Annotated in this window: 58 protein-coding genes (1 of these 58 running past the window's edge); 17 read left to right on the top strand and 41 right to left on the bottom strand. The window is 47.7% G+C overall.

Features of this window, described 5'->3' with window-relative positions; translation table 11 throughout:
* The 26 genes from FCL48_RS19185 to FCL48_RS19060 form a co-directional block, all read right to left on the bottom strand.
* Positions 1-117: the 5' end (the start) of an HD-GYP domain-containing protein gene (locus FCL48_RS19185; protein ID WP_136874645.1), read on the bottom strand. 1593 nt of this gene lie to the left of the window's left edge; 117 of the gene's 1710 nt are visible here — the first part of the coding sequence; the start codon lies at positions 115-117; its stop codon lies off the left edge, out of view.
* Positions 114-1619, bottom strand: a complete 1506-nt coding sequence (locus FCL48_RS19180; RefSeq protein WP_169309286.1) for a cyclic nucleotide-binding domain-containing protein — start codon at positions 1617-1619, stop codon at positions 114-116. The genes FCL48_RS19185 and FCL48_RS19180 overlap by 4 nt, the downstream gene beginning before the upstream one ends.
* Before the next feature lie 159 nt (positions 1620-1778).
* A complete protein-coding gene (locus FCL48_RS19175; RefSeq protein WP_136874641.1) occupies positions 1779-3056 on the bottom strand; it encodes an OmpP1/FadL family transporter in 1278 nt (425 codons plus the stop codon).
* Positions 3057-3479: 423 nt separating this feature from the next.
* Positions 3480-3818, bottom strand: coding sequence for a cupin domain-containing protein (locus tag FCL48_RS19170; RefSeq protein ID WP_136874639.1), 339 nt, complete (start codon positions 3816-3818; stop codon positions 3480-3482).
* Positions 3819-3906: 88 nt separating this feature from the next.
* Positions 3907-5124 (bottom strand): MFS transporter, encoded by a 1218-nt coding sequence (locus tag FCL48_RS19165; protein ID WP_136874637.1) that lies wholly within the window; start codon positions 5122-5124, stop codon positions 3907-3909.
* A 6-nt stretch (positions 5125-5130) separates the two neighbouring features.
* A complete protein-coding gene (locus FCL48_RS19160; RefSeq protein ID WP_136874635.1) occupies positions 5131-6030 on the bottom strand; it encodes an NAD(P)-dependent oxidoreductase in 900 nt (299 codons plus the stop codon).
* Positions 6031-6093: 63 nt separating this feature from the next.
* On the bottom strand, positions 6094-7158 hold the full coding sequence (locus FCL48_RS19155) for a Gfo/Idh/MocA family protein (RefSeq protein ID WP_240744892.1): 1065 nt from the start codon (positions 7156-7158) through the stop codon (positions 6094-6096).
* Positions 7158-8432, bottom strand: a complete 1275-nt coding sequence (locus FCL48_RS19150; RefSeq protein WP_136874631.1) for a tagaturonate epimerase family protein — start codon at positions 8430-8432, stop codon at positions 7158-7160. Before FCL48_RS19150 ends, FCL48_RS19155 begins: the two co-directional genes overlap by 1 nt.
* Positions 8433-8629: 197 nt before the next feature.
* Entirely contained in the window at positions 8630-10084 is a 1455-nt protein-coding gene (gene gnd, locus FCL48_RS19145; protein WP_136874629.1) for a decarboxylating NADP(+)-dependent phosphogluconate dehydrogenase, read from the bottom strand.
* Between the two features lie 16 nt (positions 10085-10100).
* Positions 10101-10586 (bottom strand): gluconokinase, encoded by a 486-nt coding sequence (locus FCL48_RS19140; RefSeq protein ID WP_205747771.1) that lies wholly within the window; start codon positions 10584-10586, stop codon positions 10101-10103.
* 5 nt (positions 10587-10591) lie between these two features.
* The gene (gene uxaC / locus FCL48_RS19135) at positions 10592-12013 is read right to left on the bottom strand and encodes a glucuronate isomerase (protein WP_136874627.1); all 1422 of its coding nucleotides are present in this window, start codon (positions 12011-12013) and stop codon (positions 10592-10594) included.
* A gap of 4 nt (positions 12014-12017) precedes the next feature.
* Positions 12018-13286 carry a lactate racemase domain-containing protein gene (locus FCL48_RS19130; protein WP_136874625.1) on the bottom strand — a complete coding sequence of 423 codons (1269 nt, stop codon included), beginning with the start codon at positions 13284-13286 and terminating at the stop codon, positions 12018-12020.
* Positions 13287-13320: 34 nt separating this feature from the next.
* Positions 13321-14601, bottom strand: coding sequence for a TRAP transporter large permease (locus FCL48_RS19125; RefSeq protein ID WP_136874623.1), 1281 nt, complete (start codon positions 14599-14601; stop codon positions 13321-13323).
* 125 nt (positions 14602-14726) lie between these two features.
* Positions 14727-15359, bottom strand: coding sequence for a TRAP transporter small permease (locus FCL48_RS19120; RefSeq protein WP_205747770.1), 633 nt, complete (start codon positions 15357-15359; stop codon positions 14727-14729).
* Between the two features lie 59 nt (positions 15360-15418).
* On the bottom strand, positions 15419-16405 hold the full coding sequence (locus tag FCL48_RS19115; RefSeq protein WP_205747769.1) for a TRAP transporter substrate-binding protein: 987 nt from the start codon (positions 16403-16405) through the stop codon (positions 15419-15421).
* 215 nt (positions 16406-16620) lie between these two features.
* The gene (locus tag FCL48_RS19110) at positions 16621-17385 is read right to left on the bottom strand and encodes an SDR family NAD(P)-dependent oxidoreductase (RefSeq protein WP_136874619.1); all 765 of its coding nucleotides are present in this window, start codon (positions 17383-17385) and stop codon (positions 16621-16623) included.
* A gap of 74 nt (positions 17386-17459) precedes the next feature.
* Entirely contained in the window at positions 17460-18104 is a 645-nt protein-coding gene (gene eda, locus FCL48_RS19105) for a bifunctional 4-hydroxy-2-oxoglutarate aldolase/2-dehydro-3-deoxy-phosphogluconate aldolase (RefSeq protein WP_136874617.1), read from the bottom strand.
* Entirely contained in the window at positions 18101-18937 is an 837-nt protein-coding gene (kduI, locus tag FCL48_RS19100; protein ID WP_136874615.1) for a 5-dehydro-4-deoxy-D-glucuronate isomerase, read from the bottom strand. The genes eda and kduI overlap by 4 nt, the downstream gene beginning before the upstream one ends.
* A 73-nt stretch (positions 18938-19010) precedes the next feature.
* Positions 19011-20030 (bottom strand): alcohol dehydrogenase catalytic domain-containing protein, encoded by a 1020-nt coding sequence (locus FCL48_RS19095; RefSeq protein ID WP_136874613.1) that lies wholly within the window; start codon positions 20028-20030, stop codon positions 19011-19013.
* Between the two features lie 78 nt (positions 20031-20108).
* Entirely contained in the window at positions 20109-21077 is a 969-nt protein-coding gene (locus FCL48_RS19090) for a Gfo/Idh/MocA family protein (protein ID WP_136874611.1), read from the bottom strand.
* Positions 21078-21259: 182 nt separating this feature from the next.
* On the bottom strand, positions 21260-22231 hold the full coding sequence (locus FCL48_RS19085; protein ID WP_169309285.1) for a TRAP transporter substrate-binding protein: 972 nt from the start codon (positions 22229-22231) through the stop codon (positions 21260-21262).
* Positions 22232-22242: 11 nt separating this feature from the next.
* A complete protein-coding gene (locus FCL48_RS19080) occupies positions 22243-23532 on the bottom strand; it encodes a TRAP transporter large permease (RefSeq protein ID WP_136874607.1) in 1290 nt (429 codons plus the stop codon).
* Positions 23533-23538: 6 nt separating this feature from the next.
* The gene (locus tag FCL48_RS19075; protein WP_169309284.1) at positions 23539-24069 is read right to left on the bottom strand and encodes a TRAP transporter small permease; all 531 of its coding nucleotides are present in this window, start codon (positions 24067-24069) and stop codon (positions 23539-23541) included.
* A 76-nt stretch (positions 24070-24145) separates the two neighbouring features.
* Positions 24146-25162 (bottom strand): ureidoglycolate dehydrogenase, encoded by a 1017-nt coding sequence (allD, locus tag FCL48_RS19070; protein WP_136874604.1) that lies wholly within the window; start codon positions 25160-25162, stop codon positions 24146-24148.
* 51 nt (positions 25163-25213) lie between these two features.
* Positions 25214-26152 carry a sugar kinase gene (locus FCL48_RS19065; RefSeq protein ID WP_136874602.1) on the bottom strand — a complete coding sequence of 313 codons (939 nt, stop codon included), beginning with the start codon at positions 26150-26152 and terminating at the stop codon, positions 25214-25216.
* A gap of 16 nt (positions 26153-26168) precedes the next feature.
* Positions 26169-27038: an SIS domain-containing protein gene (locus FCL48_RS19060; protein WP_136874600.1), complete on the bottom strand. Its 870-nt coding sequence runs from the start codon at positions 27036-27038 to the stop codon at positions 26169-26171.
* A 289-nt stretch (positions 27039-27327) separates the two neighbouring features.
* Here FCL48_RS19060 and FCL48_RS19055 point away from each other — a divergent pair, with 289 nt between their 5' ends.
* Positions 27328-28143 (top strand): SDR family NAD(P)-dependent oxidoreductase, encoded by an 816-nt coding sequence (locus FCL48_RS19055; protein ID WP_136874598.1) that lies wholly within the window; start codon positions 27328-27330, stop codon positions 28141-28143.
* Between the two features lie 109 nt (positions 28144-28252).
* Here the strand turns inward: FCL48_RS19055 and FCL48_RS19050 are convergent, their stop codons facing one another.
* Entirely contained in the window at positions 28253-29359 is a 1107-nt protein-coding gene (locus FCL48_RS19050; RefSeq protein WP_136874597.1) for an ABC transporter ATP-binding protein, read from the bottom strand.
* Positions 29360-29582: 223 nt separating this feature from the next.
* Between FCL48_RS19050 and ugpB the strand changes: the two genes are divergently transcribed.
* Genes ugpB through FCL48_RS19035 form a run of 3 tightly spaced genes read left to right on the top strand, consistent with a single transcriptional unit; the run spans position 29583 to position 32785 of the window.
* The gene (gene ugpB, locus FCL48_RS19045) at positions 29583-30911 is read left to right on the top strand and encodes a sn-glycerol-3-phosphate ABC transporter substrate-binding protein UgpB (protein WP_136874595.1); all 1329 of its coding nucleotides are present in this window, start codon (positions 29583-29585) and stop codon (positions 30909-30911) included.
* Positions 30912-30968: 57 nt separating this feature from the next.
* Positions 30969-31859: an ABC transporter permease subunit gene (locus tag FCL48_RS19040; protein WP_136874593.1), complete on the top strand. Its 891-nt coding sequence runs from the start codon at positions 30969-30971 to the stop codon at positions 31857-31859.
* Positions 31860-31864: 5 nt separating this feature from the next.
* A complete protein-coding gene (locus tag FCL48_RS19035; RefSeq protein ID WP_136874591.1) occupies positions 31865-32785 on the top strand; it encodes an ABC transporter permease subunit in 921 nt (306 codons plus the stop codon).
* Positions 32786-32828: 43 nt separating this feature from the next.
* On the opposite strand, the gene FCL48_RS19030 is transcribed toward FCL48_RS19035, so the two are convergent.
* From FCL48_RS19030 to FCL48_RS19020, 3 genes are read right to left on the bottom strand one after another with little or no spacing between them, the layout of a single operon-like run.
* The gene (locus FCL48_RS19030; RefSeq protein WP_136874589.1) at positions 32829-33920 is read right to left on the bottom strand and encodes a succinylglutamate desuccinylase/aspartoacylase family protein; all 1092 of its coding nucleotides are present in this window, start codon (positions 33918-33920) and stop codon (positions 32829-32831) included.
* On the bottom strand, positions 33913-35178 hold the full coding sequence (locus FCL48_RS19025) for a RimK family alpha-L-glutamate ligase (RefSeq protein WP_136874587.1): 1266 nt from the start codon (positions 35176-35178) through the stop codon (positions 33913-33915). Before FCL48_RS19025 ends, FCL48_RS19030 begins: the two co-directional genes overlap by 8 nt.
* The gene (locus FCL48_RS19020) at positions 35175-35693 is read right to left on the bottom strand and encodes a RimK/LysX family protein (RefSeq protein ID WP_136874585.1); all 519 of its coding nucleotides are present in this window, start codon (positions 35691-35693) and stop codon (positions 35175-35177) included. Before FCL48_RS19020 ends, FCL48_RS19025 begins: the two co-directional genes overlap by 4 nt.
* Positions 35694-36450: 757 nt before the next feature.
* Here FCL48_RS19020 and glgC point away from each other — a divergent pair.
* The 3 genes from glgC (at position 36451) to FCL48_RS19005 (ending at position 39331) form a co-directional block, all read left to right on the top strand.
* Complete coding sequence (glgC, locus tag FCL48_RS19015) at positions 36451-37677, top strand: glucose-1-phosphate adenylyltransferase (RefSeq protein WP_136874583.1); 1227 nt, start codon at positions 36451-36453, stop codon at positions 37675-37677.
* Positions 37678-37804: 127 nt separating this feature from the next.
* Complete coding sequence (locus tag FCL48_RS19010) at positions 37805-38686, top strand: universal stress protein (RefSeq protein WP_136874581.1); 882 nt, start codon at positions 37805-37807, stop codon at positions 38684-38686.
* Between the two features lie 108 nt (positions 38687-38794).
* Positions 38795-39331, top strand: coding sequence for a ferritin (locus tag FCL48_RS19005; protein ID WP_136874579.1), 537 nt, complete (start codon positions 38795-38797; stop codon positions 39329-39331).
* Between the two features lie 168 nt (positions 39332-39499).
* Here the strand turns inward: FCL48_RS19005 and FCL48_RS19000 are convergent, their stop codons facing one another.
* Entirely contained in the window at positions 39500-40096 is a 597-nt protein-coding gene (locus FCL48_RS19000) for a DUF2179 domain-containing protein (protein WP_136874577.1), read from the bottom strand.
* Between the two features lie 483 nt (positions 40097-40579).
* On the opposite strand from FCL48_RS19000, the gene FCL48_RS18995 reads away from it, so the two are divergent.
* From FCL48_RS18995 to FCL48_RS18985, 3 genes are read left to right on the top strand one after another with little or no spacing between them, the layout of a single operon-like run.
* Positions 40580-40861, top strand: a complete 282-nt coding sequence (locus FCL48_RS18995) for a hypothetical protein (RefSeq protein ID WP_136874575.1) — start codon at positions 40580-40582, stop codon at positions 40859-40861.
* Positions 40862-40905: 44 nt separating this feature from the next.
* Positions 40906-41922, top strand: coding sequence for a DnaJ C-terminal domain-containing protein (locus FCL48_RS18990; protein ID WP_136874573.1), 1017 nt, complete (start codon positions 40906-40908; stop codon positions 41920-41922).
* Positions 41909-42214 (top strand): chaperone modulator CbpM, encoded by a 306-nt coding sequence (locus FCL48_RS18985; protein ID WP_169309283.1) that lies wholly within the window; start codon positions 41909-41911, stop codon positions 42212-42214. The genes FCL48_RS18990 and FCL48_RS18985 overlap by 14 nt, the downstream gene beginning before the upstream one ends.
* A gap of 187 nt (positions 42215-42401) precedes the next feature.
* Here the strand turns inward: FCL48_RS18985 and FCL48_RS18980 are convergent, their stop codons facing one another.
* Positions 42402-43007: an alpha/beta hydrolase gene (locus FCL48_RS18980; RefSeq protein WP_136874569.1), complete on the bottom strand. Its 606-nt coding sequence runs from the start codon at positions 43005-43007 to the stop codon at positions 42402-42404.
* 166 nt (positions 43008-43173) lie between these two features.
* A complete protein-coding gene (locus FCL48_RS18975; protein WP_136874567.1) occupies positions 43174-43743 on the bottom strand; it encodes an NnrU family protein in 570 nt (189 codons plus the stop codon).
* A 480-nt stretch (positions 43744-44223) separates the two neighbouring features.
* On the opposite strand from FCL48_RS18975, the gene FCL48_RS18970 reads away from it, so the two are divergent.
* The gene (locus tag FCL48_RS18970) at positions 44224-45438 is read left to right on the top strand and encodes a TDT family transporter (protein ID WP_205747768.1); all 1215 of its coding nucleotides are present in this window, start codon (positions 44224-44226) and stop codon (positions 45436-45438) included.
* A gap of 155 nt (positions 45439-45593) precedes the next feature.
* Complete coding sequence (mtgA, locus tag FCL48_RS18965; RefSeq protein ID WP_136874565.1) at positions 45594-46304, top strand: monofunctional biosynthetic peptidoglycan transglycosylase; 711 nt, start codon at positions 45594-45596, stop codon at positions 46302-46304.
* A gap of 163 nt (positions 46305-46467) precedes the next feature.
* Here mtgA and FCL48_RS18960 read toward each other — a convergent pair whose 3' ends face one another.
* Positions 46468-46794, bottom strand: a complete 327-nt coding sequence (locus tag FCL48_RS18960; protein ID WP_136874563.1) for a YajD family HNH nuclease — start codon at positions 46792-46794, stop codon at positions 46468-46470.
* Between the two features lie 369 nt (positions 46795-47163).
* Between FCL48_RS18960 and FCL48_RS18955 the strand changes: the two genes are divergently transcribed.
* A complete protein-coding gene (locus FCL48_RS18955) occupies positions 47164-48837 on the top strand; it encodes a thiamine pyrophosphate-binding protein (RefSeq protein ID WP_136874561.1) in 1674 nt (557 codons plus the stop codon).
* Between the two features lie 126 nt (positions 48838-48963).
* Here the strand turns inward: FCL48_RS18955 and FCL48_RS18950 are convergent, their stop codons facing one another.
* The 5 genes from FCL48_RS18950 to FCL48_RS18930 form a co-directional block, all read right to left on the bottom strand.
* Positions 48964-49260: a hypothetical protein gene (locus tag FCL48_RS18950; RefSeq protein WP_136874559.1), complete on the bottom strand. Its 297-nt coding sequence runs from the start codon at positions 49258-49260 to the stop codon at positions 48964-48966.
* A gap of 37 nt (positions 49261-49297) precedes the next feature.
* Positions 49298-50074: an SHOCT domain-containing protein gene (locus FCL48_RS18945; RefSeq protein ID WP_136874557.1), complete on the bottom strand. Its 777-nt coding sequence runs from the start codon at positions 50072-50074 to the stop codon at positions 49298-49300.
* 360 nt (positions 50075-50434) lie between these two features.
* Positions 50435-51700: a putative sensor domain DACNV-containing protein gene (locus FCL48_RS18940; RefSeq protein WP_136874555.1), complete on the bottom strand. Its 1266-nt coding sequence runs from the start codon at positions 51698-51700 to the stop codon at positions 50435-50437.
* Between the two features lie 282 nt (positions 51701-51982).
* Positions 51983-52414 carry a GNAT family N-acetyltransferase gene (locus FCL48_RS18935; RefSeq protein ID WP_136874553.1) on the bottom strand — a complete coding sequence of 144 codons (432 nt, stop codon included), beginning with the start codon at positions 52412-52414 and terminating at the stop codon, positions 51983-51985.
* Between the two features lie 98 nt (positions 52415-52512).
* Entirely contained in the window at positions 52513-52842 is a 330-nt protein-coding gene (locus tag FCL48_RS18930) for a DUF2489 domain-containing protein (protein WP_205747767.1), read from the bottom strand.
* 705 nt (positions 52843-53547) lie between these two features.
* On the opposite strand from FCL48_RS18930, the gene FCL48_RS18925 reads away from it, so the two are divergent.
* The 4 genes from FCL48_RS18925 (at position 53548) to FCL48_RS18910 (ending at position 55591) form a co-directional block, all read left to right on the top strand.
* On the top strand, positions 53548-53757 hold the full coding sequence (locus FCL48_RS18925) for a hypothetical protein (RefSeq protein ID WP_136874549.1): 210 nt from the start codon (positions 53548-53550) through the stop codon (positions 53755-53757).
* A gap of 7 nt (positions 53758-53764) precedes the next feature.
* Positions 53765-54163, top strand: a complete 399-nt coding sequence (locus tag FCL48_RS18920; RefSeq protein ID WP_136874547.1) for a CBS domain-containing protein — start codon at positions 53765-53767, stop codon at positions 54161-54163.
* Between the two features lies 1 nt (position 54164).
* Positions 54165-54701, top strand: coding sequence for an HPP family protein (locus tag FCL48_RS18915; RefSeq protein WP_136874545.1), 537 nt, complete (start codon positions 54165-54167; stop codon positions 54699-54701).
* Positions 54702-55072: 371 nt separating this feature from the next.
* A complete protein-coding gene (locus FCL48_RS18910) occupies positions 55073-55591 on the top strand; it encodes a hypothetical protein (RefSeq protein ID WP_136874543.1) in 519 nt (172 codons plus the stop codon).
* A 64-nt stretch (positions 55592-55655) separates the two neighbouring features.
* Here the strand turns inward: FCL48_RS18910 and FCL48_RS18905 are convergent, their stop codons facing one another.
* Both FCL48_RS18905 and FCL48_RS18900 read right to left on the bottom strand, forming a co-directional pair.
* A complete protein-coding gene (locus FCL48_RS18905) occupies positions 55656-56747 on the bottom strand; it encodes an FAD-dependent oxidoreductase (RefSeq protein WP_136874541.1) in 1092 nt (363 codons plus the stop codon).
* The gene (locus FCL48_RS18900; RefSeq protein ID WP_136874539.1) at positions 56747-57430 is read right to left on the bottom strand and encodes an SDR family NAD(P)-dependent oxidoreductase; all 684 of its coding nucleotides are present in this window, start codon (positions 57428-57430) and stop codon (positions 56747-56749) included. Before FCL48_RS18900 ends, FCL48_RS18905 begins: the two co-directional genes overlap by 1 nt.
* Positions 57431-57671 lie beyond the last annotated feature (241 nt).

The raw sequence follows: 57671 nt of genomic DNA, 5'->3' as shown, positions 1-57671 counted from the left end.
CAGAGAGAAAAACACCACCGCAAGCCAGAGGCAGATCAGTGTCCGCTGATAAAAAAGTTCCTTAAAATCAGTTGTGATGGTTGGACGCATCGTGGTTTCTGCTGTCAGAATTTTCATACCTTGGTCGCAAGTGCAAAAAGATTCACATTTTCTTTTTCTGCCAGAATCGTCACATTTTCGCCAAAGGGTGTGGGGGCGAATATTTCTTTTAAATCCTCTGCATTGCGGTAAATAAGTTCCCACTTGAGAATCTTATCAAGAAACAGTGAATCGGGGTAGGCGGTGAAATTTCCCAGCAGAAGCGAGCCTCCCGGTCTGAGATGCTTGTAGCACTGAGTGACCAGGGCCCGAAATAATCTGATATCAAGATAATCACACAGCCCGGCAGAATAGATGATATCCATTTCCCCCATCTCATGGGAAACCCTGCCAAGGGACCATTTGATAACATTCTCACTCATGAGCCGAATGGAGGCCATATGGGGGAAAACATTGACATACTGATTGGTATAGCGGAGAGCCTCGGCATCAATATCCACACAGAGAGCTTCTACAGACTCGGTATGCTCGCATTGCTCCAGAAAATCAAAAAGCTCTCTGTTTGGGCCGCAGGCAAGGTTCATGATTCTTGTCTTTTCCCCACGCTGGTGGAGTTCGTCACTGATCCGGCTTAACTCTTGTTTAATGAGTTGTCTTCTGCCATGAATAGCCAGAGAACCGGGGCGTTCCAGGCAGAAGATGTCAATCAGTTCCCCCAGCCGCCCTTCTCCCTTCGGGATATTGGCGTAGATATGTTCCATCATGAGAAAGTCACCCGCATAGCCTTTAGGTTTAAAGTAAGCACGTTCTGCAAATTGACTCCTCATGAGATAGGGATAGAACTCTTTAAAGACATAGCCCCACATCACTTCTTCATAGCCACTGCCCTGCATTGCCTGTTGGAAATCCCCAAGGGAGCCGTTCAATTCCACGACCAGATTAATACACTGGCGCTCCAGTGGTTCATCACGTTCCCCTCGGGCTTCTTTTTGCTGTAACTGATGGGAAATATCAAAAAGCCCCGCCTTACACTTTTCCATCCTGGAGCTGATAAAATGCCAGCCTTTTGAATGTATAAGACTGGGAGGTAATGGCTTTGAGTCGCTATATCGTACCGAGCGTCTGGTTGCAAGAGAATCCGCATAACTGTGAACCGGCTCGCGTTCTCCGGCAATGCGTCTGAATTTCCTACAGATCTTCCGGGTCATATAGACCAGAAAATCCATATAAAGCCGTGGGTCCTGCTTTTGCATAGTGTCCATGGTTGTCTGGTCAAAAATACCGACTTCCACATCACTATTGGCCTTGATATCACGAACACGGCTCTCACCATCAAAGAATCCGATCTCACCAAAAAACTCTCCTTCGCCGATCAGTGCCACCGTAATCCTGGTATCATTCTGATCCTTATAACTCACCTCCACAGAACCTTTCCCCACATAGTAGAAGGCCTTGCCCCCTTCCACCGGAGACATAATCAACTCTCCCGTCCTAAAAGAACAGGGTTTACTGTAGAGAGTGGCTTTTTCCAGTAGTGTCTGTCTGCTATCAAGGTCAAATTCTGAACTTCCGTTGTGCATAATCTTCACCTTTTTGCTCATTACATTTGTTGTTATTGACATGGAGAGAGGCGAGAAGCTTCAGCCGCTGTGTCGCTCTGGTATGATATGCATTGAGTATGCGTGCAGTGACTCAGGCAACCTGAAAAGGGGAAACCTATCCGGTGTACAATTCCACCGTTAAAACCTCCAGACTGCCCCTATGTTGAGGGCATGGGCGCCACCCTCTTTGAATTTCCCGTCGATGCCCGGTATGCCGGCAACAGCATCATTTGAAACCGACCGGGTTGTCGTGTGATGGTACATATAAGAGATACCCAGACCGAAGCGCTCGGTAAAATCGTATCGAATCCCTGCGGAATACATGTACGAGTCAGAGTCCGGCAACTCAAAGCCGAGGTTTTGTTCACCGACCGGTGTCTCATCGATGGCGAACCCAAGGGTTGCCTCCAGGGAATCAAGAATCTGCCAGGTCAAGCCAAAGCGCAGAGCATCACTGTCATCCCAGTTTTTAGCAAGCGGCCGGTCAAAACCGTCAAAAGGTGTCCCTAAAAATGACTGGTCGTATTGAAAATCGAAATTTTCCACAGCAGACCAGAATGTCCTGTTCCATGCCACCTCAAGGGTAAACATCCTGATTGTGTATGAAGTTGCCAGGCTGAAAACTGCAGGCAAGGTGACGTCCAGATCACCTGAGCCCGTGTAGGCAAAAGCCTGCATTCCGTCCACCGACGCAAGAAGAGTTGCATCCCCTTCAAGATTCAGGTTAACCTCAGACCTGTAGGTGGCCGCCAGTCGCCAGTTTTTTACTGGGCGAAAGGTCGCCGCCAGATTATAACCCACCTGGGTATCGTCTCCATCCTGGTCCCGGCTCAGCCCCGAAGCCCCGTTGCTCACCTCACCATCGGCGTAAATAAAACGCACACCACCACCTAAGCTGAAGGTCTCAGCAATTTTGTAGGAAAAAGTGGGGTTAAATTCAATCACATCAAGGGAAAACTCTCCTGCGGTGGCGGCCGGATAGGGTTGTTCCCAGCGTTTTGCCAGACCATAGGGATAGATGAGAGAAAAACCAAAACGAAAATTATGGTAATCTGTCGAGGTGAAATGGGCGATCGGCAAATAAAACATCTCCGTCTCCGAAGACCCATTCAGCAGAGGACTGCGGTTATCCGTATACTCAACGGAAGGCAGATTCAACAGGGTCATGCTGGTTTCAAGCATTCCGACATCATCTAAGAAACTCATATTTGCCGGATTATAATAGGAAACATCAGGCCCTTCACCAAAGGCAATGGTCGCCCCCGCAATCCCAACAGCCCGTGTGGACTGATTCGGTATCTGATAACCGGCACCAAGCACCGTCTGTTGACCCGCGATAAATAAAAAAACAATACAACCAACAGAAATTACCACTTTCCATTGCGCCAGTAACAAGCGTGAACAATCTCCCCCCATACTCCCCCCTCCCTCTGAGATGGATTTATATGCTTCAATCAACTGTTATCTTTTGTATTATGCGCCAGGATTTTTTATTTCACAAGGAGATAGGCCAAGAATTTGCGGGAAAGTGGTGAAAAAATTGGAGATAAAACAAGAGAGGGGCTTTTTCTTGACTTTGCCATCACCGATCATTAAAGCCCAAAGACGCACGTTAAATGACCAGCAAAGTACAATGTTGGCTGAATACCCTGGGTGGTTGTCCCAAAATAGTGATTTCCTCTCAAATCAAGGCAAAATTGGTGGAGGCATATATGGATATTCTGAGACAATTTTTTCCGGCTTTAATGAAAATTTAGGGGAAAAGGTATTCTCGGACAGCCTCACAGGCCAACACCATAGAGTGGTGTTGGCCTTGAACAACAATGCCCGTAAAAACAATCAAGCAGACATAAAATCTTCTCTTAGTGGAGTAAAGGTGTCGACCAATCTCACCGAAGCTGTCAGCAGTTGCACAGAATGAGGGACATCAGGTGGCACGGTGAACATATCACCAGGGATGAGTTTTGTAGGGACTCCATCGAGGAAAAACAGGACCTCACCGCTTGCAACATAGGAAACCTGTTCATGGGGATGGCTGTGGGGTGGATCCGGTTCATCGGTTGGCCCATCCTCAAAATCAATCACCACCATCATAAGGTTGTCTGTATGGGTCAGATACCTGTGCCGTTTTATACCAATTTCTTCCTTTGCCACTTCTGCTTGTTTTATAACACCCATTACATTTTCTCCTTTATTATCATTGGGTTTAAAGAGGAAAGACTCTTTTTTCAAAAACACCTCAATCCAGCAGATCAGGCACCTTCGTTCAGTTCTGCACCAGTCTTGCGGGTTTAAGGAACAGGGTCAGCCCCAAGCTGATACAGGCTGCGACAGTGATCATGATAAAGACAGGGGCGTAGCTTCCAGATACATCGAATATTTTTCCTGCGATCACCGGACCGATTGCTCCTCCCGTGGTTCCAGCAAACACGACAATACCGAAGATAGCCCCGTGGGCTGCTATACCAAAAATTTCAGCCACCATGGGTGAAATAGCCGTAAAGAAACTACCGTGAGCGAGACCATAAACAGAGGCAAACAGGTAGAGCATCCACTGGCAATCGGCAATTCTTAACCACAATAGCGCAGAAATAAGAATGAGGATACTGGCAACTAAAATCGCCTTACTGCCAATGCGGTCAATGGCAATACCACTTATAAATCGACCTATCATACTGACCGCTCCGATGGTGGAAAGTACCCCTGCAGCCGTCTTTGGCGAAAGACCAATATCTGAGGCATGGGGGACAATATGTACCAAAATAATCAGCAGACAAAATACCAGGAGCAGATACGAGCCGCAGAGAAGCCACATCTGGGAAGAACGAACGGCCTGTCTGGCCGTTAAACTTATGGCTGCAGGAGGCCCATCCAGAGACCTGGAAACTATTGCAGGCTGGGACTGACAACTCCGATCAGGCTCAATTTGAAGCCACTGTGCAAGGGCAAAAAGAAAAACCAGAGCCCCGGCCCCGAGAAGGACATAAGCCTGACGCCAGCCATAGGAAGCGATCAGAATACTCGCCAGAAAAGGGAGTAAAAATTGCCCGGCACCGGTGCCCACTTTGACAATTCCCGTCATAAAGCCCCGGGAAACAGAAAACCATCTGGCTGTGGTTGTCAGGGCAATAACATCAACCGCACTGAGACCTATACCAAAGATCAGTCCGTAAAACAGATACAGTTGCCAGATCTCCTGTACCTGCGACATCAGGATGAAACCCGCACCAAAAAAGAGTGCAGCCCCGCCCATCAACTTTCTCGAGCCGTAAATATCGCTGAGACGACCAACCAGAATGGCAAACAGACCGCTCAAAAAATAGGCGGAGGATGACGCACCGGAAATAACAGCTCTCGACCAGTGGAGCTCTTCCATCAGGGAGTTAAAAAAGACCCCGTATGTGACAAAACATCCGACCCCAACGGCCTGAATCATAAAACAGGCAGCCACTATTGAGTGACTACCATGTTTTTTTGCGACCACTCCCGTTTAGTCTTTTTTAAAAATATCAGCGATGAAGTCCACCATTTCGGGGACCATTTTCTCGCCATAGCCTGAGGCCTTGGCAAGACCCAGAGTACTTTTGACCGATGGTGACATCAGGCTGGGTACACCAAAGTCATCCGCCATCTTTGAATAATAGCCGACGTCTTTACCTGCGTTGGCAATGGAAAAGGCCATATTTTCCGGCTTTTTATCCACGGCACCAATTTTAATAAACTCCATCATCCCGGACTTGAGTGGTCCTGCTGACATAACATTGTATAAAGTCCCCCGGTCCAGTCCCGCAAGATCGGCCATTGCAAAGGCCTCAGACATGGCACAGGCCATGGTCATACCAAAGAAATTATTAATGAGCTTGAGAGTATGACCGGCACCGATGGGACCTACATGGAAAACATTTTCCCCCAGATCCTCCAGCACCGGCTTTACCCGCTCAAAGTCTTCCGTTTTTCCAGCCGTCATAATATTGAGCAGGCCATCTACCGCCTGGGCGGGGGTACGACCAAGTGGAGCGTCGAGCATAGTGGCTCCCTTTTTCTCGCATTCGGCGGCCAGTGCCCTTGTACCTGCCGGAATCGAGGTGCCAAAATCGATAACAACACTTCCTGCCTGCAGTCCTTCCAGAACACCGTTTTCCCCACGCATCACCGCCTCGACAGCCGCACTGGTGTCGACACAGAGCATGATAATCTCACTGTTTTTAGCCACTTCTGCCGGTGTCTTCACTTCTTTTGCACCTCTGGAAACCGCTTTTTCAATAGGGGCTCGATTGCGATGGGCCACCACGGTGAGGTCATAACCCAGATCCTGTAGACGCTGCACCATTGCTGAACCCATGAGACCTAAACCGATGAATCCTATTTGGGGTTTTACTCCATCTGCCATGACAATATCTCCTTTGTGATAAATATATTTTTCTAGCTTTGATCTGAATCGTTCTCTGTCTTGTCAACTCCGCCTAGGGATGTTTACAACGAGCCCCCCCTGACGCATCGATTCATACACAGAACAGATAAAATCCACTGATCTTTTTCCTTCTTCCCCGCTGACGCAGGGGGCAGTCGCTGTCTGGATGCTCGTGACAAAATCCTCTACAACCTGCCGGTGACCGGATAGACCAATAGCCTTTGGATCTGACGCCCCACCAGCACTATCTGAAGCTGCTGTGTACCTGCGCCTTATCTCGGTATCTTCCGGTAGTGTCTCTGCAAACTGCCAGCGAACAATACGGTTATCTTCAATACAAATGGTCCCTTTTTCACCGGAAATTTCAACCCGCCGGGGAAGACCGGGATTGCAGGACGTTGAGGTTTCAATTGTTCCAATGGCGCCATTTGCGAAACGGACCGTAGCGCAGAGGTTATCTTCGACCTCGATTCGCTGATGGGTGAGTGGGCCTTGAAAGGCAGAGACGGCAAGCGCGTCTCCTGCAAGGTGGAGCAACAGATCAATGCTATGAATCCCCTGGTTCATCAGGCAGCCCCCACCATCAAGCTCCCAGGTCCCTCGCCAGGGAGCCGAATCGTAATAGGCCTGATCACGTGCCCAGCGCATCTGACAACTGGCGAGAAGGATCTTCCCGAGACGCCCATCTTCTATTGCCTGTTTTGCAAGTATTGTACAGGGATCAAAGCGGGCCTGGAAAAATACTCCAAGTTGGACTCCTGCCTCCCGGCAGGCCTTGATCATTGCACTCGACTTTGTAGATGTCGTTTCTATAGGCTTTTCGCAGAGAACATGGATCCCTCTCTGCGCGGCCTTTACAGCAATCTCCAAATGCGCCCCTGAAGGGGTGGCGATTGTGAGCGCATCAAGCCTTGCTGCAGTTAAAAACTGATCAAGGTCAGTGTATGGCATAATACCATAGGTGAAGGCAAACCCTTTCGTCTTCTCTGTATCCCGACCCAAAACAGCCACCAGCTCCGCTCCGGAGGCCTCCTGGATAGCCTGACAGTGTGAATGGCCTATGGACCCGGGACCTGCCACACCAAAACGTATTGCTCTTTCTACCATCACGACCTCTCTTTTTTGTTATCTCCCTTATCCAGAAACAGGGGGACAAGGTGCCGATCAAAAAGATTCTCACATACATTTTTGGCCACAATCTCTTCATTGGCCACAAGGGCAGCTAAATAGGTCTCACCCATTTCTGCAGCCACCTTGTAGCCGACATGGAGAAGCTGACGTACATTCACATCGTATTCCGGACAGGATTGATCGTGGCGCAGGGCATTGACATATTGCTCACTTGTCCAGCCGTTCACGGTATCAGGAGTCGGCAAGGCCTGACGATTAATATCAATCACCGAGAGGTATGGGGTGCAGAGTTCATCAAAGCGCTGATAGGATGCACCGTACACCTGCTTGGCGATGGCAAGCCCCTCACCTCCTGCTTCAGCAAGGCCAATCAGTTCTTCAAGCCATGTGGTACCGGCGGTTTTCACGTGGATGCCTGCATCGTGCTTGCGAATAAGTTTCCGTATAGGAGCGTAGATGGTGAATTTGTCACTTCCCGAATGAATACTCAACTTCAGGTCTTCTGGCAGGCCGAAATGTTTGACTGCATATTTGATGACGCACAGATCTTCTTCAAATTCCCGGGCAAACTGCTCAACATCCCCAATGTAATCGACCCCTTTATTAAAGCGACCGGAAAACTTTGGAGCAATCGTCTGCAGGGGAACCTTTTCCTCTGCAAGTGCTGCAAGGATAAAAAGCATCTCTACAGGGCTCTGCGGCTCTGCGGTTTCGTCCATGGACACCTCTGTTACAAACTCCCTCCCCTTCTTTTTTTCCAGGATATGGCGATAGATTTTTGCCGCCTCCTGGGCTGCATAAAGATATTTTTTCGCAGCACGATCAATGAGTTCAGAGGTGATTGTAAGGGGACGCGCAATCCCCGGTATCTCCAGGCTGCCGATAAAGGTGCTCATTTTCTCCTTAAATGCGGCAAGACTCTCAGCATTTGCCGGTTTCCCTATAAAATCTGCGACATCAAGGGTGAAGAAATCACTGCATTCCATGAAAAAATCCACAGTACCAAGGCCGATATGGTCCGCGTCCACCAGGTACTGGCCTTTATAGCCCAAGGCTTTTACCGCACTGTCCGCCTCTACCCGCAACGCCTGCTGACCTGTACCAATAATGGTGTGCTCCCGGTGGGATTTATTCCAGACAATGGCAAGGTCAAGCCCCAAACCTTTAGCTTTTACCACAGCGGCGAGTTGGGCCTTACCCTGATGGCCAAAACGATCACCTGTACCAAAGGAATACTTTGCAATTTTCACGGCGTCTCCTCCACTGTACCACTTCTCTCTACAGTACAATGCCTGATATGTTATGATATTTAGGGGTTTGACTTTGCTGGTTGCCGTCCACGAGCCCTCTGAAAACTATGAAACAGCTATGGCCCAGAAACATTCCAGATACGGCTGTTTCAATGACACCTGCTCTACCATTCCCACCGTTTTCTCACCTGCCGCCATTATTTAACATAAGCGGTGGACGTCGTATTGCCCCCTTTTCCCGTCCAGTTGGTATGAAAAAAATCACCTCTTGGCCGATCAATCCGCTCATAGGTATGAGCACCAAAATAATCCCGCTGTGCCTGGAGTAAATTGGCGGGGAGTCTTGCACTTCTGTACCCGTCATAATAATTCAAAGCACTTGCGTGACAGGGAGCCGGAACACCGTATTCAATTGCCGTGGCAAGAACATTGCGCAGGCTCTGCTGAGTCTCATCGACCTGGGCGGTAAAATATGGTGCCAGCAACAGATTGGTAAGACCGGGCTCTGTTCTGTAGGCCTCTGTGATCTTATCAAGAAATGACGAGCGAATAATGCAGCCGCCCCGCCAGATTCTGGCAATTTCACCAAAATTCAGATTCCAGCCGCGTTCAAGAGAGGCCTCACGCATAAGGGTAAAACCTTGGGTGTACGAAACAACCTTGGCAAGATAAAGAGCTTTTTCCAGATCACCGACCAACTGGACCTTGTCTCCATTGAAGGTCTTTTGAGGCCCGCCCAGGATTTTTGAGGCAGCAACCCTTTCTTCTTTCTGGGCGGAAAGACAACGGGCAAATACCGATTCACTGATAAGAGACAGCGGAATTCCAACATCAAGAGCGCCATTGACAGTCCACTTTCCGGTGCCTTTTTGTCCTGCAGTGTCGAGAATATTATCAATCATGGGAACCATTTTTTCATCTTTATAGGCCATGATATCACTTGTGATCTCTATGAGATAGCTGCTCAGAATACCTTCATTCCAGCGGACAAAAACCTCATGCATCTCATCAACAGACATACGCAGCACGTCCTTCATGATCTGATAGGCCTCACAGATAAGCTGCATGTCTCCATATTCGATACCGTTGTGCACCATCTTGACAAAATGCCCGGCACCGCCCTTGCCCATCCAGCTGCAGCAATAGGTCCCGTCACTGACCCTGGCTGAGATCGGAACCAGTACAGGTTCAAGATGCTTCCACGCTTCTTCAGAGCCTCCAGGCATAATCGAAGGCCCTTTGAGTGCCCCTTCTTCTCCTCCTGAGACTCCAGTCCCGATAAAGAGAAGGCCCTTTTCTTTCAGGTAGGCATATCTGCGCTCGGTATCCTGATAGTTGGAGTTACCTCCATCGATGATGATATCACCCTCTTCAAGATAGGGAAGCAGCTGTTCGATGAAACCATCCACCACCTCCCCCGCTTTTAACATCATCATTACCTTGCGTGGCCTCTCAAGGGATGCAACCAGTTCTTTTACTGTATGACATCCCTGAATATTTTTCCCCTTACCCCGGCCCGCTATAAAATCATCCACCTTTGCGGTTGTCCTATTGAAAACGGAGACGGAAAACCCTTTGCTCTCCATATTCAGTACAAGGTTTTCGCCCATAACGGCAAGTCCGGCTACAGCTATATTTGACAATTTTTTCATCTGATGTTCCTGTATTCTATGAAATAAGTTTTTCAATAATTTTCTGACAGATCTCATCTGGTGAAGCAGAGATATCTACAACGAGACCATTTTCTGGGGTTTCCAGGGTGTCGAGCTGACTCTGGAGAAGAGCTGAAGGCATATATTCGTGGGACCTTGACTGAATACGCTCCTGGAGCAGGGCAAAGGAACCTTTCAAAAATACGCTGTATACAGTTTTTTCATCTATACCGAGCAGGACCCGGTAGCTTTTTTTCAGAGCAGAACAGGCAAGGACAAGATCTTTTTTTTCTCTGACATGGTCCTGAATAAGCCTGCCGAGGGTCTCCAGCCATGGCTTGCGGTCATGATCGTCTAAGGGAATCCCCTGTCCCATCTTCTCTTTATTGGCCTGGGGATGATAATCATCGGCATCGGCAAACTCCCAGCCGGTTTTCTGTCCGAGTAAGCGCCCAATCGTCGTCTTGCCACAGCCCATGGGGCCCATGAGAACAATCACCATGGCCACTACTCCTCCACCCCAGGCAGTCCAAAATATTGCACCGCATTATGGTAGCAGATATCGGCAATGGTGCTGCCCAGCAGGTCCATATCGCCTGGAAGCTCTCCATTTTCCACATCTTTGCCAAAAAGGTTACAGAGAATCCTGCGAAAATACTCATGGCGGGGATAGGAGAGAAAACTGCGGGAGTCGGTCAACATCCCGACAAAACGACTCAATAGCCCCATATTGGAAAGTGCGTTTATCTGCCGCTCCATCCCGTCTTTCTGGTCATTAAACCACCAGCCGGAACCAAACTGCATTTTGCCGGGAATCGAGCCATCCTGGTAATTCCCAATCATGGTCGCCAGCAACTCATTATCACGGGGATTCAGATTATAGACGATTGTTTTTGCAAGCGTATTCTCAGTGGCAAGGACATTGAAAAAACGGGCAAGAGGCCGACCGATCTCAAAATCTCCGATGGAGTCATAGCCCGTATCAGGTCCCAGCCTTTTCAGGGCTCCGCTGTTTGTGTTGCGCAGCGCCCCGAAATGAAACTGCTGGGTCCAGTTTTTTTCGGCGTCCATACGGGCAAGATCAAGGAGGATGGAGGACTTAAACTGCGTGGTCTCCAGAGTTTCCAGCATCTGGCCACTGCGTATTTTAAAGAAGATTTCGTCAACCCTATTTCCAGTGAATTCTTCGAAATAGGGCTGTTCAAGCCCGTGGTCTGAGAGCCTGCAGCCGTTATCATGGAAATAGTCATGGCGAAGTTTGAGTGCCGTCAGCAGATCATCATAGGTCGAAATAGAAACATCCGCGGCCTTACCTAAAAGGTCAAGGTAGCCATTATACGCTCCAGGATCCTCCACGGCCATCGCCCTGTCCGGGCGAAAAGCCGGAAGTACCTTTGCCGCGCAGCTATTGTCCGTACGGATTTTCTGGTGATGTTCAAGGCTGTCAATGGGATCATCAGTTGTACACAGCACACGAACCCGCATCTTCTGCAAAAGACCACAGGTACTCAGCTCAGGCATGGCAAGCATCTCGTTGCACCGGTGATACACTTCTGTTGCAGTCTCCGGGCCCAGCAGCAGCCCTTCAATGCCAAAAGTTCTCTTTAATTCAAGATGGGTCCAGTGGTACAGTGGATTACGCAGGGTTTTCGGCACAGTTGCCGCCCAGGCGAGAAACTTTTCTTCGTCTGCAGCACTGCCGGTAATCAGCTCTTCATCAATGCCGTTGGCCCGCATGGCCCGCCATTTATAATGATCACCCTGCAGCCAAATCCGGGTGAGATTGGTAAAATTTATGTTGCCGGAAATTTCTGCCACCGGCAGATGACAGTGGTAATCAAAAACAGGCAGATCCTTGGCATAGTCATGATACAAGCGCCTGGCGGTTTCTGTCTGTAATAAAAAATTCTCTGAGAGAAATGGTTCCATATCCCTACTCCGCTTCTGTCTTGGCTTTCACTCTGTGCAGTACTTCTCCGGCATGATCCACAAAGAGAACGCCCTCATCTTCACGGTTTTTATAGCTTTCCAAATCAATTTCACGCCAATCCATATAGCCAAGATTGATTTTATGGCACTCTTCTTCACTAAGAGAAGATGCAAGGATCACCTCAATGCGAGGTTTTTCTATCTTGCCCTCCATCCTGCCGATTCCCCGTACATGGGTGGAATGGGCGAGCACGCCGCGGGGGATATCGGTAAACTTCTCCGGCTGGCTGAGAAAATAGTCGACGGTATGGTAACCAATTTTATCCATATACGTTCCCCAGGTACGGGAAACCTCCGTGATATGAGGTGCGTAGATAATGAGCTTGCCACCGGGTGCCACAACCTGCTCGAGTTTATACATTACCTTGCCGCCGGTCCAGAGTTCATTGTACATCTCTGGACAAACGCCAAGGACCGTGTCAAATGGTTTTTCCTTAAATACCACATGGATCTGCTCAGAGAGATTAGCGGCATTCTCCCAGGACTCAAGATAATCGCCCACATAAATACCGTAGAGCTCTTCACTGGATTTCACTACCATGGAGATACAGTGCACGGGCACATCAATGAGCTTCATGGCCCGGTTGATGACCTCGCGGACCGGGGTATGTTTGATCCCAATGGTACCGGGACAGGTAACAACAGCCCCCAGCCAATGGAAGAAATGGAGAAACTCTCCACCTGAAATACCCGGAAAAAGATACTTCGCCCCCCCGGAATAGCCGACCACTTCGTGGGGAAAGACGGGGCCGAGAATCAGGATCTGATCGTAGTCAAAAATGGTTTTGTTAATATCAACGGGGACCTTCTCTTCAAGACGTCCACCAGATAGCTCTCTGGTATCTTCTTCTGTCAGATAGCCCACCCGGCGAAAAGTATCGTCCAGGTCCCAGCGGTGGTTGAAGAATTTTGTTTTGGCGAAGGTGCTTTGTCTCGCCTCAGAGGAAATCCCATAGAGTTGCAGAATCCGCTCTTCGGCAAGTGGCTGGTGGGTACCAAGGGCCACCATGAAATCCAGACAGCTCGCCTTTGAACCAATAATATCCTGTAATAGACCAACCATGAGAGGTAACGGACAGGTTCGGGTGGTGTCAGGGGTCAGTACCAGAACGCGACGATCTGTATACAGTTCTTCAGGGGTTCCTGACACTACTATTTCTTTAATATCGTTGTCTGTAATTGCCTTTTGCGGATTTCCTCTTCCTCGAATCATTGCACCTTTTTCTCCAATTAGTAAGCTACCTTTCTCAACCAAGAAGATTTGGTAGAGTAAGTGAAATTGCCGGAATAAAACAAACCAGCATCAAAGCAACCAGAATGGCAATATAAAACGGCCAGATCGTCCTTACCGCATCCTCAATCTTAACCCCACCGACCGCACAGCCGACAAAAAGACAGGAACCAACCGGTGGCGTGCAAAGACCAAGACCAAGATTAATGAGCAGGATCATGCCAAACTGGTAAGGATCTAAACCAATGGAAATGGCGATGGGCAGAAAAATCGGGGTACAGATCAAAATAAGCGCCGCCATATCCATAATCATCCCGAGCAGTAACAGCATCAAGTTAATCATCAATAAAATAATTACTGGGTTATCCGAAATCCCCAGTAAAAATTCGGACATTTTTGTGGGTACCTGATAATAGGTGAGCAGATAGGCAAAGGCTCCGGTACAGGCAATGAGTATCATCACCATTGCTGTCGTTCGTACAGAATTGACAACAGCTGTTTTAAACTTTTCCCAGGTGAGCGCCCGGTAGACAACGATCGTGACAATAAACGCGTAGATCGTTCCAAAGGCTCCCGATTCCGTCACCGTAAAAATACCACTCAACACTCCACCGACGATGATGACAGCCGTCATCAGCCCGGGGAGGGCAAAGATAAAATGCTGGAACAGTACAATAAACCCTGGGAATATTTCAGAAGTATATCCCCGTTTGACAGCGACCAGATAGGCCACAGTAGCCAGACAGAGACACATCAACACCCCGGGGACAAAACCTGCCAGAAATAATTTTGAGATGGACAGACCACTCCCTGCAGCCACAGCATATAAAATCATATTATGACTTGGTGGAATAATAATACCCGCAAGAGAGGAGGTCACCGTCACGTTCACGGCATAATCATCGTCATACCCCTTCTCCTTCATCACCGGAATGAGAATGGAGCCAAGTGCTGAGATATCGGCGATTGCAGAACCCGAGATACCGCCAAACAGCATTGAAGAGAAAACGTTGACGATCCCCAGACCGCCGCGCATTGAGCCGACCGCAGAAGAGGCAAAGCGAACCAGACGCATTGCAATTCCACCATGAAACATCAATTCACCGGCAAAGATAAAAAATGGTATCGCCATAAGTGCAAAAATACTGATGCCCGAAATAATCCGTTGAAAGGCTATCATCATAGGCAGCCCTTCATAGAAAAAAGCCGATACGGCGGCAACTCCAAGGGCAAAGGCCACAGGCATCCCAATCACTACACATAGTGCAAATATAAACAATAAAATGAACAGACCCATTACCTTAAACTCTCCTATGTATGAAGTGCTTGGTTATTATGAAGTGCTTGGTTATTGTTGTTATCGTTGTCGTAAAATATTACCGGGAGAAAACTTATTTTCGCTGAGGTTTGTGGAATTTTTTTCTATATGGAATCAGAAAGTTCTGTGTTCTTATCCGTAAAAAAATGGATAAGGTGACCAATAGAGTAGAGAAAAATAAAGATTCCACTCAGCATAATCGGCAGTGCCCGATACCCCTCGGAAATATTGAGAAGAGGAATCTCTGCGGACCACTTAAAAACAGTCAGCTGATACCCGTAAACAGTCATAACCAGAGCAAACGCCCCCATGAGCAGGTGCGACAGCAGTTCAAACAGGCGCCGTATCGGTTTTGGACTCAACTCTTTAAAAACGGAAACTCCCAGATGTGTCTGTTTATGTACCCCCGTTGAAGCACCCAAAAATCCTATATACACCATAAGAAGCAATGCGACTTGCTCGACCCAGGTTGGAGTAGCGTTAAGCACATAACGGCCAAAGACCAGCCAGCCAAAAATAGCGGTCAAGACCACAAGACCAACCCCCGTAACCACCGTATTGAGATAGCAGAGGAAATCTAAGAATTTATCATAGACAGATCTGCTACTTTCTGCATTTTCAATGGACATTCGCAATACCTGATAGTTTTTTCCAGTCGCAGGCAATCCTGCGACCGTCGCGTAACCACCGACAAATCCAATAAAAGATTCCAGCCGGCAGCCACCTCTAAAAGACACAATGAAATTACTGAAAAAAACCGTTTCCCATAAAATTCATGGGAAACGGGAAATACACATCAATCGGTTTTTTGAATTAACTCGACGAGAGGTTTGAGTGTTGGGTTGTCCGCAAGATATTTATCATAGACAGGAACCATTGCGGCCTGGAATGCACTTTTGTCAGGAATATCATTGACTTTAACACCTGCAGCCAATGCCTTTTCCTGGCTTGCCTTTTCTCTTTCTTTCCAGAGTTCATGCTGCAGAGCGGCAGCTTCGACAGCCGCTTCTTTCACAATCTTTTTGTCCTCGTCAGACAGAGCATTGTAGACACCTGCATTAATTGCGAGAATCTCGGGAATAATGAGATGTTGGGAATCGGAGTGAAAACGAGCCACTTCATAGTGACCGGTTGACTCATAGGATGGCCAGTTATTTTCAGCACCATCGACAACACCTGTTTTCAGTGACTGATACACTTCTGAAAAGGCCATCGGGGAAGGATTTCCACCAAGCGCTTTAATCATGCCGGAATAGAGATCATTGCTCATGACTCTCACCTTCATACCAACCACATCAGCAGGGGTCTCAATCGGCTTTTTGGTGTTATAGAAAGACCTTGATCCAGCATCAAACCAGGCAAGAGAAATCATACCTTTTTTCTCAAGTCCGTCGTTGATCATTTTACCGGCCTCTCCATCGAGAACGCGCCACATATGATCGGCACTTTTAAAAATAAATGGGAGAGATACGACATTTGCTTCGGGAACAATCGGACCGATCGGCCCCATGTTAAAGTTGGCGATTTCCAGCCCGCCAATACGGAGCTGCTCAATGGCATCGGGTTGACTGCCAAGAGTACCTGAGTGGTACATCTTCAGAGTCATTTTACCGCCGGATTTTTCTTTCAATAATTCGGCAAATTTATCCATAGCTACGGTATTTGGGTATCCCGCAACATGAATGTTCCATCCCCGCCATTCCTTAGCCTGAACAGACACTGAAAAACCGGCAATAAGTGCCACAGTCATAGCTGAAAGAGCAAATTTCTTTAGACAATTCATGAATACCATCCTCCATTAAAGGCATGTTTGATACATGCATTTTCGTTAAGGTGCCGGAAAGAAATATCCTCCCCTTTTCCAACACCCATCCTGGTCATTCTTCAAACAAGTCTAACGTCCTAATCTTACGTCGGTATCTCTCCTCCTTTCTGGTTACTTATTGAAACACCTTGCAACTGGCGATTGTACCTTCCTCCACATCGCCAGGATGTGTATTAGGCGAAATACATTCCCCCATTTATTTCAACGATTTCACCGGTAATAAAGGAGCCTAAATCCGTTGCAAAATACAGTACGGCATTTGCCACATCTTCAGGAGTCCCACCCCTTTTCAGTGGAGTCGCGTTAATAGCCCCTTTGATCCCCTCGTCACTGTTGAATGTTTCATGAAAAGGGGTTTCCAGAATAAGCCCTGGAGCCACGGCGTTTACGGTAATACCTTGGTCTGCAACCTCCTTACACAGGCCCCGGGTAAAGGCAATGACCGCACCCTTTGAAGCAGCATAGGCGGTAGCACCGTTCCCTCCACCATTTCTGGCCGCAAGAGATGACATATTAACAATGCGTCCCCAGCCGGTATTCATAAACGGCAGCACTGCACGGGTACAGAAAAAGGTACTGGTCAGGTTGACATTGATAGTTTTAAACCAGTGCTCATCTGTCATATCGACTATCGGTGAACGGGCGACAAGATGACCTGCATTATTCATAAGAATATCGATATGCCCGCCAAACAGTTCAGCCGCCTGACCTACCACCGTTTTTACCTGATCTGCATCTGTTGCATCGAGTTGAAAACCATAGGCGTTGCGGCCCATTGCCTTAATTTCTTTAACCGTTGCCTCCCCTTCTTCCTTATGGGAGTAATAAGTAAGAGCAACATCAGCCCCGCATTTTGCAAAGGCCAGACTTACAGCACGGCCTATGCCAATGTTTCCACCTGTAACAAAAGCTGTTTTTCCCTTTAAAGAAAGTTCCATGTTCTACTCCTGTATATGTATTGGTTGAGCCAACAACCCATTGATTTATCTGCCGGCCGAATCATCCTTTTTTCTCATCTCTGCAGGTCTGAAACAGCGGCAACAATACGCCTTTCTATCTCCGTCCAGTTCCCTTCCACCATCATGGCTTCGGGGGCGAGCCAGCTACCGCCACAACAAAAAACGTTGTTCAGTCTGAGGTAATCTTTCATATTTCCAGGATTAATACCTCCGGTGGGCATAAAACGCACATCACTAAACACCGCTTCCATGGCTTTCAGCATCCCGACCCCACCGGCGACCTCAGCGGGAAAAAATTTCACCGTCTCTATGCCCATGGTCATACACTGCAAAACTTCAGTGGGCGTTGCCGTACCCGGGCAAACCATGATTTCCCGTAACTGGCAATGGGCCACGATTTCTTTTTGAAACCCAGGAATTACAATACACTCGGCCCCTGCACCTTGAGCAATATCGGCCTGTTCCGTGCTAAGAACAGTCCCCGCTAAAACAAGCAGCTCGCTGAACTCCTTTTTCATTGCCTTAATAACCTCTGCAGCACAGGACGTTCTAAAGGTTACTTCAGCCACCGGCAAACCGCAGCGGATGAGGATTTCAGCAAGACGCAGACCGGTATCAACAGAAGGAACACTGACGACAGGAACGAGTTTTAACTGCGATAACCTGCTTTCAATTTCCGTACATTCATTATTTTTCATCGGAGATCTCTCATATCAACAAAATCCATATCACTAAAAACCTGGTTTTCTCCAGCCATGGCCCAGATAAAGGCATAGGGTTTGGTACCCACTCCTGAATGAATAGACCAACTCGGAGAGATGACCGCCTGCCCGTTGCGCATCACAATATGACGGGTCTCGGTCGGCTCGCCCATGAGGTGAAAGACCACAGCATCCTCATCCATCTCTATATAGCAATAAACCTCCATCCTGCGATCATGGGTATGGGTCGGCATGGTATTCCAGTTGCTGCCCGAAGCGACCCTGGTAAGCCCAAGACTGAGCTGGCAGGTCGGCAGTACATCCGGGTGAAAATACTTGTAAATGGTTCGGCAGTTACACTGAGAAGGGTCGCCCAGGCTCTCGGTTACCGCTTCTTCTTTGAGGATCTTCCGATTTGGATAAGAACAGTGGGCCGGGGTGCAGGCCAGGTAAAATGCTGCCGGGTCTCCCATGGATTCTGAACTGAACCTGACATCTCTGGTACCAGCACCAAGGTAGACGGCCTGTTGTTTCTCAAGGACAAAGGTTTCACCAGCAGCCTCAATCCGGCCGGGGCCACCGAGATTAATCAGACCGATCTCACGGCGCTCCAGAAGAAAACCGGTTCCCACTTTTTTCGCCAGCTCTTCATCAAAGCTAAGCGCCTCGCCCAGAGGGCAAATACCACCCACAATAATTCGGTCGACATGACTGTAGGTCAGAGAGATTTTTCCTGGGACAAAGACTTTTTCAATCTTAAAATGTGCACACAATTCCTCCGAACTCAGAACCATGGCATGATCAGGGTGGATAGGGTGTCTAACGTCCATTACTTTCTCCGTAATTCTTTGTAATTCATGGTCTTCATTGGCATACCTGCGGGCTCACCTTCCGTATGTAACCTCAAAAAGTTATAACCGCCTTGGTAAAGCCCTCGGGCTGGTCGATCGCCATAGAGAAAGCCTTGTCGGCTTCTTCCACGGAAAAACGATGGGTCAAAATAGCGTCAAGGGGTAAGAGACTTTTTTCAATTAATTGCAAAACCGTTGGAAACATTGCCGAATTCATCCTGCTGCCAACGATTGTCAACTCCTTACGGAAGATAGAAAGCTCGGTGACGTTATTCTGGCCGCCATCCATACCAAGGAAAATGACCGTGCCAGTAGGAGCCGTAAGCTCCACGCAAAGATCAACTATGGAAGGGTGTCCCACCGCATCACAGGTCACATCGGGGCCGCCTTCTTCAGAGAGCGCCAGAACCTGCTCTTTGAGATCAGCAGCAGAAGCCAAAACCGTTCCATATGCCCCAAGCCTCTTGGCGTTAGCCAGTCGATCACCTTTCATATCAATCATGATGCAGCGGGCTCCGCGATTCATCGCCATAAACATGGTGGTCAACCCGATGGGGCCAGCACCAAAGATAACCATGGTCTGCCCGGAGCTCACATTGCCACGCCAGACAGCTTGGGCCCCGATTGCAAAGGGCTCGACGCTTGCCCCAAGAACAAGGTCTTCGAGACTGTCGGGCACCTTGTAGACATCCCGCTCACGGACCTTGAAAAACTCCTGCATCGCCCCTTCGACATGAACCCCACGGCAACTCACCTTGGCGCAGGCATTGGCTCGCCCTGCCTTACATGGCCTGCACTCCCCGCAGCCCAATACCGGATCGATGACAACCCGGTCACCCGGCTGCACCGAACTCACCTCAGCGCCAACCGCAGCGACGACCCCGCTGCATTCGTGTCCGACCACGACCGGCGGCTTTACAAAAGGGTGGGTGTTGGTATAGGTATGGATATCTGTACCACAAATAGACACCGCAGCAATCTTGACGATGACGTCCAGCGGGCCGGTAATGACCGGCGCCTCCTTGTCGATGATGGTGATTTTCCTGGTATCTGAAATCTCTATAGCTTTCATATAATTACACACTCATTTGTATTAAATTTTATATTGGACCGGTGTTTCTCTTCCCTAAAAGAGTGCCCCGACTCTTGCCTATTGATGATATGTTGCCAGCAGCTGGTCCAGAAGCTCCGTTGGCCGTACGGCCGTTTCGACATATCCTTTCACATCGCCACTCAAAAGACAGCCCACCATATCTTTTACAAATGGAGAGTAGACAGGTTCAGGGGGGGTGAAATGCAGTAATTCCTCCCTTCCCCCTGCAAAGATTTCGACCGGTTCATTGTCAAAACAGGAGAAAATGAGCCGACCCTTGTCTCCCGCTATTTCGATCCGGTCAACCCATCTGTCTGTATTGTAATTAAAGGTCCCCGCCCCAAGCACTCCGTTTTCAAACACAAAAGCTGCGACTGCGCTATCTTCAGCCTTATAGTACCCGCCATAGTTGGTTACTTTGCCTGAAATTGTGGCGATTGGTCCAACAAGAAAATCCAGAATATCAAAGACATGACTTCCCATATCCACCAGAATACCACCGCCGCTAACAGACGGCTCGACCCGCCAGGGAATATCCCCTTCACGGGCCCCGGCGATAAGTTGCTGATACTGGGTGACCTGGACAGAGCCGATTTTACCGATTGTTCCACCGTCAAGAAGCTCTTTAATCTTTTTAAATTTTTCCATGCTGCGCCGATAATAGGTCACATAGACGGGGACATTTCTTTTTTGAGCCGCCTCCACGATTTCACGGCATTCGCCCCGGTTCATGGCCATCGGTTTTTCAAGGCAGAGGGGCTTGCCGCTGGCAATCACCTGCAGTGCCAGCTCCTTATGGGTGACAGGAGGGGTGGCCACATAGACAGCATCCACTTTGGGATCTGACAGCAGCGCCTCAATTGATTCATGTACAACGGGGACCTTGTGTCTTTTCGCATAGTCAAGAGCTTTGCCGTGGGTCCGATTATAAACAGCATAAAGGGCCGAACCTTCACATGTATAAAATGCCGGACCGCTTTTCTGCTCAGTAACATCTCCCGTGCCTATCATTCCCCAGGAAATCATCGATTTTCCTCCCCTATAATTTTCCTGCCTGTGTTTTTATTTCAAGCCATACCCCCATCTGCAACAGTTGCGGGACATGGCTTGCAGTAAAAATGGCAGAATCTGGCGAATGCATTTCTCCTGGCTCACCCAAGGAGGAAAACCTCCTTGGGTGAGCCACAGTACATTACCTGCCGATTTTGTTATTGATCCGCCAGAATCAGGTCAACAAGGCCGTTCTTAAATTTGGCCTGATACTCATCAAGAAGGTTTCTGGTCGCTTCGGCAAAAGGAGTGATGTCTTTAATTTCGTTAAATTCCACCCAACCTTTTTCTGTCATCTCCTGTACCATCTTGCCTTCATTTTCAGCCCACAGTTTACGCTCAAGAGCGCTTGCCTCAAGGGCGACTTCCTTTAAAATAGCCAGGTTTTTCTCACCCATTTTTTTTGCACTTACCTTAGAAAGTGCAACAAGATCCGGGGTCATAAGATGGCGGGAATAGGAAAAATACTTGCTCTGCTCGTAAAGCTTTAAAGAATAGAGGGTTACCGGGCTATTTTCCCAACCATCGAGTACGCCCTGCTGCAGTGCACTGTAGACATCAGACTGATTCATTGGAGTGGCAATGGCACCCATCTGATTGATTGCGTTGATAACAGTTGTAACTCCAATAACCCGGATCTTCAGACCTTTAAGGTCTTCAACGGTGTTAATTGGACGTTCGTTATTGATAAAAGATCGAGAACCGCCGTAGAAGTAGGTAAGTGGAACAAAACCTTTTTTCTCAAGTGATTCGGCAAGAATCTCGCCTGCCTTGCCGTTCAGCGCCTTGAACAGTCCCTCTTCAGATTTGAAAAGAAAAGGCTGTACCAGAATTTCCATTTCAGGAACGTAGGAAGAAAAAGTTCCTGCAAATTGCTGGGCAATATCAACAGTACCAAGTACAACGCCCTCTACCATCTCTTTGTTACCACCCAACTGACTGTTGGGATATACATCCATTTTCACTTCACCATTGGTACGCTTGTCAATCTCTGTACTCATAAATCGCAGCGCCATGGTCATCGGATGATCCTCACCAAGGGTGTTGGTTGCTTTCAACACAATCGGCTTTGCATTACCGATAGATGCCAGTAACACAAAAGCCATCGCCAACAATAGACTTTTTTTCATCGTAAACTCCTTTAATTGGTTTGAATATACCCCGCCATGGTTGGAAGCCATGTGGAGAAAAATGGAAAAAATATCACCAGAAGCAACACTGTCACCATTGCCAACAGATACTTCCAGTAACAGCCAAGGACTTCATTGAGAGATATTCCCGAGATCCCGGAAGCGACAAAGAGAGCGATGCCAACAGGAGGTGTACATTGGCCGATTGCCATATTAACAATCATTGCAATGCCAAAATGAATGGGCTCAATACCAAGCTTCATGATAATGGGCCAGACGATGGGTACAATGATGATAATAATCGCTGAAGGATCAAGAAAGGTGCCCATTACCAGAAACAGTGCATTGAGCATCAGGAAAATGACCCATTTCTGCTCAGAAAGAGAAATGACAAACTCGGCAATCATCACCGGGATGTTCTCAGCCGTGAGAATCCAGCCAAACCCCGACGCCGCCGCAACAGTAAAAACAACCACTCCGGTGGTCACTGCACTCTTGACGAAAATACCCGGCAGGTCTTTTAAGGTCAGTTCTTTATAAACGAAAAAACCGACAATAAAGGCATAGATAGCCGCAACGACCGAGGCCTCCGTTGCAGTAAAGATACCACCAACGATACCACCCACAATGATCACCACAGTGATGATGGCGAGAATGGAATCAACCAGGGAGCGCAACAACTGCCCCATGGGGACCCGTGGTTCAGGCTCTATATTGCGAACCTTACAGTAAAAATAGTTAACTACCATGAGTGCACAACCCATCAGGATTCCAGGAAGCACTCCGCCCATAAACAGGCCACCAATGGAGACACTGGCCGTGACCCCCAGAATAATCATGGGAATACTCGGTGGAATAATGATACCTATGGACCCCGCTGTCGCCATCACCGACGTGGCAATATCAGAGCCGTATCCTTTGCGTTTCATAGCCGGAATGAGCAAGCTGCCCACCGCTGCAGTATCAGCCGCTGCTGCGCCTGAGATTCCGGCAAAAAACATGGCAGCGGTAACACTGGCATTTGCAAGGCCGCCACGCACATGACCGATAAGGTTTGAGGCAAAATTCACAAGTCGCCTGGAGATACCACCCGATTCCATGAAGCCACCCGCCAGAATAAAAAACGGCACGGCAATAAGATGGTAATTTCCACTTGCACGAAAAAGCTTCAAAACAATGGCTATGGTGTCAATGTCGCTGACCAGATACATCGCAAGCACAGTTGAGATGGCCAGACAGAAAGAAACTGGCATCTGCAGCAATAAAAATGAAATAAAGATTAAAAAAAGAGAAGTTGCCATAACCTGTCACGCTCCATCTTCTGAAATAATTACGGGAACCATCACTCGCATATGGGGGAGAAAATCACCGAGCAACAACCTCTCTACAGTATGTATGAACATGAATGCCGCAGAGACCGGCAAGGCCAGGTATGCCCACATCATTGAGACGGGTAGAACATCCATGCTCTGATAGACATTCACCTGGGTCAGGACGACCCCTTTCCAGCAAAGAAAAACAGTGAACACGGCCATGATAGACCAGACAATATACAGAAGCGGGTGGGACAGATAGGTTGGCAGACGAACCACAAAACAATCAACATTAAAGTGGGCAAGGCTGTTTATTGCAAGACTGGCACCGATAAAACTTGTCCAGACAAAAGAATAGGTCAGCAATTCTTCCGACCAGGGAATTGGAGTGTGAAGAATAAAACGAGTAACAATCTGCAAGGCTCCACAAACCAGCATCCCAACAAACAAGATGGTCAACGTCCACCTTTCAATGAAGGCCACAAGGTTATTGATCCTGTGCCAGGTGTTTTTCAAAATTTGCATTGCTTCATCCATGTTATGCACTGCCTGAGTGCAACACCCAGGCAGTGCTCATTTAAAAACTTTCCATCAAGGCCTCTCAGGCACCCGTGCGCAGCCAGTTATAAATTGTATCGACGACGGGGACTCCATCTATTCGATTGGCTTTTTCACGCATGAGTTCCAGCTCACCCGGCGCATAGACCTGTTCAAATCCCGGGCTGGCCGGCTGGGCGTGAAGATCATCAACCATTGCATCCATCTGTGCCTTGAATCTTTCAGTGCTGCTGAAGGTAGCGGGGTCAATGGCAATCATCAGACTGGCAAGCTCCCGGGGTTTATCGTAATCTCCGTACATAGCGTGAATGTGCGGGCCGTACTTGGCGTTCATCAGAACCCCAGTGAGCACGTCAATGACCAGAGCAAGTCCATAACCTTTATGCCCGCCAAAAGGTGCCAGCGCCTCTACCTTATGGGGGTCCGTCGTAGGCTTGCCTTCTCCATCAATACCCCAGTCAGCGGGGATAGACGTGCCCTGCTCTTTTGCGTGGAGGATCTTGCCCAAAGCGACATTGCTGGTTGCCATATCAAGGACAACCGGCGGGTGTTTATCTCCGGGAAATCCAAAGGCAATTGGATTGGTTCCAAAAAACGCCTTTGCCCCTCCAAAGGGTGCAACACACTTATCCGTCTGAGTCACCGCAATACCTATCTTGTCTTTTGCCACAGCCTGAAGCACAAAATAGGAAAGTGCACCGCAATGGCTGCCGTTTTCCACACCAACCATGGCGATGCCGGACTTCTCAGACATCTCAATAGCCTTATCCATCGCCTCATAACAGGCGACATGGCCCATCCCCGCATCGGCATTCAAAACCGCGGCACCTGAGCGAACCTCCTTCACGGTAAAGGTTGGATTGGTATTGAGGGTGCCACCTTTGAGCCGGGTGACATAATGCTCGGTACGGATAACACCGTGGGAACGTACCCCTCTCAGATCCGCATGAACGAGAACATCAGCGACCATTTTGGCATGGGGTATATTCAACCCGGCCTCAGTCAGCCTCTCCTCCACGATCGCCCTTAACTCCTTTTCCTGCACTAACACATCGGCCATATCATCCCCTTTATTTCAATACAATCAGCCCAAATTATCGGTAAACCTGCCCTATGACACTGCATCAAAGTCAGGCATGGCATCCAGTGGAGCAATAGCTCCTTTATGTCCAATTACATACGCAGCCATGCGGTGGGCTACTCGGGCGGCCTTCTCGACATTGCACCCCGAATTCCTGGCAACCATATAGGCACCACTGAAGCTGTCTCCTGCAGCAGTGGTATCAACCACCCTGGCAACTTTTTCCGGGGCTATTTCATAGTGCTGACCCGCCACAAAAATAGAGCAGGGCTCAGCGCCACTCCTCACCACCGACTCCCGAACACCTTTTTCCGCAAGAAACCTGTGCCCCGCAAGAGTAGTAGCAACACCATGAATTGCTTTCAGTTCATCAAGCCCCACAAACACCGTATCGCACCACGAAAGAATGGACTCATACGCTTCCTTACCCGCTGCCGCATTTTTCCACAGATGGGGCCGGTAATTGTAGTCAAAGACGATTTTCGTCCCAGATGCGCAGAGTTCCGCAAGCCTTTGAAAAAGACGCGTACGGCTTTTTGAGGTGAGTATCGCAATACTGATACCGCTGAGATAGATCACATCGTACTCCCCAAGCCGGGACAGGATCATCTCGCTTTTTTCGTATTCAAAACACTTCTTGGCGGCCGCCTCACTGCGCCAGTAACTGAAATGCCGCTCCCCATTTTCATCAAGTTGGATATAATAAAGACCTGGAGACTGTCCTTGCTCACGGAGTACAAGCTCACTGCCGACTCCCTCTTTCTCCCAGAAGGCCACCATTCTGTCGCTAAACGTGTCAACGCCAAGGGCTGTGACATAATCCACCTTAACAGGGAAAAAACGGGCCAGCCTGGCCATGTATATGGCGGTATTGAGAGTATCCCCACCAAAGGTCTGCTTGGTCACACCGGGCTCTATCTCCTGCAGCTCAATCATACACTCGCCAATCAGGGCTGTAGAAAAACTCATTTCAATCTCCTTGTTCCTAAATAATACTTTTATTGTCACAACCCGTTGGCCGAAAGGATCTCACACTTTCCTTGATTTTCTTCAAATGCTCCCAGGCAGCCAGCCCTTTTTCCATGGCAATTCCCGTCGCCAGAATATCAACAATGGCGAGCTGACATATTCGGGACACCATTGGAGAAAAAAGCACGGTGTCTTCTATATTGGGATTATTGATCACAGGATCACAATACTCGGCAAGCGGAGAATCCTTGTCCGTCACCCCAACGACCACAGCACCCCGCTGCCGTGCAAGTTTAGCAGCTTCAATGATATTTAAAGAACGTCCCGTATAGGAAAATGCCAGGGCAACACAATTTTCATCCAGGCTTGAGGCAGACATCATCTGCAGATGACTGTCACGATAGGCAACCGTTGGCACCTTTGTCCGAAACAGCTTGTGCTGTGCGTCAAGGGCCACGATCCCGGATGCTCCGGATCCGTATATCTCTATTCGTCCGGCATTATTAAGAATATGAATAGCCCTTTCCAGAGCGTCCATATCAAGGGACTCAGCAAGGACGCGCAGAGAATTTGAAGAGTAATGACAGATCTTTTCCGCCATCTGAGAGGTGGTGTCTTTCTGGGTAATTGAGGTGTGTACGTAGGGAGTGTTACCTGCAAGAGCGACTGCAAGTTCAAGCTTGAAATCCTGATATCCTTTACAGCCAATGGACCGGCAAAAACGCATAACCGTCGGCTCACTTACCCGCGAAGCCGCGGCAAGACTGGCAATACTCTGGCTGACAACCTCCGTTGGCCTGGAGAGAACACACCTGGCAACCTTCATTTCTGAGGGATTCAGCTCTCCGATCAATTCCGTGATTTTCTTCAGCAGGTCTTCGCTCATAACAGTATCCTTATATTTTTCGTAGTAATACTACTAGAAAGGTGACATCGTCAAGCTTTTTGTTGTTTTGCTACTCACTTCAACCGCTTTTTTGGGCGAAAAGAATAATTCTCATCGCAGATTGTGACAAACCAATGGTAATTATTACAGAAAAGTTACAGCAGCATTATTGTTATGTTCAGGAATCAGGCACAAAAGCATTGGCAGAGCAGCTAAAGTAGTTTAACTACATACTGTGGGCAAAATTACTATCACGACAACCGACAGGATAAATGGGAAAAGGAGAACTATGAGTTATTTAGAAAAGATGTTTAACCTCGACAGCAAGACAGCAATTATCTCCGGCGGCGCCGGTGCCATTGGCCTTGTGATGTCTGAAGCCTTGCTGAGAGCAGGAGCAAATGTCGTCGTGTGGAGCCGTTCGCAGGAGTCCATTGATGCGGCCAGCAGCCACCTCAACGCAATTGAAGGCGCGGAAGGAAAAGTCTTTGCAAGCCGGGTTGACGCAGGCGTTGAGGCACAGGTGGAGAAGGCGCTCAAAGAGGCAGACGCACACTTTGGAAAAGTAGACATCCTGATCAACGGGGTTGGCGGTAATATTGGCAAATCTGCCTTTGTGGACACCGACATGGAGACCTTCCAAAAGGTCCTCCACATGAACCTTGTGGCAGGGCTAATGATACCCACCAAAATTGTCGCGGCATACTGGATCGAGAAAGAAATAAAGGGATCCATCATCAATCTGACCTCCATGGCCTCATACAATCCACTGTCAGGAGTGTGGGCCTATGATGCGGCCAAGGCGGCAACCTTAAACCTTACCATGGCATCTGCAAATGAATTTGCCAGATACGGCATTCGTGTCAATGCAATAGCCCCAGGATTTTTCCTGGGTAAACAGAACAAGGCTCTTCTGGTTGACCAGAAAACCGGGGAGTATACGGCACGCGGAAAATCAGTGATCGCCCACACCCCCTATGGCCGTTTCGGTGATGTTTCTGAACTTGCCGGCACCACGGTTTTTCTTGCAAGTGAGGCCGCGGCAGGCTTTATAACCGGGGTATCAATTCCTGTGGATGGTGGCTACCTGATACACAATATTTAAAATCTCTACAGCTCTCCCCAGGAAGCTGCACCTTTCTTTGCAGGATAGTTAACTCCGGCTATCCTGCAAAGAAAGGCTCAAAAGTGGTGAAAAAGGATCAACATCACTGTCAGTTACCCTGATAGATGACCTTCGTTGTCTGTGCATCAAAGATGTGGAGTTGTTCAAGATTGAAGGCAACGTTGATTGCATCACCGGCCTTGACGATCTTTCGTCCTTCACAACGGGCAACAAAGGATTCTCCGTGAATGTCCACATGGAGATGATTTTCATTACCAAGAGGCTCGACAACTTTTACGGTACCGGGAAAAATCCACTCCGGTGGCATGGAACTCTCATCCGTGGTCAGCGTAATCTCTTCGGTACGGATCCCCATAACAACATCTTGCCTGTCTTTAATTTTAGAGTCATCTCTTGCTGGCACAGGGATACGGAGACCAGCTGGAAATACCAGCCAATCCTGCTGTCCCTCCTTCTCGATACGGCATTCGATCAGATTCATAGGTGGCGTGCCGATAAAACCTGCGACAAAAACATTGGCCGGTTTTAAAAACAGCTCCAGCGGTGTTCCCACCTGTTCAATATACCCGTCTTTTAAAACGACAATTCTATCGGCAAGGGTCATCGCCTCAATCTGGTCGTGGGTGACATAAACCATCGTTGAATTTACTCGTTGATGGAGCAACTTGATCTCAGCTCTCATCTGGATACGTAGCTTCGCATCGAGGTTTGACAGAGGTTCATCAAAGAGAAAGACGTCAGGCTTTCGCACCATCGCCCGGCCCATGGCAACCCGCTGACGCTGCCCACCAGAGAGCTCGTGGGGTTTGCGCTGCAGTAGATCTTGAAGACCTAATATCTCGCCGACACTTTCAACCCGCTCCTGAATCTCGTCTTTGGGTGTTTTCCTTTGACGCAGCCCAAATGCCATGTTTTCATAGACGTTCATGTGGGGGTACAGTGCATAGTTCTGAAAAACCATGGCCAGGCCCCGATCCTTTGGGTCAATATCGTTAATGACCTTGTCTCCCATGGAGATAGTACCCTCGGAAATTTCTTCAAGCCCCGCAATCATCCGAAGCAACGTTGACTTTCCGCATCCTGACGGACCAACCAGCACGAGAAATTCTTTGTCGGCCACTTCAAGATTAATCCCATGAACAACCTCAACCTTACCGTATCGCTTTATCACATTCTTAAATCGCAGTTCTGTCATTTTTGAAGTCACCGTTATGCTAAAATCGAATAAAATTTTTATTACACTCTAACTCCATCAAAAAACATCATATGTTTTAAGAGTACAATACTTTTTTATAATCTTTTTTACCTTGACTCTCATTCTCATACCTACTATTTCATCATACAATTGCAGTACGTTTTTGTAGCTTTTGGGCACCCTAATCAAGGGAAGTTTATTCAAATCACTTAGGAGGAAAACCATGAAATTGAATCGATTGGCTATGGTAGTAGTCGTAGGAATCTGCCTTAGCTTTCCCGCAGCGGTTTTTGCAAAACCAGTAACCATCAACTGGTGGCATGCAATGAGAAGTGCCAGAGGGGAAGTTGTCGACACAATGATTCAAAAATTTAATGAGTCTCAGACTGAATATGTTGTCGTGGGCACCAACAAAGGCGATTACGATGAAGTCATGAATGCCGGTGTTGCAGCATTCAGAGCAAAAAAACAACCCCACCTCCTCCAGGTTTTCGAAGTTGGCACCCAGACGATGATGCTCTCAGGCGCCATCTACCCTGTTCACAAACTCATGGCAGAGACCGGAAACGTCATTGACTGGTCAAATTACCTCCAGGCAGTGCTCTCCTACTATATGGATGCGGATGGCAATTTGATGTCCATGCCTTTCAACTCATCCACCCCAATCATGTATTACAATGCTTCCATGTTTGAAAAGGCCGGGATTGCGCCTCTTTCAAAAACTGAACCCATCACCTGGGATCAACTCGGGGAGATCACCAAAAAACTCGTTGATGAGGGTATCGCTCCATACGGTATGGTCAGTGCCTGGCAGTCATGGATACAGGTCGAAAACTACAGTGCTATCCACAACATTCCATTTGCCAGCAAAGCAAATGGGTATCAGGGACTCGACTGTGAACTGCTGATTAACAACCCACAGGTTGTGGCTCACATCAACCAGCTTAAAGAATGGGCTACAGATAAGAGATTCATGTATGGTGGCCAGAAATACCAGGGTCCAAAATCTGAGTTTATTGCTCAAAATGCCGCCGTCTACATGGATTCTGTCAGTGGTATTGCAAAACTCAAATCATCGGTCAATGATTTCAAATGGGATGTTGCCCCCCTTCCAGTTGAAGCATCGATGAAGAGCCCACAGAACAGCATTATCGGTGGCGCTTCTCTCTGGGTTCTGACGGGACACACGAAAAAAGAGTATGAAGGTGTGGCAGCATTTTTAAAGTTTCTTGCAAGCAACGACATGCAGAGTTACTGGCATAAAGAAACCGGATATTTTCCTATCACCCTTAACGCATACAATGCCCTTAAGGAAGAAGGATACTACAAAGAGAATCCTCTGCAGGCTGTTGGTATTGACCAGCTCAACCGTGCCAACCCGACGGAAATTTCCCGCGGTCTTCGTTTAGGTTACTTTGTCCAGATTAGAAATATCATCAACGAGGAACTCGAACTCGTCTGGAACGGTAAAAAAACGGCTCAAGAGGCCCTGGATAACGCGGTCAGCAGAAGCAATATCCAGCTCCGGACCTTTGAGAAAACCTACAACTAAACTACAGCCAATACAGAGTCCCCTGACATCAAGGGGACTCTTACTGAGTCAAAAGATATGATTAAACGATCAACGTTCAAAGCTTCATATCTGCCATATCTGCTGATACTGCCCCAGGTTATCATTACTCTGACTTTTTTTTACTGGCCGGCGGTGCAAGGACTCCTCCAGTCCTTTCTTCTCAGCGATCCATTTGGCAGGAGCAGTAAATTTGTCTGGTTCTATAATTACATAGAAATCTTCACAGACCCTTTATACCTGAAATCCATTCTCATAACATTTACATTCAGTCTTGCCGTAGCATCCGTCTCTATAGCTTTTGGTCTTTTCATTGCGACCATGGCAAACCGGGCGCTCAAAGCAACCGCACTGGTAAGAACACTGTTGATCTGGCCCTACGCAGTTGCACCTGCAATTTCAGGGATCCTCTGGCTCTTTCTTCTCCATCCTTCATACGGCATTGTAGCACTTGCGATCAAGTCATGGTTTGGGGTGGACTGGAATCCGGTCCTCAAAGGAGGCGATGCCATGGTAATGATTACCATCGCCGCCGCCTGGAAACAGATCAGTTATAATTTCGTGTTTTTCATGGCTGGCCTTCAGGCAGTGCCAAAGTCTCTTATTGAAGCGGCGGCAATTGACGGGGCGAGCCCACTGAAAAGATTCTGGGCTATTACCTTTCCCCTGCTGTCACCGACGTTCTTCTTTTTGTCGGTCATGAATATTATCTATTCTTTTTTTGAGACCTTTGGTGTGATCCATACAGTGACCCAGGGTGGCCCTGGAGGCTCTACAAACATCCTTGTATATAAAGTATATCAGGACGGCTTTGTCGGTCTTAACCTCGGTTCGTCTTCGGCGCAATCCGTTGTACTCATGTCCCTGATCGTAATTATTACGGTTCTACAGTTTAAATACGTTGAGAAAAAGGTCCAATATACTGGTTAGGCGCTATGGTTGAAAAAACACCCATTTTAGATACTTTCACTTACATTTTTTTGATGGTTGGTATCCTCATCGTTGGATTTCCAATGATTTACAGCCTGATTGCCGCAACACTTCCATTGGAAGAGGTGTCCAAGGTTCCCATGCCGCTCATACCGGGTGATCAGTTTATCACCAACATGACAGAGGCCTGGTCAAGGGGAAACCTCGGCAATCAGATCTTCAACTCCTTTGTGATGGCAACTGGAATTACCTTTGGCAAAATCGCCATCTCCATTATCGGTGCATTTTCCATTGTCTACTTTGACTACCGTTTAAGAGTTGTGGCTTTTGCCTCGGTTTTCTGTACCCTGATGCTACCGGTTGAAGTACGAATTATGCCAACCTATGAAGTTGCCGCCAACGTGCTCGGACCAATGCAGGCCACCTGGGACTTTCTCCATCTCAACGGCCTGGTCAGCTGGTTTACCGGCAATGATTTTGAGTTGAACCTCAACTGGTCACTGCTCGACAGCTATACCGGTCTGATTCTGCCACTCGTGGCCTCGGCCACCTGTACCTTCTTATTCAGACAGTTCTTTCTAACCGTCCCGGAAGAACTCTGCGAGGCGGCCAAGATGGATGGCGCCAGCGCTATGACGTTTTTCAGAAAGATACTCCTGCCGCTCTCAACGACAAACATTGCAGCGCTTATCGTGATCGAGTTTGTCTACGGCTACAACCAGTATCTCTGGCCTCTGCTCATTACCACCAATCCGGACATGACCACGGCCGTCATCGGCCTGCAGGACCTTATTCCCCAGGCAGATGATCTGCCCGAATGGAATGTGGCCTTGAGTGCCGCCCTCCTTGTCATGCTCCCTCCTGTTATGGTGGTGCTGTCGATGCAGCGCTGGTTTGTAAAAGGACTTATAGAAAAAGAGAAGTGATGTGCTTCTGGTGATTTCCCGGATTCCCGGGAAATCACTTTTTTTACTGTTTTCCTGCCACCTCAGAAGGCTCGACAACCAGCAAACTCGATCCCAGTTCTTCCAGTACCTGTTGCTCAAGACCCTGTTTTTTTTCGCGCAGCTTTGTAAGGGTAGCAGGACAATATCTCTGGGGCAATTCACCAAGATGACAGATAGGTTCGCCGGGACTAATAGATGGCAGACTAGTCATACCCATAACCACTCCATTAAAAGGCGCGTACAGTCGGCCTTGTTCCGCACCTAGTAGCGTCGTATTTGTCGTCAAGGTTTGCCCTTTTTCGACCAAATCACCCGGTTGGATATGAAAATGCAGGAAGCCACCGTGTTCCGCCCGTATCCACTTCGATTTCTCTATGATGATTTGATACGGTGGCGCCTCTGAAACAGTATCCAGCATTTTTAGTTTACAAAGGATGTTTTTAATGCCTCGAACCGTTGTCTCAACGATTCCCGGCTCAACTTTCCATATTTCACCACCTTCCATAATAATGGTCGGGCAGCCGGCTTTTGTCGCTTCCCGGCGCAATGAACCTTTGGGACCTTCCCCATTCATTATCAATTCTGTGCCAAATACCTCGGCGATGCTGCGGACCTCCTGATTCTTCAGATCACCTCGAATGGTCGGGTAGTTGGTACGACGAACAGAGGCGGTATGCAGATCGATTCCATAGTCGCATCGCATGACAATCTCGTTGAAAATTGTATACGCCATCCGGCTGGCAAGACTTCCATCAGCCGTCCCTGGAAATGAGCGGTTCAGGTCACGGCGATCCGGCAAATAACGTGAATGGCGATCAAAGGCTGGCAGATTGAGAACAGGCACAAGAATAAGAGCGCCTCTGAGTAACTGAAGATCGTTATCCAGGATTATCTGGCGTACAGCCCCGCAGCCATTGATTTCATCCCCGTGCAACGCCGCCGTCACAAAGACCACAGGTCCATCTTCTATGGCTCGTTTAATATGCAGCTGAATCTGTACTGTCATGCCGCTGTAACTTTCACCAACGGCCAGGCTGACATCACGTGATTCACCCGGTTCAATGTGTTCACCAAACCAATCTGCAATTGATTTTTTCATTCTGGGTTTATTCATGCTCATTGCCCGTTTTTTCAGCAGGGATTGCTATGGGTTCCACTTTCCCCGTTTCTTTATAAACCTCATCTGCTACAGGTAAATCGGGAAGCCCTTTCACCTTCGGCCGTCTCTTACGACGAACCGTTGCAGGCGTCATATCACGCATCAGATCGAGCTTACCAAAACAGAGGAGACGGTCACCTGCCAGTAATTCGCGATTCGCTCGCGGATTAGGTATCACTTTTGTGTGGCGATGCAGGGTCAAGACAACGATATCTTTTGCCCGCAAACCGGACTCGAGAATCGTCGTACCAATATATTCAGAACCTTCAGGGATATGTATTTCTGCAACACCATAACCACTGCTGACGGTGAGCCGTTGCCTGAGGTCTATCTCCGGAAAATTCACCTGGGCTGCTAAATAATCTATGATGGCACCGGCAATATCCAGTTGAGTGCAACCTTCTATGCCTTCAAGCCCCGGGGAAGAATTAACTTCCATGATTTGAGGACCATCTTTCCCCTCTAGAAGATCGACACCCGCCACACGAAGTCCAAGAATCTGGGCTGCCCGCACCGCAGTTTCCCTGTACACTTCATCGAGGATGACGGGTTCTGTCACTCCACCTCTGTGGACATTACTGCGAAATTCCTGCCCCTGGGCCACACGGCGCATTGCACCAACAACCCGGTCACCGACAACAAATGCACGGATATCTCTGCCCTTGCTTTCTTTGACAAACTTCTGAATCAGAACACTCTGTTTCTGGCTCTGCAACAACTCGACAATACCTGCTGCAGTACTGATTGAATTGGCCAGGATCACACCTATACCCTGTGTTCCTTCAATTAATTTAATAACAACAGGAGCACCACCAACCCGTGCTATTGCAGGAAGAACATCTTTTTTATCTCTGACAAATGTCGTCTGAGGAATCCCAATATGATGTCGACTGAGTATTTGTAAACTCCGCAGTTTATCTCTTGAACTCAAAATACTGGCGGATGAGTTGGCACAAAACACATCCATTTGCTCAAACTGACGTACCACCGCAGTACCATAATAGGTAACCGATGCACCAATTCTAGGTAACACAGCATCGTAAAGCGAAAGGCGTTTCTGCCGGTAATACAGATCCGGGGCCCCCTCTTCGAGATCAATGGCAAACTTGAGAGTATTGAGGACTTTAACATTATGGCCACGTTGGATCGCTGCTTCGCGAAGCCTCCGAGTGCTGTAGCTTTTCGGACTGCATGAGAGGATAGCAAGTTTCATTGGGTTCCTTCAAATTCTGATTCGGGCTTATTTTTCTGAGATCTGCTGATTTTTTTTCGGCCCTTGGGTTTGCCCCCGTAATACGAGTTGCCACCATCGACTAAAAATCGTCCACGGAAGGCCTCGCGACCGAGCAACATCCTAAACCCCATTTCGTCTCGACTGGCAAGAGTTAATTCAACCGGCCATCGGTTCCCCAGTAACTCTACTTCGGTAATAATAACCGGTCGCATTTTGGCCACACCGCTCGAACTTTTAACCGACCGGAATTCAAACACCTCAGCTTCCACGACAACAGTCTTCGCAATCGAACGCTGAACCGGTTGAACCTTAAAGCGTACCCACTGCGCCCCGTCTCGTTCAAAGACCTTCAGGTCATGGGCGTGTAAAGATGACGACCGCGCACCAGAGTCTACCTTCACCTTAATCGAGTTTATATCCATTGCAGGAAGCGCAACCCATTCCCGCCAGCCTATTACGGGCAGAACTGGTGGGTTTTTTATTCTTTTGCTCATCTGGCACCCTCACCTCTGACATATTATTCTTCTAAATTTCAGATCTTAACCTATTCTATAGTTATGGTAATCAATATTATACTACTCCAGTATTAGCAAGAGATGCTAACAGATCTGGCAAGGAGGTTATTTTCCGGAACCCGAGGCCCTTTCTCAGAATCTGCCCGAAATTGGCACCCGCTGCTTCCCCTGTAATGCTGGCATGTTACCTCACTGAAGATCACAAATAGATGGATACTCCCTCAAATGGATTACCGACACTGTAGCTGTCGGCTATACTCTTGGACCAACAGAAAGAGGCGAAAAAGAACGAATGAGTTCATTGCAGATATTAGGTTGACCAAACAGGAACAGTCGTACCCGCCAATCTCCTTGATTGCGGGGTGAGCTTTACAAAGTCAGAGAAAATGTTGGCACACACCAGCCCTGCCTTCGACACGACCACAAGAGTCTTTCATTAATGACTCTCTCACTACTCTGGAAGACATCTCCGATTCTGTCCGTTTAGAAAAAGGAAATATAATGCCACCTGGAAGATTCTTCAGGGGACTGGAAGTTGTCTTAAAATGGGATTGTTAATATTTTCCCGCCGCCTTTGCAGGAGGTTTTACTGTTTTTACAACCTGATAAGGTGAAGCGTATTGCGTAAACTACGGTGTATCGGTTAACCTTGAGAAGGGAGAAGATCAAGACACGGAAGAATTCACCTTGAGCATTCAACGTGAATGTTACCAAAAAAACTGTAACAGACAAAAGCATGAAGACACTCAACCAAACTATGACCTTCATTCTGGCCGGAGGCGCTGGCTCCAGGCTTTCTCCTTTAACCTCAAATCGGTCAAAACCTTCGGTGCCTTTTGGTGGCAGTTACCGAATCATAGATTTTACCCTGACCAATTGCCTCCACTCCGGTCTGCATAAAATTCTGGTTCTGACCCAATACAAATCCCACTCCCTGAACAAGCATCTTCGGGACGGCTGGTCGATTTTTAATCCGGAACTGGGAACCTATATCACACCTGTCCCCGCCCAGATGAATTCTGGAGACGATTGGTATAAGGGGACAGCGGACGCAATATATCAGAATCTGAATTTACTGGAACGGAGTAACTCTCAATACGTACTGATTCTCTCCGGTGACCATATCTACAGGATGGACTATGCGGCGATGCTCGAGTCCCACCTGAAAACGGCTGCTGACGTAACCATTGCCTGCATGGAAGTGCCGGTTGAGGATGCCAAAGCCTTTGGAGTGGTTGTCACGAAAGAGGACGGCCAGATTATCGCCTTTGAAGAAAAACCCCAGGCACCGACCACTCTGCCAAACAATCCTGACAAGGCACTTGCATCCATGGGGCTGTATATCTTTTCCGCTGAACTGCTCACCGAGGTTCTCAGGGACGATCACATAAACAACGACTCGGGCCATGATTTCGGCAAGGATATTCTACCTCTGCTCATTGAAGATAAAAACGTCAAGGCATATACCTTTGGCGATACACAGGGCAGGGTCAGTCAGGATCGCTATTGGCGGGACGTGGGTACAATAGACGCCTATTACCAGGCGAACATGGACCTGCTGGAACCCCTGCCTCAGCTGGACATCTACCAGAAAGACTGGACGATACGATCCTATCAGCCACAAAGCCCTCCGGCGCGAACAACATCTGGAAATTCCGGATCAGACGGTTCCCTGGTCAACTCCATCCTGGCTAGTGGAGTTGTCATATCGGGAGGCCATGTCCGCCACAGTATTTTATTTCAAAACATCCATATCGAGGACAATGCCGTCATTGCAAACTCCATCATTTTTGGTGATGTTCATGTCGGGGCCGGGGCCATGCTGCGCAACTGTATTGTGGACAAGAATGTGAAAATCCCCGATGGTGAAAGAATCGGTTATGATGAAGCACAGGACCGAAAGCGGTTTACAATTTCCGAACACGGGATTGTTGTGGTCCCTAAAGACTATGTTTTCACCTGACAGCAAAAGAACAGGTCAGCCAGGGCAATGTACAAGAATCGATGCACAGGAATTTTCTTTATGCTGAGAAGGGTAACCGCTCATCTGGCGATTTGCCAAAGGTCACTATCTATAAGGGGATTACATCATGGAAAGACATTTTCTTGCTACCATAAGTAACGAAATTGATCATCTTTCTGGTGTTCGTTTTCTTTGTACCTTTTTCAATACTATTTCTAACAAGCGTTTCACAATTTTTCATATTTACCCAAAAGACAACCCCCAAAAGGCTCCTCCCTCCTTCCCCGAAAAATCAGAATCATCGGACGAAACCGCCACGGTCAGCACTGACTTTGACCCGCGACTGTCAATTCAAAAGGCGCAACAATTACTGACGGATCGCAGTGTACCTCCTGAGAATATCGTCATAAAAACAGTCCCTGAAAAAGCAGGTAAGGTTAAAGACATCCTCGCCGAATGTGCACAGGGGCATTATGATGCAATTGTTCTCGGAAGACGTGCATCATATCTCCTGCAATGGATGTTTGACCGTCCCTCTGATGAAACGTTTCAGGCAATGATCCGGGAAAGCAGCTGCGTATCCCCATTCTGGATATGTCCAGACACCGACCCGAAGCGAAGAAATGTTCTTCTCTGTATAGATGGCTCAGAAAACTGCTACCGGGCCGTTGCCCATGTTGGTTCCATCCTCGCACGTCAGGACCAGCACACGATCACTCTTTTATATGTCGAAAAAAATCTGGACATCGATTGTGTTGCCTTTTTTGAAAAAGCCACATCGATCCTGCTGAGCCATAAAATCAATGCAAAACGTATTAACCGCTCTGTGGTTTGGGGCTTATCGGTCTCAGGCACAATCCTGGCAGAATCGGCCAAAGAGAGCTATGCCGTAGTTGCAATTGGCCTGGGTGGCCGCAAAAATGAAACCGGAGGAGGCAGAATCGCGGGTCCAACAGCCATAAAACTCATAAGTAAACTCGAGAAGACCTCACTCTGGTGCTGCCCATAGACTTGTGTTTATTATTGCTCAAACTATCAGTTGCATACGGCGCAGAGACTGCTTAATTGTATAAACGTCTTACGATCATCAAACATACAACTACAAAAAGAGGACCCCATGATAAAAACGGAAATGGCTGCAGCCCTTAACGAGCAGATCAATAAAGAAATGTATTCGGCATACCTTTATATGTCGATGTCCGCATATTCAAACAAAATTGGACTCAAAGGCTTTGCTAACTGGTTTATGGTGCAGTACCACGAAGAAATGTACCACGCAATGAAGCTCTATGAATACGTTCAGCGTCAGGGAGAAGATGTCAAACTGGAAGCCCTGGCTACCCCGCCAGCCTCATTTGAGTCTGCCCTTGATATGTTTACTCAGACTTTAACCCATGAGAGATATATCACCCAATCCATCAATGACCTTATGGATCTTGCCCAATCCTTAAAGGATCATGCCACCCAGATTTTTCTCGAATGGTATGTTACCGAGCAGGTGGAGGAAGAAGAAAATGACAATGATATCATCCAGCAGCTCAACCTCATCGGAAGTAACCCTCATGGCTTGTTGATGCTTGACCGCGATCTGTCGAGCCGAATGACCACAGTGCCAACTGATTTCAGTAAAGGTGTTGAAGCGGCGGCGGCCTGATACGATCCACCCCGCAAAACCGAGAACAGCCTGGCCCATGCCTGGCGTTGATCAGATTATTTTTTGTGTTCCACACCAAAACTCATCCCATCTTTATGAAGAAGTTGGGATGAGTTCACCATCAAATCAGGTACAACACAGTGGCCCTTAGGTATAAATCTTAGGTCATTATTTCCGATTGTGACGCTGACGCCAGCCCCCCAGTGGGGTCATGACAGGTTTTAACACCTTACTCACGTCTCTAGCCTGCTCGATGACATAAAACGCATCCCTGTCAATCGTATAGAGATGAGGAATCATCCATTTCAGATCTCGCCTGCGACAGGCGAGAAACAGCTGGTGAACCGGACCGTTTCTACCTTCACCATGAAAAACTGTAACCGGCTGGCCCATATCACGAAACGCTTTGGCCATCACCTGGCCGTTATTGATGGAGAAGATTTTGAGAATGATCATGCCAAAGGCGAGTCGCTTTTCTACAAGAATTCCAACAACGTTACCCGTTGCATAACCAAAAGAATAGAAAAACACCAGTACAGGAAATTCGCTTACCCGTTGTATCACCGTACTGATTACCGTAATCCAGATGGTCACCTCAAAAACAGCCAGGAAGAATGCCACCCAGGTCCTCCCCTGAACCGTCACAATGGTTCTCACCGTGCCAATAGCAACATCAAAAATGCGAGCGACGAAGACCATGACCCCTGTCGCTAAAACAGCAGGGTCAGCGACTGCGAGTAAATCTGTAAAAGTCGGAAATGCCATTTTTTGCCTCTTTCAGGTAGCTGTCAATCTAAATCAGTACTATTGATTATGCCGCTCTAAAACAGCACTCATCCATTTTCATAACGTACAAATCTGAATTATAAAAGTTTTTTATCTTCTGTATTCCTCTGAATGTACAACTATCCACCCCCCTTTATCTGCCTTTTTAAAAAATCTCCTCTACAGGATCCCTCTGCGGCAAAAACCGCCCTTTCTATTGGTATTCTTTCGTTTCAGTACCATTTGTCTTTGGTTACAATCTCTCGAGCTAAAACAAATGTACTGTGATCACCTTATCCGATCTCCTCAAGACATTACCTCCTTCGTTCCATTAATTTGTTATTAATGCCCCCCGGAATATCTGGACAAGCATTTATAACAACTTACTATTTAGTATACATATTATGACAAAGGCGACATCGTACATGACGAACCCAACAGTCATGTCGCCAGTTGGTCAATCGTCATCCAACGAGGTGATTTATGGAAATGAAAGATGAATTTACCAGGATGCTGGACAAGCTCAAAACCGAGCGGGATGAACTAAAGCTCAAACTGCACCTTGCCTCAATGGAAGGTAAGCAAGAGTTTGAAGAAGCTGAAAAAAAGTGGCAGCATTTAAAGATGAAAGTAGCTGATGTGAACGACAATCTGGCAAAAACCACTAGCGAACTGATATCTTCCACCAAAATAATAGGAGAAGAGTTACAGCAGACATATCAACGCATTGCCAAAAGGTTACAAAAAGAAAACGACGATAACTGATCGGATCCCCGCAAACAAGAGACTTGAAATGAGACAATACGCACATGGAATTTAAAGATTATTACAAGATACTCGGTGTTGCAAAAGATGCGTCCAAAGATGATATTCAACGTGCCTATAAAAAACTGGCCCGTAAACATCACCCAGATGTGAGCAAAGCTCCCGACGCAGAGGTAAGGTTTAAAGAGATCAATGAAGCCCAGGAGGTATTGAAAGACCCGGAAAAACGAAAACTCTACGACCTGTACGGTAAAGACTGGGAGAGAGGCGGACAACAGCCACCACCCCATTGGAACGCAAGGAAGGACCGGGGCCGGACCGGGGGCCCCCATTCTCAGTCATTTCGATATGGCGGCGGAGAAAGTTTTGGCAACGCGGAGGATTTCAGTGACTTTTTCAACAATTTATTTGGGGGTGGTTTCTCTCAACAGTCCGCAGGGCCAAAACAGAGCAGGCATTTTGACGTACCGGGAGAGTCCCGGGAAGCTGAGATACAGGTTGGTCTTGCCGAGGTTTTCCATGGGGCGACAAGAACCATTACCTTTCAGATTTTTGAGGCAGGCGCAGACGGCCAGCTGGAAGCAAAAGAGAAAACCCTGCAGGTAAAAATACCACGGGGAGTAACAAGTGGCTCAGTCATCAGGCTGGCCGGGCAGGGCGGCAAAGGTATTGGCAGAGGTGCGGCAGGCGATCTCCTGCTTAGAATCCTCATCGCACCTGACCCCAGATTTCATATCGTTGAACATGATTTATACACATCCGTGTCAATCTCCCCATGGGAAGCCGCGCTTGGTGCAAAAATTCCAGTAAGCACTGTTGATGGTTCAATAAGCCTTACCATCCCCCCCGGAACTCAGAACGGCAGAAAATTTCGCCTGCGGGGAAAAGGCATACCAAAGAAGAAATCAGGTGCCGGAGACATTATTATTGAAGTTGAAATTCGGGTTCCAGCTTCACTCAGTGATGAAGAAAAACGTCTCTTTAAAGAGCTTCAGAAGACTTCAAGCTACAACCCACGCGAGGAAAGTAGACAAAGGGCAAAATATCATGAAAAGATATGATTTGGTCATTTATGGGCAACACATCGAAGACAGACTCATAACCCTTAACGAACTTGCCCGGCTTGTCGGTCTTCATCCTGAGAAACTGCGCAGGTATATCGTTCTTGGTCTGATCGACCCGGATGTGGAGCAACCTGAGCCGTTGTTTGAAGACAGCATTGTTGCCCGGGTTTGCAAAATTGAACGACTCAAAAACGACCTTGGGCTTAACCTCGCCGGCTGTGGTCTTGTTATGGATCTCCTTGAGAGAATCACCCAACTCGAGGAACAGTTGAGAAGCTTACAAAGGTAAAACCATTAACTGAGCTTTTCCAGCCTTTCAAAATCGGTAGATAATCCAGGTACTGTCCACCCTGCCCGGTCTTCCATGCAAGGAGGACGTGCCTGTGGCACCTTCTGTCTGTCTCAACCCAAGAGAAGTACTCCCCTTAACCATACCGACACTGGATTGTTACCGTGCCCGCAGGGGGCTGAGCAATCTACTTTTTAACGCACCACTCTACAATTGGGTCAATCCATTCCCGGTAGGGTTGATAGATCAAGCCATGGCCGAGGTTAAGATTGAGGACAATCTTGTTAAATTTCCCAAGCCCGGCAGAGCGCTGAAAATATAAATCCGGGGTAATTGACAGTGTATCGGAACTGTCATGAATGGAAAGAACATTCCCATAGAGTTGTAGATTGTTATCGACCAGACATTTTTCAAACAACCCGGCCAGAAAGACGTACTGTATTTTCTGTTCCCTCAGCATGGAGGAGATATAGGCAGCGATAATCCCACCTTTTGAAGCTCCCACGACAATGATATTTTCCGGCGGAACCTTGTTTGCCATGAGTTTTTTGATCTGGGAGACAATATTTTCGGCATAGCCCTTCACCTCGGTGCCTTTTTCCCGAGCCTCACTTATCACGACGAAACCTTCTTTCGCCAGTTCTTCCAGGATAAGCTGGTACTCATAATATCCGTGTTCTTCACTCTTGGGCCGGATGCCAGCCACCTCAACGATCAGCCCATGAAGATAAAAGAGATACTGTACTGAGGGGTCTGGGGTATCCGGTACTAAAGTAAAGATCTTGTTCTTCATAACTTGCCTCTGCTTTTCCTGTTTGAAAATATCTGCACTTCCTCTTACCAGCTGATGGATGTGTTCTCAGGGAGCCGTACAAAAGCAGTCTCCCCTCTGGTCTTCTGAAAATATCAAAATCATTCGAGCTGACGATACCTCATTGGAGAGAGCCCCATCTTTTTGTTTACAATAGAGCAACACCAAAGAAGATTTCATGGAGCCAAAAAACAAACATCACATAAAGGCCAAGACCGAAAACACATGCAATAATATCGTTGAAATGTGAATATGGCGCGCCTGGAACGGGACGAGCCTGGCGACGCCCTATTGATACAAGATCTACAACAGCCCAGGCCAGAAACGAACCAAATAAAATAACATTCACCTGTGACCCATTGGACAACAGATGCGCCCCTGCCCAGAGGATGGTCGCAAGCAGCATGGGATGTTTGGTTGCCGTTTTAATGCGCCCCGGGAAATAGGCTGCAATCAGAAGGGAAAAAACGGGAAGAAAGAGCAGCATCGAAAAATATTGCAGCCACTGAGGGGGTGAATAGAGTAATGCGCTCTCATAGCGAACAACTGCATATCCCCGAACAAGTAGTGCAAAACCACAAATTGACACGAGTGCATATACTCCCTTCCAGGGCAGCCCTCCAACTTTTTCCACGATGCGATTTCTCCATGAATCATTGACAATAGAAATGCAGTGAATTCCCAAAAAGAGAAAAAGTCCCAGCAAGAATATAATCATCTATCTATCCCCGATTTGTCGTTGTTGATCCCATAGTACGGATGGCTTAACCCAAGAAACGTATCCGTTCCTGCCCGTATAAGAGCAGTTTAAACCTTTTTGAGGTATATTTTAGAATCAGTCTATTAATATAAAACTATTTTTCTATTTGGCTTTTAAAATATTTTCCACCACTACCAACGACACTCGCTGTTATCTCGGACCAACACCAGCGTATCCTGACCTGACGTACAAACTGACAAAGATGTTCGGATGACAAGTGAGCTTTTCAGTATTAAATTTGCAGCGTCTCATAAGACGTGACATTGAGACAGAACAGCTCAGTAATGCAAAGAATGGCCCTCCTCCCGAGTCAACAGCAGATGCGACTGTTGTATACTGAACACGAGAGTTACATGAATAAAAAATGTGGTCCCCTCCTGCAAACAGTGACGTCGCCCAATAATTAATAGAACCAGAATCATTAGCATAGGAAAAACATTGAACCACGAACAAAAAAACACGAACGTTAAGGGGCTCTGGTGGAAACGATTTTTTTACACTGTTACCGGGGCAACAAATGACTTTGAATTAGGCCCTAACTGGTTTGCCTCAGTTATGGGCACAGGAATTATAGCCAATGCATCGGCTACATTGCCGCTATTTTCAGACAGGCTCCACTTCTTTGCGCTTCTCATCTGGTGCCTTGCGTCCCTCATGCTCACCGGCCTTATGGTTGCTACCTTTATCTTCTTTTTACAGGGGCGCGGGGCATGGGCCAGGCATTTCAGCGATCCGATGATGGCACAATTTTATGGGGCGCCCCCCATGGCAATGCTGACCATTGCCGGAGGGGCGTTCTTACTGGGAGAGACAATAATCGGCCAGAACCTTGCCTATACAATAGCCTGGTTTCTGTGGTTTTTCGGCACTATAGCAGGTCTTGCATCTGCTATTGTCATCCCCTATCGCCTGTTTACAAAATTCAAAGTGCGGCAAGACTCAGCATTCGGTGGCTGGCTCATGCCTGTTGTTCCCCCTATGGTCTCGGCGACAATCGGCGCAATGCTCGTACCTACCGCCCCTGAAGGCGTGCTTCGGGAAACAATGTTTTACCTCTGTTTTTCCATGTTCGGCCTCAGTTTCTTTGCCGCCATGATTATCATTTCAATGATCTGGAGCCGACTGGCCCATCACGGCACATCCGGTACTTCCCGGGTTCCAACCCTATGGATTGTTCTGGGCCCCTTGGGCCAATCCATGACAGCGGCTGGAGTCCTTGGTAACGTTGCCGCAGGCGCACTACCTTCGCATATTGCAGGCGCTTTTAAACTTTTTGCGGTGCTGTACAGTGTACCTGTTTTTGGATTTGTCCTGCTCTGGACCTGCCTTGCAACGCTTTTAACGATCAGGGCTCACCGTCGACAAATGCGATTTGCCCTCACCTATTGGGCCTTCACATTTCCCGTTGGTACCTGTGTCACTGGAATTGCCTTGCTCTTCCACCATACAGGGCTTCCGCTGTTTGCCTGGGCCAGCCTCTTCTTTTACACCGGCCTGCTGATAGCCTGGGCAGTCGCGGCCTTTGGCACCACAAAAGGCATGATAACAGGCTATCTCTTTCGACCACCAGTACAAAGTACGCCAGTCATCTCCGTCAAAGAATCACAGTTCACAGGTGACATTCTCGATGATGACAGCAAATCTGGAAACTGAGGTTTTCATCCGCATTAGTACATTAGGTGGAAAGAAGAAACCGGTTATGTTAGCCTGTATTGGCATTTAACAAAGATGGCACAGGTGGTTTGGAGTAGTATTATTTTTACTGAATTGAGGTGTTTGACAATGTCTGGAGCTTTTGAATTGTATCAATGAGGACACGCCGGCGCAGTACATTTTTCTATCGATTTATCTTCAAGCCGCTTCTCTGGTTTATTGCCGCGTCCTGCATGGGAGTGCTCCTGTTTCGCTGGCTCCCGGTACCTTTTACGCCCCTTATGCTGATAAGAGCCGGCCAGCAGGTATCAAAAGGCAACACCGTCCGTATGGAGCACAAATGGGTACCGATTGAGAAAATCTCTACCAACCTTCAGCTTGCGGTGGTTTGCAGTGAAGATCAGAAGTTTTCTTCCCATTTCGGGTTTGATTTCGACGCCATAAAGCAGGCCGTAGCCGATTCAAACCAGAAGAAAAAACGTCTGCGAGGTGCAAGTACAATCTCTCAACAAACGGCAAAAAATGTTTTTCTCTGGCCGGGAAGAAACTGGATTCGCAAGGGTCTGGAGAGCTGGTTCACTGTTTTAATCGAACTGTTCTGGAGTAAAGAGCGGATTCTTGAAGTATATCTCAACAGCATTGAGATGGGTGACGGCATCTACGGCGCTGAAGCGGCCTCACGTCACTGGTTCCACACCGGAGCCAACAATCTCAGCAGATCTCAATCGGCGGCGTTAGCGGCGATTCTCCCCAGTCCTTTAAATTACAATCCAATCAAACCAAGTAGCTACCTGCAGTCGAGAATAAGCTGGATTCGCATGCAGATGCAACAACTTGGCCGCTGGAATCGTAAGTCACGGGGTTAATTCTTAGATTTTAGAACCAGGCCCTGCTGAACCCAAATGAGCCTCTGGCCTTCAACGATTCATTGATGCGATGCTCAACAAACGCCACATTCAAGCCGTGCAATTACACTTTGAATAAACGCCTCACGGACAGTCTCAAGGCAGGGAGTTGCCTCTTCTTTTCTTACTCCTTTCCTTCACTCTTGCCAGATTTACGCAACAGGTTCTTCAGATCAGCGAATGGTGAGTGTGTGGTTCTTGCCCCCTTCTCATTGTCTTGATTTTCAGTAGGCAACCACTCAGCGTCGAGCAAGCGCGAATGCTCGTTATCATGACAATAGATACATAATAGCTCCCAATTACTGCCGTCGGGCGGGTTGTTTTTATAATTATGGTCTTTGTGGTGAACCGTTAACTCCTTCAACTTTTTACCTGTAAAATCACGACCACAATTTGCACAGACCCATGGAAGGATCTTCAAAGCTTGCTCTCGGTATTCAACTTTTTTCATTCTTCTCTTCTCCACTGTAATTCACTTAAAACCTCATATAATATGCCATTTCCATCTTTTCTTCACAATAATGAGAAGCGTATCAGCAATATTAATCTCTTTTTTAGATTCGAGCATTACGCAGTGTCTCAGGAGTCTCAATTTCAAGCGTGAATGTAACGTCCTGATATACTACTGCGGATTCGCTAGAATGTCTTAAAACCTCTGGAAAAATTGAAGCAGTTGATTGCTAGAGGTATTGACTTATTTCTTGACTCCAGCATCCATTGGCTTAGGGTACTTGAATAATTATGTATTTCACTCAGCCTGAGAATAGAATATGAACGTTCCAGGACATTTTTACCTGCCATCATTAAGAGGAGTTTGCTTATGAAATCACCTATCAAACGTAACGGTGCCAAAATTCTACTTGAAGCTCTTGAAACTGAAGGTGTGGAGTATATTTTCGGAAACCCTGGCACAACCGAACTCCCTCTCATAGACGCTCTCATCGATAACCCAAACATCAAATACATATGGGCCCTGCAGGAGGCGAGCGTTGTGGCGATGGCCGATGGCTACGCCAAAGCATCAGGGAAACCCGGATTTGTTAATTTACATACTGCCGGCGGACTGGGACATGGCCTGGGTAACCTGCTTAACGCCTTTACCTCTGGAACACCCCTCGTTGTTACCGCAGGACAACAGGATTCCCGGCACGCCATAACCGATCCTCTTTTGCAGGGAGATCTCGTCTCCATTGCCGCCCCCGCAGTAAAATGGGCAAGGGAAATCAATACTCCGGATCAGATTCCGGTTCTGATCCGCCGGGCCTTTCAAGATAGCCTGGCGCCCCCATCCAGACCGGTATTTCTATCCCTGCCAATGGATGTGATGGAAGCGAAAAGTGACGTTGAAATACCAGATATTTCCCACGTGGATCGGCGCCCTGTAGCCGGTTCACTTCCCAAACTCGCAGAGGAACTGAGCCGCAGAGATCCCGGGAAAATAGCCATCATAGCCGGTGATGAAATTTCATTTAATGATGCCCATAAAGAGGTTGTTGAACTGGCTGAAATACTTGCCGCACCGGTATTTGGCTCATCCTGGCCTGCCCATATTCCCTATCCAACCAGTCATTATCTCTGGCAGGGCAATCTACCAACCAAGGCTTCAGCCATCGCCGAACAAATGAAAGGATTTGATTGTATCTTTGCCCTTGGCGGCAAATCGTTTATCACCATCCTCTACTCTGAGGCCTCAGCCCTTCCCGACGGTTGTGAACTGTTTCAACTCTCTGTTGATGGGAGTGACCTGGGCAGAACCTACTCGTCCACACTCTCCGTGGTAGGTGATATTCAATTCTCTCTGAAAGAATTAAACAAATTATTGCAAGAAAAAGTGGCAGACAGGGCAGACGCCTACGAGGCAACAAGGAAAACTGCAGAAAAAACGTTTATACAGCGAAAAGAAGAACTGCACAGAAAAACCGATGCACTCCAGAGCAACGAGGTCATTCATCCAATAGTGGCGGCGCGGGCTCTCACCGAAGGTATTGGTCCTGACACCCCCATTGTCGATGAAGCCATAGCCACAGCAAGCTATCTTCGCCAATTTCTGAAAAACAACTCAACCCGTCAATATTCATTTTTGCGTGGTGGGGCACTCGGCTGGGGCATGCCGGCTGCCGTTGGGTTTTCACTTGGAATTGGCAGAAAACCTGTGGTCTCCCTTGTCGGAGACGGTGCCGCGATGTATTCGCCCCAGGCTTTATGGACAGCAGTGTATGAAAAGCTTCCCGTGACCTTTATTGTAATTAATAATCTTGAGTACAATATTTTGAAAAATTTTATGCGCTCTCAGGCCCATTACACCTCAGCGCAGACCGGAAAATTCATTGCCATGGACCTCAATAATCCGCCCATAGATTTCATAGCATTGGCCCAATCCATGGGGATGCCCGGTCAGAAGATCACAAAAGCAAATGAGATTCGGGAAAAAGTGCGCTGCGCTATTGCCACCGGGAAACCGAACCTCATAGAAATCATCATAAGCACGGAATAGTCAGCAACATAATGTACGCGCCCCCCTCCGCTGCAAGAGGAAGGAGCGCGAATTGTACATAGACGCGCAGTTACTGGCAGGACTGCCTGTAAAGAATAAAAACTACGGTATTCCGGCAACGCTTGATCACTCAGATCTATGCCAGTAATAAAATTTTGCCTGAATTCCTCCGGATTGAGCGGCCTGATATTCGGCTAATTCTTCAACTCCCAGCCCTTCTATCCGTTCCGGAGTGAGCAGGTAACCGTCCTTTTCCACTGGAGACTCCCAACGCTCGGCGTTCAGGAACTCCAGTGCCCTATTTCTTGCTTCATCAATATCGGCTGACACCACCCATAGATGAGCCACTGCCCTGGAAACGTGAGAAATTACTGGGTTTTCACGCTGCGGCTCTACTTCAAAAATAAAATAATACGACTCCATACAAACCTCAAAGATAGTTCTCCCTCTGGAGGGGTGCTCAAATACGGGCAAGTAACTCTGCCTTCTTCGAATTAAAATCCTGTTCGGTGATAGCGCCTGCATCGCGCAATTTCGCCAGCTCGCCAATAAGACTAATTATTTCATTGGTTGATTTCTGGGATGGTATATTGCTGGAAATTTGATTGTTCTCAGTACGAGACGCTGTGTTGCCAACCGGCTCGCTTACCGCAGGTTCAACAAAGTTTGTTTGCGGAGGCGGTGTCCCTGCACCAGGACCAGAAATAATGGGTAGCTGATTAACGGACACCGTGCCGAACTGACTGGTAAAGGTGAGAGAGGTATTGCCTCCCTGTTGCTGACTGACGCCGCCAATATTGTGGTTAAGGGTATCGTAGACAGTCACTTGTCCGTTCTGTTCCACCGCCAGCTTTCCAGGGAAAACAGCGTAGCGGATATTATTCTGGCCGCCACTGCTAAACGGGGTACCGCACTCAGCCGGCCACCACTGATTGCTGCCCGGAGTACCCGCCGGTATGACGGGAAAGATCTGCAGGGTGGCCAGTGCTCTGGAAAGTTCCGAGCAAAGGTTATCCACGGTCATCTTCAGGCCATGATTAAACATGTCACCGACCATGGTCATGCCCCCACGCATCCATTGCCCGGACCCGCCCAACTCTGGACAATTAAATTGTGCCATGCCGCCCCCGCCATTATTTACAGCTATGAGCATATGAATAACTGCATCGTTACTCAGGCGGTAGCGATGAGAAAGATCATTGACGAGGTTCATTCCTTCGGGGGTAAGCTTTTGCATTGACTGTCCTGTATGTGTAAGATTTTGAATATACCGTAGTGCAGATAGACCAGACTATTGCCTCGAGGTTGTCGATTTAACGAGGCTTCAGAAGGCCTGCTACAGTGGGCAATTGAGATATAAGGCCAAAAGGCACATGCCCTGGTATTCTGCTCTGACCATAATGGGTATTATTACAGAATATAGCTATGTTTACTTTCATAAAAATATTCCATATCTTCCCTATGTTCTCTGGAGTGTGGCCTGCGGAGGTTGCTATGGCGTGGTTGGACGACAAAAAATCAGCCAACACTCAAGCTCCAGATTGAGTTCTTCTTTTCAAACTTCAAATAACATTTGCCCGTCCGAGCTCATGTTTTTTTACAACAGATCCATTTCCGTAAACAGGGAGTAACTCCACAGAGCAGCCCCCAGTCCGTCAGGGATAACGGCCAATTCGCCCTGCCGAATAACGATAAGGTCTCGGGTCTCGGGGTCAGAGGACATAAAGGAAACATGACCATCTTGAGATACAACAATGGCAACGGCCCCCGGTTGGGCATTGGCAAAATGGGCCGCTGACTGGTGTCTGGTTCCGCCCAGATCCATGAGGCTTACTGTTCTGCCGCTATCGTCCTCTACCAGTTTATACGCGCGTATATTTGTCAAAGGAGTCTGGTTCTGGGCAGAAGTTATTTTCGCGCCAAAACAATAGACAAAGCGGTCAAAAGACATGACCAGCGCACCATCTACGGCAGTAAGCCTTGCAATATGTTTACACTGCTGATCTAACTGGTGCCCCAGACGTTCAAGATGCTCTCTTTCCGCAGTTGTTTTATTCTGGGTTGCAGCGCTGAAGAAATTTTTAACGCTGCCAATCAAAGAAGGTTTTTTCGTCACATCGTAATCACTTTCAAGAAAAACGGCCCCGCCTGTATAGGGAACAGGGATATCTATCGAACTCTGCCACTCGCCATCCTCAGGGACCACCAGCAGGGTTCCTCCTCTACCATGTGCACGCATCTGTCTTGAGATGCTCAAGAGAGACATATACCGCATCAGGTAGAGTATCTTGTCTTTCTGATTATCCTTTGGTGATGAGAATTTAGGTATGATTGTTCTTATCAAGGAAGAGTGATCGATAAAAAACGCCTCATTGCCAGACAGGGCCGCAAGGGTTTTTCCTCCAAACGTTATCAACACGCTCCCGGGTGCCATCGCTTCGACACAGAGATTGGGGATAAGGGTTTTGACAGATCGGGTCCTAAACCCCCAGACAACTAATTTTCCTGTTTCGTCTGGCCAGACAGAGATATCAGCCCGCGGATTTTCAAGCGCTGCACCGAGTTTTACAAGGTGATTGACATCAAAACTGATGGGCTTGTCGAAGATGAAGGTATCAAAGGAGTCTTCTTCCGGACTGAGAATGATAGATATAGTCACAGAATTGCCTTCATCGGTTGCAAAACTGGCCCAGACAGCAGCGTCGATGATTTGTGAAATAAGTTTTTGCGAGGGAATTAAAGTAATATTCTGAAAAAGACTGCCAATGATTGTGGTTGGCGTTGTTGATTTAATCAACAGATGAATACGTTTTGATAATTCCTCAATGAATCCGGGATTCAAGGTATAAGCAGTGTGGATCATAGGGTGTGGCGATATGCTGATCGTTGCTAAAGGGTTAGTGTATCCTGGCCCCAATAGGGTGGGTAAATGGTAGCCAAATGTTATTGAAAATCATTGCTGAACAAGTGATTTACCGGGAAATGATACAAACTAAGGACACCGTAACCAGAGGCTTGCGCTAGTCAACATATTTCAAATCAGTCCTTCAAGAATTCTGGGGAAATTTTTTACTTGGTACACAAACGAGGAATTCACCGGCGAACCTCAGCGAGTCTGCATTAACCCGCTTGTTACCCGCATTATTTATATTTTTTTCTTAAATGCGCAGTATTCGTCTGTTGAGTAGCCAAGTTTTTTGTAGAAATTTTGTGATTCTTCTCGATCAGTATCAGTGATGAGCATGATGTATGAGCAGTTTAATTCTTTCGCCTTTTTCTCTGCTGCTTCCATCAAATTGGTGCCTATACCACTGCCTCTTATATCCTTCTCTACGATAAAATCTTCAATAACCATGAATGATTTGCACTGGCCAAAGTACATTTCACAAATATATGCCATTAATGTGCCAAGTAATTTACCGTTTTCTTTAGCGACTAGAGCTATGTGGTTTTGGTTGTTTCGATTTCTCTCAAAAACTGCTTCCATCTTTTGAATGGATACTTCGTTTGGAATCAATTGTTGGTATAATTCACTAAGCCCTTTTAAATCAGTTTTTTCTAGATTTGAGATTTGCACTTTAGTGTGTTCTTGATGGGTAACGCCTCAATAATGGGCCGGAAAACCGCGCAGCGGTTTGGAGGTCCAGCCCCGAAGGGGCGACATTGATTGACTTGTTAAGCATTGAACCTTGCCACGATAGATTTACACTCGGACAAAGAGACTTCCTTTGCCCACTTAATAGATTGCTGAATTTCTGGCTCATGCCGATCAAGAGCTTCTTGCGACCAAAATTGCCTTGGAGCACCGATTGGCAAATGATCGACTTCCGAAGAGACCCCGGTGAACGCCAGAAAGTCTTTGTCATCTTCAGGTAGGCCAACCTCAAACCTAAGTGAGGATAGCTCAATGGCTCCCTCTAAATAGTGAATAGAGCCATCAAGCATTCCGCTCGCCACGTTGGCGGCACGCTTACGTTGTTTCTCGATATATTCTTCGTGGCTCATTTTCATAGGACGCTTAACAAGTAATTATACAGATCTGCATAACATGCGTTTTGTAAGGTTACCCAGAAGAACAGCATATTAGGCAAGGGTTTTGATAGTATCTGACGATACGTCACGTACCATTAATTGAACTTCAACATACAGCCACTACACCATCACCGGCGAAAATTTCCAGGGACAGTATCGTTGACTGTCGATCGTGTATAACCCTCGTGGATACTGCCCCAGGTAATTTACAATCAGTTATCCTTCATAACCGCTCGTTTTTTATCCATTAAGGCTTTTTGGCTGGCTGTTTATCAGCCTTTTTCTTGTCTTTCTGGCCCTGCTTCTGGTTGCTTTGTTTCTGACTTTTTTCCTTATCTTTCCGTCCACCCTTGTCGCCCATAACCTTTCTCCTTTTTTGTTAAGAAAATAGATTTTTATGCATTTAAAAGGAGTCATATCTATGCCTGACTCCATCAAAACAGCTTACACCTTGTTGGTGTAAACAGCAAAACCATTCACACGCATTAGGCCTTACATTTAGAAGAAAAAGGATGCGACCGATCTTGAAATAATTTTCCTGCAACAGGCTGAATTGATGTAGGTCAATTAGCTTTTGTTGCCATTTTGCTTTATTGCACGATCGTAAATGTTTAATGGGATAAAGCACACCAGAAAATTATCAAAAAAATCAACCAATAACCAATGCGGGAGAAGCCAATGTTAGAAGACAATAACAGCCCAATACGTCCACCGGATATTTCGGAGCAGGATATTATGTCAGCCATGGGGGCTCTTCAGGGTTATATCGATATCACTCCAGGCGATTTCAAGCAAATCTATCAGGTTGCCTATAAAATGGCTATTACACGCCTGCTCAATACCATGACAGCGACTCAACTGATGACAAAAAAACGTACTGCTCATTGAGCAGACAATGCCACTTGTCCAGGCGGCGACTCTGCTTGCTGACAATAAAATAACAGGTGCTCCTGTGGTGGATCAGCGAAAAAAGATTGTTGGTATTGTCTCCGAAAAGGATTTTTTAAGAGAGATGGGCTTTACCTTCAACCCTTCTTTTATGCAAATCGCCACCCATTGTCTGCATGACAAGAGCTGCATGATCAAAAATCTGCACAGGAAAACAGTGGCTGACATCGTGACCAAACCTGCTGTCAGCGGAACTCCAGAGATGACCATTGGCACCATTTCGACTATTTTTACCCATCAGAAGATTAATCGGCTGCCCATTGTAAACAAAGAGGGACTGATCGTCGGGATCGTTACCCGTACCGACCTGGCCCGGGCATTCCACGTTTTCACAGAGGGGCTATAACATGAACTTCCTGGAAAAGATGAAAGGCAGTGGTCAAAGCCCTCCTGCGGTTGGTCTGGTCGAGATTATCTGGTCCTGGCTTGGCAGCTTTTTAGGCATTGCTGCGATTTCCATTATTCACTACAAAATATTAAACGGCACCGATCTGGCGATGATCATCGGCTCATTTGGTGCATCTGCAGTACTTATCTACGGGGCTCCCCGCAGTCCTCTGGCTCAACCAAGAAACCTGATTGGCGGACATATCCTCTCTGCCATTGTTGGTGTGACCGCGTACCAGCTCTTTGGCGGTGAGATGTGGCTAGCGGCCTCTCTTGCGGTTTCAACCTCTATCGCTTTGATGCATCTGACCAGAACGCTTCACCCTCCCGGGGGCGCTACAGCATTGATAGCAGTCATTGGCGGTACTGGAATTCACAACCTGGGCTATCTTTATGTGTTGATCCCTGTAGCAGTTGGGGCCGCTATTATGCTGCTCATCGCTCTGATCGTCAACAATATTGCAAAATCAAGACGCTACCCGGAGTTCTGGCTGTAAAGATGACGCTTGCGATATTTCTACACCTCTTGGGCGTCCTTGTTCTGGACAAGGCGTGAATATAAACCCGCTTCCGGACATCTCTCATGCAGTGGCATATGTCGCCCATTTCGATTCTGTCGATGGTGCCAGTATAACTGTATACCTGAGTCGCTCCGGGAACAGGATGCTCCAATAAATCTGTTGTTTATTGCGAATAAATTAATACCTTAGATAGACAGGCAGATGTTCTCACAACAAGGCACTGTACCGATTTTATCTTCGGTCGTGCCTTTCCCCTCACGAGGATGAGAGCGTTCGGAAGTCTTGAAAGTCTTAATGGCTTTGCAGCCCAGAGGTAACGTTGCCCCACCTCAACCACGAGGAGTCCCATGACTGAAAAATTGCAAGCTATTCGTAAGATCAGCAATAGATTGGCGATTGCGCTGACGCTTCTGGTACTTGTCATAATCGCTGGTGCATTTTTGACATATAACAGCACCCAATTCAAGTTTGTCACTGCACCGATTGCAGCATTCTCGGCGGGAATTATCGGCGGCTTTGTCGGCTTGCAGAGACGTCTGAAAGTAATGTCAGAAGATGATCTGGAGCTGCTGGCGAATTCGTGGGTATATGTCTGCCTGTCGCCTCTGGTTGGGGGAATTCTCGCGGTCGTGCTCTACGTACTGTTTATTTCAAATCTTATAACCGGAGACATCTTTCCTCAATTTCTTCCTGATACCAAAGAGCTCGATCCATCTGCTTCCCACCAGGGATTCGCAGAAATTTTTGCCGTTCATGGCCAATCGGTAGATTACGCAAAGATGATGTTCTGGTCTTTTGTCGCCGGTTTCTCTGAAAGGTTCGTAACCGACATTATCAGTAAATTTGAGAATGCTCCCGGCCCTTGAACTACGGCCCAAAAAGTAGCATCCCCGTCAAGAGCCCCTGCCCTTTGCTGGGTTTTTCCCATTTTCAGGGCCACGGTGGAAGAGTTTGTATTGCTGTCTCAACTGCCATCAGCGCTCCCTCAAGATACCCTGCTTCAAATTGCGCAAATTCACTGGCGACAAGATGCACCTTCAGTTCTTCAAGCTCTTTTTCGTGCTGTTCCATATCAAAGGAACAATGCCGGGGTGGTTCCAGAGCATCGAGCTCCGTTGCAACCCATATGTCCTGTGCCCAATCTTCGACGTGGGTCGCCGCAGCGTTTAAAGCATCAAGACCAAAGATCGTTCCAAGCTGTTCCAGGCATTGCGCAGTGAGCTGTTGCCTGGAGAGTTGAGCCCTGGACGCACTGGAGACGCCGATAAAACCAAACAGGGCAAAACCAGATCCTGCTGAGCAAGAGGCGTCATGGATTTCCACCAACGGGCCAACATGGCTGAATGCCTGTCCTGCCAGTCCTTTTTTTCTCCAGAATGGCTCTTTATATACAGCGATAAATTTTGCCTGACCGGCCATCCAGGTCTGCTCTGCCTGCAAGGCCTTAACAAGACCCTCTGACATGTAGGCCTCCGGTGTTAGATATTTTACAATCAGGCGTGGTGGTACAGCGAGGATCATTCGGTTTGCAGAAAAATTTTGTTCCAACCCTCTACAGACAGTTGTCACCTGCCACTTTTTACCCGATTTTCTCACGACCGTCACAGGATGCTCAGTTTTTATTTTGGTCTGTTCCAGTTGTCCTGCAAGAGCGCTCACCAGCTGCTTCACACCTCCTGTCACCCGGCAGGAGGTCATTGTCCCCGCGTCGTTTTGTATACGAAAGGAAGCTTCATCCGGACGCCGCTGAACAAGGGTGTCTCCTGTTGAGTATTGCTCAAACCACTCAACCTGTAACCGAGCGAGTAACTGTTTCATCAACGTCTGATGCGGCCAGAACCATGTAGGACCAAGATCAATACAGACATCAGAACCGGGGGCAACCGGGTACCCGGTAATACGCCCGCCAAACTCCGGCTTTGCCTCAAGAAGCAGATAGGGAATCTTTAAATCCTGTAATCTCAAAGCGGCGAACAATCCGGATAGACCTCCGCCAATTACAATCGTATCAGTTTCAATCATTAGAATTTTTCCGTGCTGGGTCGTATATCCAGCTCATGGGTCCAGGTGCTTTCAGGCTGCTGGCAGAGTTGCCAGTAACATTCTGCTATATGCTGAGGGTCTAACATCTTTTCAACAGGCAGGCGGTGTAATTCGCGGCTCCTCTCTGTATTAATGATCCCATCAACCAGAACATGGGCGACATGCACGCCTAAGTTTTGATATTGCCTTGCAAGTGATTGGACAAGCCCTCGCAAAGCAAATTTGGCGGAGCTAAAGGCACTGAAGTTATTGCCTCCCCTGATGCTTGCTGTGGCACCGGTAAAAATAGCCGTTCCTCCCTTTACAGCCATAAGTGGCAACAACTCTTTCGACAGGATAAAAGCCGACAATGCTATAGCCTTCCAGCATTGTTCGAACTGCTCCACCGTCGTTTCTTGAAAAGGAGCGATTACAAGCTCTGCTGCGTTATGGATGAAGACATCGGGAGCACGAAGGGCTAACTGAGTCTGCGCCAGAGCCTCTCTCACCTGGTTTTGGTCGGACAGATCAACGTTCATCTGCAAAATTTCTTTTCTGACCTTGTTATTTACCGATCGGTTAAAGCCAATGACCTGATAGTCTTTTGCCAAAAAATAATGTGCCAACGCAGTCCCCAGGCCCTCGCCCATCCCACCGATGAAAACTATTTTCTCCTGACCCATTTCCAACCCTCCAGGCGGTTATAAAAGTTCCAACCCCGATGAACGGGATAATTACCTTCACCAAATTCATTCATAAAAAAACAAGAGATGAGCGCAGACGTCGAATGAATTTCTAAGGTACTGATATGGTTGACACTGTCAATAATAAACAGTTATCCATTGCCTCTTTTTTCGCCGGGTTTCCCGGCGCTTGCAAAAAGGTTAATCAACATCTTTCCAGTTCATGGCCAGAGACGGGGTC

It is taken from the genome of Desulforhopalus sp. IMCC35007, from assembly GCF_005116575.1.
Classification (GTDB): Bacteria; Desulfobacterota; Desulfobulbia; order Desulfobulbales; family Desulfocapsaceae; genus Desulforhopalus_A.
This window is presented reverse-complemented; position numbering and strand designations above follow the sequence as displayed.

Bases quoted from the DNA above. Each gene is read 5' to 3' on its own strand.
- FCL48_RS19060 (WP_136874600.1), bottom strand. From the start codon at position 27,038: ATGAGCGAAGACCTGCTGAAGAAAATCACGGAATTGATCGGAGAGCTG.
- FCL48_RS19130 (WP_136874625.1), bottom strand. From the start codon at position 13,286: ATGATTCGAGGAAGAGGAAATCCGCAAAAGGCAATTACAGACAACGAT.
- FCL48_RS18905 (WP_136874541.1), bottom strand. From the start codon at position 56,747: ATGATTGAAACTGATACGATTGTAATTGGCGGAGGTCTATCCGGATTG.
- FCL48_RS18960 (WP_136874563.1), bottom strand. From the start codon at position 46,794: ATGAAAAAAGTTGAATACCGAGAGCAAGCTTTGAAGATCCTTCCATGG.
- FCL48_RS19175 (WP_136874641.1), bottom strand. From the start codon at position 3,056: ATGGGGGGAGATTGTTCACGCTTGTTACTGGCGCAATGGAAAGTGGTA.
- FCL48_RS18955 (WP_136874561.1), top strand. From the start codon at position 47,164: ATGAAATCACCTATCAAACGTAACGGTGCCAAAATTCTACTTGAAGCT.
- FCL48_RS19065 (WP_136874602.1), bottom strand. From the start codon at position 26,152: ATGAGTTTTTCTACAGCCCTGATTGGCGAGTGTATGATTGAGCTGCAG.
- ugpB (WP_136874595.1), top strand. From the start codon at position 29,583: ATGAAATTGAATCGATTGGCTATGGTAGTAGTCGTAGGAATCTGCCTT.
- FCL48_RS18945 (WP_136874557.1), bottom strand. From the start codon at position 50,074: ATGCAAAAGCTTACCCCCGAAGGAATGAACCTCGTCAATGATCTTTCT.
- FCL48_RS19140 (WP_205747771.1), bottom strand. From the start codon at position 10,586: ATGGTGATTGTTCTCATGGGCCCCATGGGCTGTGGCAAGACGACGATT.
- FCL48_RS19180 (WP_169309286.1), bottom strand. From the start codon at position 1,619: ATGCACAACGGAAGTTCAGAATTTGACCTTGATAGCAGACAGACACTA.
- FCL48_RS19090 (WP_136874611.1), bottom strand. From the start codon at position 21,077: ATGATTTCCTGGGGAATGATAGGCACGGGAGATGTTACTGAGCAGAAA.
- FCL48_RS19075 (WP_169309284.1), bottom strand. From the start codon at position 24,069: ATGCAAATTTTGAAAAACACCTGGCACAGGATCAATAACCTTGTGGCC.
- FCL48_RS19030 (WP_136874589.1), bottom strand. From the start codon at position 33,920: ATGAATAAACCCAGAATGAAAAAATCAATTGCAGATTGGTTTGGTGAA.
- FCL48_RS18950 (WP_136874559.1), bottom strand. From the start codon at position 49,260: ATGGAGTCGTATTATTTTATTTTTGAAGTAGAGCCGCAGCGTGAAAAC.
- uxaC (WP_136874627.1), bottom strand. From the start codon at position 12,013: ATGGAACCATTTCTCTCAGAGAATTTTTTATTACAGACAGAAACCGCC.
- FCL48_RS18940 (WP_136874555.1), bottom strand. From the start codon at position 51,700: ATGATCCACACTGCTTATACCTTGAATCCCGGATTCATTGAGGAATTA.
- gnd (WP_136874629.1), bottom strand. From the start codon at position 10,084: ATGAAAAAATTGTCAAATATAGCTGTAGCCGGACTTGCCGTTATGGGC.
- FCL48_RS19115 (WP_205747769.1), bottom strand. From the start codon at position 16,405: ATGAATTGTCTAAAGAAATTTGCTCTTTCAGCTATGACTGTGGCACTT.
- FCL48_RS18985 (WP_169309283.1), top strand. From the start codon at position 41,909: ATGAAAAGATATGATTTGGTCATTTATGGGCAACACATCGAAGACAGA.
- FCL48_RS19160 (WP_136874635.1), bottom strand. From the start codon at position 6,030: ATGGCAGATGGAGTAAAACCCCAAATAGGATTCATCGGTTTAGGTCTC.
- FCL48_RS18900 (WP_136874539.1), bottom strand. From the start codon at position 57,430: ATGGGTCAGGAGAAAATAGTTTTCATCGGTGGGATGGGCGAGGGCCTG.
- allD (WP_136874604.1), bottom strand. From the start codon at position 25,162: ATGGCCGATGTGTTAGTGCAGGAAAAGGAGTTAAGGGCGATCGTGGAG.
- FCL48_RS19085 (WP_169309285.1), bottom strand. From the start codon at position 22,231: ATGAAAAAAAGTCTATTGTTGGCGATGGCTTTTGTGTTACTGGCATCT.
- eda (WP_136874617.1), bottom strand. From the start codon at position 18,104: ATGAAAAATAATGAATGTACGGAAATTGAAAGCAGGTTATCGCAGTTA.
- FCL48_RS19025 (WP_136874587.1), bottom strand. From the start codon at position 35,178: ATGAAACTTGCTATCCTCTCATGCAGTCCGAAAAGCTACAGCACTCGG.
- FCL48_RS19005 (WP_136874579.1), top strand. From the start codon at position 38,795: ATGATAAAAACGGAAATGGCTGCAGCCCTTAACGAGCAGATCAATAAA.
- FCL48_RS19110 (WP_136874619.1), bottom strand. From the start codon at position 17,385: ATGGAACTTTCTTTAAAGGGAAAAACAGCTTTTGTTACAGGTGGAAAC.
- FCL48_RS18915 (WP_136874545.1), top strand. From the start codon at position 54,165: ATGAACTTCCTGGAAAAGATGAAAGGCAGTGGTCAAAGCCCTCCTGCG.
- FCL48_RS18975 (WP_136874567.1), bottom strand. From the start codon at position 43,743: ATGATTATATTCTTGCTGGGACTTTTTCTCTTTTTGGGAATTCACTGC.
- FCL48_RS18980 (WP_136874569.1), bottom strand. From the start codon at position 43,007: ATGAAGAACAAGATCTTTACTTTAGTACCGGATACCCCAGACCCCTCA.
- FCL48_RS18930 (WP_205747767.1), bottom strand. From the start codon at position 52,842: ATGAGCCACGAAGAATATATCGAGAAACAACGTAAGCGTGCCGCCAAC.
- FCL48_RS18925 (WP_136874549.1), top strand. From the start codon at position 53,548: ATGTTAGAAGACAATAACAGCCCAATACGTCCACCGGATATTTCGGAG.
- FCL48_RS19155 (WP_240744892.1), bottom strand. From the start codon at position 7,158: ATGGTAGAAAGAGCAATACGTTTTGGTGTGGCAGGTCCCGGGTCCATA.
- kduI (WP_136874615.1), bottom strand. From the start codon at position 18,937: ATGGACGTTAGACACCCTATCCACCCTGATCATGCCATGGTTCTGAGT.
- FCL48_RS18920 (WP_136874547.1), top strand. From the start codon at position 53,765: ATGCCACTTGTCCAGGCGGCGACTCTGCTTGCTGACAATAAAATAACA.
- FCL48_RS19055 (WP_136874598.1), top strand. From the start codon at position 27,328: ATGAGTTATTTAGAAAAGATGTTTAACCTCGACAGCAAGACAGCAATT.
- FCL48_RS19010 (WP_136874581.1), top strand. From the start codon at position 37,805: ATGGAAAGACATTTTCTTGCTACCATAAGTAACGAAATTGATCATCTT.
- FCL48_RS19040 (WP_136874593.1), top strand. From the start codon at position 30,969: ATGATTAAACGATCAACGTTCAAAGCTTCATATCTGCCATATCTGCTG.
- FCL48_RS19095 (WP_136874613.1), bottom strand. From the start codon at position 20,030: ATGAAAGCTATAGAGATTTCAGATACCAGGAAAATCACCATCATCGAC.
- FCL48_RS19125 (WP_136874623.1), bottom strand. From the start codon at position 14,601: ATGGGTCTGTTCATTTTATTGTTTATATTTGCACTATGTGTAGTGATT.
- FCL48_RS18995 (WP_136874575.1), top strand. From the start codon at position 40,580: ATGGAAATGAAAGATGAATTTACCAGGATGCTGGACAAGCTCAAAACC.
- FCL48_RS19170 (WP_136874639.1), bottom strand. From the start codon at position 3,818: ATGGGTGTTATAAAACAAGCAGAAGTGGCAAAGGAAGAAATTGGTATA.
- FCL48_RS18990 (WP_136874573.1), top strand. From the start codon at position 40,906: ATGGAATTTAAAGATTATTACAAGATACTCGGTGTTGCAAAAGATGCG.
- FCL48_RS19035 (WP_136874591.1), top strand. From the start codon at position 31,865: ATGGTTGAAAAAACACCCATTTTAGATACTTTCACTTACATTTTTTTG.
- FCL48_RS19080 (WP_136874607.1), bottom strand. From the start codon at position 23,532: ATGGCAACTTCTCTTTTTTTAATCTTTATTTCATTTTTATTGCTGCAG.
- FCL48_RS18910 (WP_136874543.1), top strand. From the start codon at position 55,073: ATGACTGAAAAATTGCAAGCTATTCGTAAGATCAGCAATAGATTGGCG.
- mtgA (WP_136874565.1), top strand. From the start codon at position 45,594: ATGAGGACACGCCGGCGCAGTACATTTTTCTATCGATTTATCTTCAAG.
- FCL48_RS19000 (WP_136874577.1), bottom strand. From the start codon at position 40,096: ATGGCATTTCCGACTTTTACAGATTTACTCGCAGTCGCTGACCCTGCT.
- FCL48_RS19020 (WP_136874585.1), bottom strand. From the start codon at position 35,693: ATGAGCAAAAGAATAAAAAACCCACCAGTTCTGCCCGTAATAGGCTGG.
- FCL48_RS19050 (WP_136874597.1), bottom strand. From the start codon at position 29,359: ATGACAGAACTGCGATTTAAGAATGTGATAAAGCGATACGGTAAGGTT.
- glgC (WP_136874583.1), top strand. From the start codon at position 36,451: ATGAAGACACTCAACCAAACTATGACCTTCATTCTGGCCGGAGGCGCT.